Below are 56,963 nucleotides of genomic sequence, written 5' to 3'. Positions count from 1 at the left end.
CTCATCCAGGTCGGGGCGGGCTGGGCCTTCGCGCGTATGCGGCTGAGGCCGTGGACCGGTGTCCGATCCGACCAGCCGCTGCTGCGGTGGCTGGCCTGGGACGGCTGGGGATTCCACCAGGCGTTCTTCCGGCCCGCTCGCGTCTTCGCCGGTCGCGTCGAGCGGACCGTCGAAGGCCGTTTTTTGCCCATACGGGATCAGGGAGCCGGCCGGGCCCTGTGGTTCTACGCGGGAGCCGACCCCGCGCGGATCGCCGCCACCATCAGGACCTTCCCTGCAAGCCGCCGTGCCGATCTGTGGGCGGGCATCGGCCTGGCCGCCGGCTACACCGGTGCGCAGACGGTGGACGTCCTGGACCGGCTGATCGGGGAGTCGGCGGGCTACCACGAGCACCTCGCCCAGGGGGCGGCCTTCGCCGCCAAAGCGCACCATCTGGCTGAATCCGTCACTGCGCAGGTGGCGACCGCCGTACGGACTCTCACCGGAGCCGAACCCGAGATCGCGGCCGGGTGGACCGATGACGCACTGCACGCCGTGCCCGACCGGCAGGTGACAGCGCAGGACTACCAGCAGTGGCGGGCCCGGATCCGCCATGCCTGGAGCCTGCACACACGAGGGGTGACCAGGTGAGAAGCCGTATCAAGACCAGACTGACCCAGTTCTGCGCGGCCCTTCTGGTCATCGGCGGCTGGCAGGTCGCCCGGCTCCCCGAGGCGTCCCCCGCCACCGTCGCTTCACTGGCGAAGGACTTCTCCTTCGAGAAGCTGCCGCTGAACGAGGCCGCCACGACCCGCGACATCCGTACCGTGGCACCCGCCTACGAGAAGATCAACCACTGGATCTCCTCGCTGGGGGCCGCTGTCGCCCTGGCCGACTTCGACGCCAACGGCCGCGCGGACGACGTCTGCCTCGTCGACCCGCGGGACGAGTCGGTCACCCTGCGACCGGCTCCCACCACCGGCGACCGGTTCGCCCCCGTCGCACTCGAACCGTCCGGTCTCCCGTACGACTCGACGATGGCCCCGATGGGCTGTGTGCCCTCCGACTACAACGAGGACGGGCGGACGGACGCACTGGTCTACTACTGGGGCCGCTCGCCGGTGCTCTTCCTCAGGAACGCCCAGCCCGTCGCGTCCTCCTCCTTCACCCGGCAGGAGCTCATCCAGCCCTTCGAGGTCTGGAACACCAACGCGATCTCCCTCGCCGACTTCGACGGTGACGGCCACACCGACATCGCCTTGGGCAACTACTTCCCCGACGGAGCCCGGGTGCTGGACCCGGAGGCCGACCAGCCCGAACTTCAGATGCAGGACTCGATGTCGGCCGGCTACAACGCCGGGCGCAACCGCGTGCTGCTCTTCCGGGAGGCGCAGGGCGGCACGGTCCCCCAGGCGCGCTTCACCGAAGCCACCGGGGCGCTCTCACCCGAGATGGCGAACGGGTGGACACTCGCCATGGGGGCCCAGGACCTGGACGGTGACGGGCTGCCGGAACTGTACGTGGCCAACGACTTCGGCCCCGACCGGCTGCTGCGCAACGTCTCCACACCGGGGAAGCCGCGGTTCCAGGTGATGGAAGGAGTGCGGCACTTCACCACCCCCAAGTCGAAGGTGCTGGGCAGGGACTCGTTCAAGGGCATGGGCGTCGCCTTCCCGGACCTCAACCTGGACGACGTCCCCGACATGGTGGTCAGCAACATCACCGAGGACTACGCGCTGCACGAGAGCAACTTCGCCTGGGTCAGCACACGCAGGAAGGTGCTGGGCGAGGACGGAACCGCCTTCTACGACGACCGCAGCGAACCTCTGGGCATCTCCCGATCCGGCTGGGGCTGGGACCTGAAGACCGGGGACTTCGCCGGGGACGGCCGGGTGCAGATCCTGCAGGCCACCGGGTTCATCAAGGGCACCAGCAACCGCTGGGCGGAACTGCAGGAACTGGCGATGACCAATGACGAACTCCTCAAGAACCCCGACATGTGGCCGCGCTTCGGCCCTGGAGACGACCTGTCCGGTGACGATCCCGACAGGTTCTTCGTCCAGGCGCCGGATGGCAGGTTCCACGACATCGCCGCCCGGCTGGGGGTCGACAACGCCGGACCCACCCGGGGAATCGCGCTGGCGGACATCGATCACGACGGACGGCTCGACTACGCCGTGGCCAACCAGTGGCGGCAGTCCTTCCTCCACCACAACAACCGCAGCACCCGCCACCCCTTCCTGGGGATCCGGCTCATGCGTCCGGCAGCGGCGTGCGGCGAGACGACCGGGACGTCGGTGACTCCGGCGATCGGCGCCACCGCGCACGTGGGCTCGGGTGCGGCCGGGACCAGAACGGCGCAGGTGTACCCGGCCGCAGGCCACGCGGGCGTGTCGTCACCCGAACTCCTCTTCGCTCTCGACGGCAGAGCCACGGCCGCGAACGTGACCGTCACCTGGCGCGACGCCTGCGGCACCCGCCACAACGCCGGCCTCTCGCTGACCCCGGGCTGGCACACCGTCCTGCTCACGTCCGACGGCTCAGCACAGGAGATCACCCGATGACACCTGCATCCGACCCCCGCACGAGCGCACTGCGCCGGTTCGCCGTGTCGATCACCGTCTTCAACGTGCTGGGGCACACCGTCCTGGGCTTCGAACAGGCGTATGCCACGCCGCTCGCCGCCCTCGCGGTGGCCTACGCCCTGGAACTCGGCCTCGAGAGACTCGACGCCACGGTGAACGGGCGGCCGGTCAAATACGCCGGAGGCTGGATCCGGCTGCTCGACTTCCTGCTTCCCGCGCACATCAGCGCCCTGGCCTGCGCCATGCTGCTGTACGCCAATGACCGCCTCGCGCCGGTGATCCTCGCCGTCATCGTGGCCATAGCCTCGAAATACCTGATCCGGGTACGGCTCAACGGCTCCTTCCGGCACGTGCTCAACCCCTCCAACACCGGCATCGTCGTGGTGCTCCTGGTCTTCCCCTGGGTCGGGATCGCGCCGCCCTACCACTTCACCGAATGGGTGAGCGGACCACTGGACTGGGTCATCCCGGCCGTCATCCTCGTATCGGGCACCGTGCTCAACGCCATGCTCACCAAGAAGATGCCGCTGATCCTCGGCTGGGTGGGGGCATTCGCCGCGCAGGCCGTGATCCGTACGGCGATCGACGGGACGGCCACGGTGACGGCGTTGACCGTCATGACGGGAACCGCGTTCGTGCTCTTCACCAACTACATGATCACCGATCCGGGCACGACCCCCGTCAAGCCGGGACGCCAGGTGCTGTTCGGAGTCGCGGCCGCCGCCGTGTACGGGCTTCTCGTGCACTTCCACATCACGTTCGGCCTCTTCTTCGCCCTGGTGATCGTGTGCGCCGTCCGAGGCGCGGCGCTCGCGGCCGTCTCCCTGCACCGGCGCCGCGGCGAGGCGGTGTCCGCCCCGGCACGTGAGACCTCAGCCCCGAGTCACATCCCGAGCCTCGCGCCCGAAGCCGTGAACAGGACGTGAACTGATGTACGAACCCATCGCGATCGTCGGTGCCGCCTGCCGGTATCCCGATGCCAGCAGTCCCGACGAGCTGTGGGAGACGGTGCTGTCCGGGCGGAGAGCGTTCCGGCCTCTGCCGCCTGGACGGCTCAACCTCGCCGACTACGCCGCCGACGACGCCGACGGGACCTACGCCAGGTTCGCCGCCGTGTTGGAGGGCTGGACCTTCGACCGGGCCCGGTTCCGGGTCCCGGGAGCCACCCATCGGGTCACCGACGCCGCACACTGGCTCGCCCTGGAGGTCGCCGCCGACGCGCTCGCCTCCGCCGGGTATCCCGAGGGCCGCGGACTCGACCGCGATCGTGTGGGTGTCGTCATCGGCAACAGCATGAACGGGGAGTTCAGCCGCGCGGCCGGCCTGCGGTTGCGCTGGCCGTACGTGCGCCGGGTGGTCCAGCAGGCGCTGACCGCCGAAGGCTGGACTCCTGAAGCCCAGGCGCGTTTCATCGCAGGCCTTGAGCAGGCGTACAAAAGCCCTTTCCCGGAGCCGAATGACGAGATGCTGGCCGGAGGGCTGGCCAACACCATCGCCGGTCGGATTTGCAACCACTTCGACCTCCACGGCGGCGGCTACACCGTCGACGGAGCCTGCTCCTCGTCCCTGCTCTCCGTCATCACCGCGGCAGGCGCCCTGCGCGCGGGGGACATCGATGTGGCGATCGCCGGCGGTGTCGATCTGAGCCTCGACCCGTTCGAGCTCGTGGGATTCGCCCGCACCGGTGCGCTCGCCGCATCGGCGATGCGGGTCTACGACGCCGCCCCCACCGGTTTCTGGCCGGGCGAAGGCTGCGGCATGGTGGTCCTGATGCGGGCCGATGACGCGATCGCGGCCGGTCGACCGCCGTTGGCGCTGATACGCGGCTGGGGCGTGTCCTCGGACGGCAGAGGAGGGATCACCCGGCCGGAGCGGGCAGGGCAGCTGCTCGCCGTCCGCCGCGCCTACGAACGGACGGGGTTCGGACCGGAGACCGTAGCCCTGTTCGAAGGGCATGGAACCGGGACGGCCGTGGGCGACGCCGTGGAGATCACCACTCTGATCGAGGCGCAGCGCGGCATGAGAGTCCTCGGCCCCGCCGCGCTGGGGTCGGTCAAAGCCAACATCGGCCACACCAAGGCCGCGGCAGGTGTGGCCGGGCTCCTGAAGGCCACCATGGCCCTGCACCGGCAGGTGATCCCGCCGACGACGGGATGCGAGGAGCCGCACGAACTGCTGAGCGCTCCCGCGGTGCCGTTGCGCACGGTCCGCGATGCCGAGATATGGCCCCAGGACGCTCCGCTGCGGGCCGCGGTGAGCGCCATGGGCTTCGGCGGTATCAACACGCACCTGGTCCTGGAGTCGCCCGCACCGCGTCGGCGTCCCGTTCTCACCTCCAGGGAACAGCGCACCGCCCGGCGCAGGCTCGGCCATGAGGTGTTCGTCTTCGGGGCGGCCTCACGCGAGGAGCTCGTCGCACAACTCGACCGGATGATCTCCGTCGCCGGTTCGATGTCGTTCGCCGAGCACGTGGATCTGGCCGCCGGCCTGGCGCGGACGGCGGCCGGCGCCCGCCATCCCCACCGTGCCGCCGTCGTGGCGGCGGATCCGGAGCAGCTGGCCCGCAGGGCGCGGCAGGCCGTACGCATCGTCACGGAGCACGGGAACGACGGCCTCGTCACGTCACCGGGGATCTCTGTCGCGAGCGGCCTCTCCGGAAGGGTGGGCCTGCTGTTCACGGGACAGGGCGCCCCGCTGCCGTCAGGGCCCGGCGCGCTTGGCGCCGTCGCTCCTGACACCGCGGGTCTCTTCGGCGATGTCTCCTCCTCGGACGGCACCGCCGACACGGCCGTGGCCCAGCCCGCGATCACCAAAGCGTCCCTGGCGGGTTTGCGCTGGCTGAACCGGCTGGGCGTCGAGGCGCGGGGCGCGGTCGGGCACAGCCTGGGCGAGATCACCGCCCTGCACTGGGCCGGAACTCTCTCCGAAGACGACACCGTGGCCCTGGTCACGGCCCGGGGCCGCATCATGAGCGACCACGGAGCGCCCTTCACCGGGATGGTCTCGATCATCTCCGGGCCGGAACCGCTCGAGGACCTCCTCTCCGGCACCGAAGCCGTCGTCGCCGCAGACCACGGAGCCGCGCACGTGGTGGCGGGTCCGGTGCGGGATCTGGAGAAGATCATGGAGCGGTGCCGCGGACGGAACGTCGTCGCCAAGCGGTTGAGCGTCAGCCACGGGTTCCACTCGCCCGCTTTCGCCGCGGCCGAGCCCCGGTTGGCGTCCTACCTCGACAAGGTCGCCCTGGGAGCCCCGGTCCGTCCGGTGTACTCCACGGTCAGCGGGGAGCGCCTCGACGCCGGCGCCGACCTGCGCCGGCTGCTCACCGTACAGCTGACCTCGCCGGTCTTGTTCCGCCAGGCCGTATCGGAACTGGCGGGCAGCTGCGACCTGTTCATCGAGGTGGGCCCGGGACGGGCGCTCGCCTCGCTCGCGGGTGACATCACGGGGCTCCCGGCCTTCTCCCTGGACATCGGGGCGCAGACAGGCGCGGAGCTGTGCCAGGCGGCCGGAGTGCTGTACGCCTCGGGCGCCGTGGACGACCTGCGGCCGATGTTCGCCGAGCGTTTCCACCGGGACTTCGATCCGTGGCGTGATCCCGAGTTCCTGGAGAACCCGTGCGAGCGCGCTCCGGAGCCCTTACTCCTGCCCGATGCGCCGCTTCCCGATGCTCCTCGACCCGTGATCGATGACCACGACCTGGACGGGGACGTGCCCTCCGTGGTGCGGGCGCTGGTGGCCGCGGCCGTGGAACTGCCCGCCGACGCCATCGGCGACGACGACCGCCTGCTGAGCGATCTGCATCTGAACTCCCTGCGGGTGGTCCAGCTCGCCGCGCAGGCGGCCGCGGCCTGCCGGCGTGCCGTCCCGGTGGAACCGCTGGTGCTGGCCGACGCGTCGGTGGCGGAACTGATCCAGTTGATCGAGACCCTCCCCCCGGCCGGTGACGACACACACGAGCCACCCGTGCCTGCAGGAGTGGCCGACTGGCACCGGATCCTGGTGCCTCGCCGCGAACCGGTCGATCTGGGAGCGGAGGGCATCGACCACACCTGGCGCGTCTGGGGAAGAGGCCCCCTGCGGGCCGAGGTGGAGCCGCTCCTCCACACCGACGACTGGCAGCCCTCGGCCGAGCTGTTCTTCCTGCCGGAGGACCCCGGCGACGAGGACATCGCAGGACTGCTCGACGTGACGCGGGCGGCGGTTGAGAAGGCGACCCCGCTCACCGTGGTCGACCACGGGGACACGGCCTCCGGATACCTGGCCACGGTCCGCCAGGAGCACCCTGACCTGGAGATCCGATGGGTGGGCGGCGCCTCCGCCGCCTCCGCCGCCGCGGTCGTGCGCATCCTGGCGTCGTCTGCGGCCGGCCATCCGGAACTCGTGATCGACGAGAACGGTCGGATCTGCACCCTCGCACACGTTCCCCTGCCGTCCCCGGACAGGCAGGAGCCGTTGCTCGACGCCGATGGCGTCGTCCTCGTCACGGGAGGCGGCAAGGGCATCGGGTTCCAGACAGCCCGTGCCCTGGCACGGCTGAGCGGGGTACGGCTCGCACTTCTGGGACGCAGCAGACCGGAAGACGACGGTGAACTGAGCGCGAACCTCTCCCAGCTTGACGGCATGGGCATCCCCTACGTCTACGTGAGCGCCGATCTCGGTGACCCGGCCGCCGTGAACCGCGCGGTCCGCAGGATCACCGGAGAACTCGGGCAGATCACTGCGGTCGTCCACAGCGGGGGAATCAACCACCCGAAGCGGTTCACGGAACTGAGCCCCGCCGACTACGCCGAACACGCCGCGCCGAAGTACCACGGCCTGCGCGCGCTCGTCGACGCCCTCGACCGTGCGTCCCTGCGCCTGCTGGTCACGTACGGGTCGGTCATCGGGAGGTTCGGCCTGCCCGGGGAGGCCCACTACGCCCTCGCCAACGGCCGCATGCGGGAACTGGTCCGCGTGCTCGCCCGCGACCTGCCGGGATGCCGGGTCTGCAACATCGACTGGACCGCATGGTCCGGCGCCGGCATGGGGGAACGGCTCGACGTCCTCGACGGCCTCATGCGGGCCGGCGTGGTACCGCTGCCGGTGGAGACCGGCATCGGGCTGCTGCGGAACCTGCTCGCGGCGCGCCCGGCGGAGCCGTCCGTCGTCGTCACCGGCCGCCTCCCCCAGCTGGACCGCCCTCAGGCCGCGGCGGGTCGCTCCTACCTCCGCCGGGTACGCACCATGGTCCCCGGGATCGAACTGGTGGCGGAGACGGCGCTCGACGCCGGACGCGACCCCTATCTCCTCGACCACCGCATCGACGGCCTCATGGTGCTCCCGGCCGTCTGCGCCGTCGAGGCCATGGCGCAAGCCGCCGCCGCGCTGACCGGGCGCACCGTGAGCGGTCTGCGGGACTGCCGGTTCGACCGGCCGGTGATCGTCCCGGAGGGGGCGGCCCGGATCATCAGAATCTGCGCTCTCACCGGCGACGACGGTGAGGTGGAGGTCGTCGTCCGCAGCGACGAGACCGGATTCGCCGTCGACCACTTCTCCGCCCGGATGTCGTTCTCCCCGCCGGAACCGCTGGATGTCCCCGCTGTGCGATCGACCCTGCCGCCGCATCGAGGACGTGATCTCTACGGCCCCGTGTTCTTCCACGGCCCGCTCTTCCAGCGGCTGCGCACCTACGACCACCTGCGGGCGACGGCGTGCACGGCCGTTCTGGAGGGGGAGGGCCGATGGCGGTTCGGCCCGGGCGTCCACGGCGGGCTCGTGCTCGGTGACCCCTCGGTGAACGACGCCGCGGTCCACGTCCTCCAGGCGTGCGTGCCGAACCGGCGCCTGCTGCCCGTGGGGTGCGACGCCTTCACCGTCCGCTCCGGATCCCACGACGGCGGCGACCTGATCCTCAGCGCGGTCGAGCGCGGGCACGCGGGAGCGGAGTACACCTACGACGTGATCGTCCGTGATCGCGACGGAGAACCCGTGATCACCTGGACGGGCCTCCGCCTCCGCGACGTCGGCCCGATCGAACCGGATGAGGGGTACCCGGACGTCCTCATCGGTCCCTATCTCGAACGGAGCCTGGGAGGGCTGCTGCCCGACACCCCTGTCGCCGTCGAGGTCCGCGCCAAGGAGGAGGGGAGGACCGCGGGCAGGGCGGGTCAGCGCTCCGTCCTGCCGGACCTGACGGTCGGCCGCAGCCACCTGGACGGGCTGGTGTTGCAGGTCAGCGGTTCCGTACCGCTGACCTGCGACTGGGAGTGGGTGGCGGACGGCTCCGAGCGCCCGCCGGTGGAGAGGTTCTGGGCCGGGCATGCCGCCCAGATCGTCAAGCTGACCGGTGAGCCGGAGTCCCATGTGCTCACCCGGCTCTGGACCGCACGCGAGTGCATGGCCAAGTCCGGCCGCGCGGCCGCTCAATCACCTCTGATCGTGCAGGGGGTCTACGAGCAGGGCTGGCTCCTGCTGCGCAGCGGAGACGACCGCCTCGCTTCCGTGGTGATCCCCCTGGGAGGCGAACGGCGCCTCGCCGCGGTAACCGTCATGCTGAAGGGAGGCTCATGAGGCCCTACTTCGCCTACGAGCACCTGGTGACCTTCGCGGACACCAACCTCGTCGGCAACGTCTACTTCGCCAACTACCTCGCCTGGCAGGGGGCGTGCCGGGAGCGGTTCCTGGCGGCGCACGCCCCCGGTGTGCTGCGGGACCTCGCCGGGGACCTCGCCCTGGTCACGGTGTCCTGCTCGTGCGAGTTCTTCGCGGAACTGACCGCGTTCGACACGGTGTCGATACGGATGTCCCTGCGCGACATCGACGTCAACCGCATCGTCATGGACTTCGACTACTTCCGGCTCAACTCCGGTCCCGGCCAACTCGTGGCCCGCGGGACCCAGACGGTCGCCTGCATGAAACGGACGGGAGACGAGCTGGTCTCCGTGGACGTCCCGCCGGAGCTGTACCACGCCCTGGCGGCCTATGCCGGCGCGATGGAGCACCGCTGACGCGCATGAGCGCATGAGAAGGAGACGCACATGGCGGGTACGCGCCTGCCGGATACCCCTTACGACGACCAGGGCCTTCCCTTGGCGCTCGGTGTCATCGGCTGCGGCGCGATGGGCGCCGCCCTCGCGGAGCTGTTCTCCGCACGGGGGTTCCCGGTGCACCTGGCAGGGGGGAGACGACGGACCGCGGAGGCCTTGGCGGCACGGCTCCCCTCCGCCGTGGCGGCGGATCCGGAGACGGTCGCGGCCATGGCGCGACTGCTCATCCTCGCGACGCCGGTCCACGCCAGTCGTACGGAGGTCGCCCCGCGCATCGGCCACCTTCTCGGCGGCAAGGTGCTCGTGGACGTCTCGAACCCGCTCCCGTCCGACCTGCACGGCACCGGATACCACTCGGCGGCCGAGCTGATCGCGGACGCCTTCCCGAAGAGTCCGATCGTCAAAGGACTGAACTGCGTATCGGCACGCCAGGTCCGTGCCTTCGCCCGCGGAGGTCCGCCGCCCACCGTCCCCGTCACCGGAGACGACCGCGAGGCGAAGCAGTGCGTGACCCGGCTCCTCCGCACGGCCGGGTTCGACGTGGCCGACGCCGGGCCGCTACGCAACAGCAGGTGGATCGAGGGCCTGACCGAACTGCTGCGCCGGATCGGACAGGAAGAGGGGCTGGGCGACGCGGTGGGATTCCGGCTGCTGAGGCTCGGCGGTGAGCCCCCGGAGGACGCATGGCAAGACAGCCGGACATCCGGTCCGGCATTCGTACCGCGGAAGGAGAACCGAACGTGACCGACATCGGAACCGTGACAGCCCGATCCTCCACGGGGCCGGGAGCGGTGCCCGTACGACGGGGGGTCGTCATCGGGCTGAGCGCCCTGGGAGGCTTCGCGCTGACCGTCCTGTGGTCGGCCCCCTTCGTCGACAAGGTCATCGGCGACGGAGTGACCAGCGCGATCCTCGGTCACGAAGCGGCCGAAGCGCCGATGACCAGCGCGCTCGCCGGCATCGCCTTCGCCTTCGCGAGCGGTCTCGGGGGGACGTTCACCGCGTGCAACATCGCCGCGCTGGGAGCCGTCGCGCCGCTGCTCGGTCAGCAGCGCTCCCTGCGCAGCCGGTTCGCGCAGACGCTGCCACCCCTCGGCTGGCTCGCCGCCGGGATGGCCGCCGTGTCCGCCGTCTACGGGGTCGTCGCCGCGCTGTTCGGCACCCACCTGCCGCAGTACTCGACCGCCACGGCGAGCAGCGGTCTATCCCCCCGCCTCGTTCAGTCGATGGTGGTCTTCGGGGTGATCGGCCTCATCCTGTGCTACCTCGGCCTCGCGGCGCTGAAGATCGTCAAGGATCCGCTGGAAGGCGTGGAACGGCGCTTCCCCCACATCCGCTCCCTCGTGATGGGCCTGCTGATCGGCGCGTTCCTCATCGGCCGCCCGTTCGGGCTCTACCGGCAGCTCTTCCGCGACGTCGCCGACAGCGGCAATCCCCTGTACGGGGCCTTCGCCTTCGTCACCCAGTCCCTGGGGAACATCGTCGTCCTGGCCGTCGTCTTCCTGCTCCTGTCGGTCGCCGCAGGAGGCCGCGTCCAGCGCTGGATCACGGCCAAGCCGGGCCGCGCCGCCGTGATCACAGCCTCGGCCTTCCTCGTGGCCGGCGTGTTCACCTTCCTCTACTGGGACGTCCGGCTCCTCGCCCGGACGGGCGTCATCTGGTACCCGACGATCACCTGGTACTGATCGAATCACTACTCCTCCGGAGACCGCACATGGCGACGCACAGCATCCCCCGGATCTCCCCGGGGCTCAACGGACGGCACCACCGCACCGCACTCGGCCTCTACCTGCTGATCGTGCTGGGCCACTGGGCCGAGCACCTCGCACAGGCCTTCCAGATCTACGCCCTCGGGTGGCCGGTCCACGAGGCGAGGGGAGTGCTGGGCATCCCCTTCCCCTGGCTGGTCCACTCGGAGTGGCTGCACTACGGGTACGCGCTGCTCATGCTCATCGGCCTGATCATCCTGCGTCCCGCCTTCGCCGGACGGGCGCGGACCTGGTGGAACGTCTCGCTGGCACTCCAGGTGTGGCACCATTTCGAGCACCTGCTCCTGCTCGGCCAGGCGCTGACCGGAGCGAACCTCCTGGGCCGCCCGACGCCCACCAGCCTGATCCAGCTGCTCATCCCGCGGGTGGAGCTCCACCTGTTCTACAACGGGATCGTCTTCGTGCCCATGGTGATCGCGATGATCCTGCATCTGCGCCCGTCCCCGCAGGAGCGCTCCGCGATGACGTGCACGTGCGCACCTGCTCCCGCGTGACCGTACCGGGGCCTCCCGGACGGAGGCGGGACCGCCGCGCGCCCCGGCGGTGACGGGGAGGTCCCCGTCGTGCCGCTCCTTCCCGGAAGGAGCGGCACGACGGTCTTCGCCGGGGGCGGTCATCTCCGGTAGGGCAGCTGGGTCTGGGGGTTGAACTCGTCATGACGGACGAGCTTGGCGGTGACGGTACGGAGGTCCCGTATGTCGATCACGTCCAGGCCCTTCTGCGTGTCGGTGACGTAGACGTGACCGTTGTAGTAGTAAGCCGACCACGCTCCTCCGAGCACCAACTGCGTCGGGGAGAGCGGACCCCGGTCGAAGTGGGCGATCTCATGCGGTCGGCGTGCGTCGGTGAAATCCCAGACCGACACCCCTCCCTGGTACCAGGCCTGCACCATGATGTCGCGGCCCACGGCCGGCACCAGTGATCCGTAGTGGGCGACGCAGTTCTCCGTGGCGGTCTGGTGCCGCGGAATCTTGTAGTAACTCTGCAGGACCAGGGTGCGCCGGTCGCCTCTGCCCTTGATCGCGTACACGGCGTTGGCACCTCTGGTGGGTCCCACCGCCTCATTGCAGGTGGCGGCCAGGCCGCCCCCCAGCTCGTCGGTGAACACCACCTTGTCGCCGCGGCTGTTGAACACGGCCGAGTGCCAGAAGGCGAAGTTCACCGAGTCGCGCTCGGAGGCGATGACATGCGGCCGCTCCCGATCGGAGATGTCGATGAGGACGCCGTCGCCCATGCAGGACCCCGCGGCCAGGTCCTTCCCGAGGTGGACGGTCAGGTCGTGGCAGCCGGTGGTCGGATACCAGGTGGCTCCGCCTCCAGGGTTCCCACCCCCGGGGAACAGGACGGGCTCGGCGACGACGGCGGCGCCGGCCGGATCGTCCAGCGGGACCTTGATGATGGTGATCTTGTCGTGCGGCGGCCGGCAGCCGGGGAGCGAGGTGCCGGGGAGATGGTAGGAGGACACGTAGACGTACACGGCGCCGCGGTTGCGTCCCTTCCCCGGGACGAGCGTGTGCGTGTGGGATCCGCAGGGCGTCTCCACCGAGGCCACGTACCGCGGATGCGAGATGTCGCTGATGTCGAAGATCTTCATGCCCTCCCAGGAGTCTCCGTTCGGTGCCGCCCCGGGGGAGCTCTGGCAGGAGTCGTCGCTGCGGGGGTCGTCCGTGGACAGGAAGAGCAGGTTCCCGGTCACCGACACGTCGTTCTGGGCCCCGGGGCAGATCACCTGGGTGACGAGCCGGGGAGAGCGCGGGTCGGCGATGTCGTAGACGGTGAATCCGCCGAAGTTGCCGGCGATCGCATGGGTTCCGGTGAAGGCCAGGTCCGTGCTGGGGGAGAAGGGGGTGTCCAGCGGCGGCTGTCTGGCGATGTTCGCCAGGTGCCTGATGTTCCTGCTGCGGATGATGTCGTCATCCGCTCCGCCGCCCGCCGAAACGGCCGTGACACCGCCGAGGGCCAGCAGGACGGCCAGCGGCAGCACGGACGCGACACGGGCCCACCGCCGGCGCGCGGCGCGAGGAGGTGGTCCGGCGCTCTCTCGCCTCCCGGGATTGCTTGTCTCCATGAACCAAGTGGATTACTTTATAAATATATAGTCAATAGCTTCCGGATCCGGGTGGTCCGGCGCGGCCGAGGTTGTGCGGCCCCTCTCTGCGGTACCCCGAATGACAGTTGACGCTTTCGAAAGGGAAGACTAACGTTCTGAGTCACGCAGTGATCCGCAGGTCACCGAGCCGGCGCGGTCCACGAGCCGGTTACCGGTGCGCGACCGGATCCGGAGACCTGTGACATGAGGCGCTGCTCGTACTGCCAATCTGTCTGGTTGGAGTAGCCATGACCGTCAGTGATAATTCCTTGCCGGCCTACTCACGGGACCGACAGCGCTGGACTCTGGTCCTCGCCTCGTTCGCGTCCTTCATGGTCGGCCTCGACGTGCTGGTCGTGACGACCGCGCTGCCCACCCTGCACGAAGAGCTCGGCGCGGGGGTCTCCGGTCTGGGCTGGACCGTCAGCGCCTACGAGCTCGGCTTCGCCGCGTTCATCCTGACGGGCGCGGCCCTGGGAGACCGGTTCGGCCGGCGCGCGCTGTTCGTGACCGGTGTAGGGATCTTCACCATCAGCTCGGCGCTCTGCGCGCTGAGCGGTTCCATCGAGACGCTGATCGCCGCACGCGGGCTCCAGGGCATCGGAGGCGCCATCGCCATCGCGCTGGCCCTCGCGGTGATCACCGATGCCACCCCGCCGCAGGAGCGAGGGGCCGCGTTCGGCGTCTGGGGCGCGATCTCGGGTGTCGCGGTGGCCGCGGGCCCGCTCGTCGGCGGTCTGATCATCCAAGGGTTCGCCTGGCAGTGGATCTTCTGGCTGAACGTACCGGTCGGTGTGATCCTCATCGCCATGAGCATGATGAAGATCGCCGAGACCAAGGGGGAGACGAGGTCCATCGACCTGCTGGGGCTCGTGCTCTCCACTCTCGGCGTCTTCGGGATCGCCCAGGCCCTCATTCGCGGAGGTGAGGTGGGCTGGACATCGCCTCTCATCCTCGGCGGGTTCGCGGGAGGCGTCATCGCACTGGTGCTGTTCGTGCTCTGGGAGACCAGGACGTCCAGCCCCATGATGCCGTTGAGCATGTTCCGCAACCTCAGCTTCACCGGCGGATGCCTGGCCGGTTTCGTGCTCGCCGCGGCGCTGTACGGCAACGGCTTCGTCTTCGCGCAGTACCTGCAGCTGGCGGAGGGCAACGACCCTCTGGGAGTGGGAATCCGAATGCTCCCCTGGGTCGGGCTCGCGATCGTCATCTCGCCGATCGCCGGGAAGATGGCCGACAAGATGGGGGAGCGCCCTCTCGTCATGGCCGGACTCCTCCTGCACGGCATCGGCTTCCTCGCGATCGCGCTGATGGCCTCGGCGGGCACGGGCTACGGTCCGATGATCTTCCCGCTGCTCCTGGCCGGTATCGGAGTATCCATCGCCTTCCCGACGGTGGCCTCCGCGGTCATGCGGTCGGTCAGCCCCATGCAGGTCGGCATGGCGGCCGGCGTCAGCAACACCATCCGCCAGGTCGGCGCGGTGTTCGGGGTGGCGGCGGCCGCGGCGGTGTTCACCGCGACCGGGGGGTACGGCGCGAGCGAGCAGTTCGTCGCCGGATTCACGCCGGCGACCATCGTGCTCTCGGTCGTCACCTTCGCCGGAGTCGTCATCGCCATGATCATCCGTCGTCCCGACTACGAGGCGGCCCCCGCCCCGGCGCCTTCGGACGCGCAGCCCGATCCCGCCACCTCCTGAAACACCTCAGACCTCCCGGCCGGGTGCGCAGGGGATGCGGACCACGCCTCCGAGCGCAGACCGCCCGACCGGCACCGGATCACCACCGGGAGGGCCGTCCGCCCCGGAGCGGACGGCTCGCAGCGGAAACCACCACAGGAAAGGGAAAGCCATGGGAAAGCCCGTCGCCTGGTTCGACATCACGGCTAAGGACTCGGCCAAGTCCCGCGCCTTCTACTCGGAGATCTTCGGCTGGAAGATCGACGTCGACCCCCAGATGAACTACGGAATGATCGACACCGCCTCTTCCGAGGGCATTCCGGGCGGTATCGGCGAGGCCGGTGAGCACAGCCCCGCGGGCATCGTGCTGTACGTCGTCGTCGACGACGCCGAGGCCAGCCTCAAGCAGGTCGAGTCCCTCGGAGGCAAGCGGGAGACGGAGCCGTACGACATCCCCGGAATCGGCGTCATGGCGGTCTTCCGGGACCCCGACGGCAACCGCGTCGGGCTCTGGCAGCGCTGAGAAGCAGACACGATGTCCGCCGGTGAGATGCGATCCGGATCCGCGAACGCGGACGAGGACGAGGAACTGGACATGGTCCTTCGGGCGATCGCCGAGCCGCGGCGCCGGGCGATCCTCAGCCTCATCGCATCCACCGAACTGCCGGTCGGGAAGATCGCGGAACACTTCGAGGTCACCCGGCCGGCGGTCTCCCAGCATCTGAAGGTTCTCAGGGAAGCCGGTCTGGTCGTCGAGCGCCGCGACGGAACCCGGCGCTTCTACCGAGCCAGCCAGGCGGCCTTGGCCAGACTCCGCGTGTTCGTCGAGCACTTCTGGCGATCGGGCTTCGACCTCGCCCGTGAGGCAGCCGAGGGCGCGGAACGAAAAAAACCCCATGACGGCGGCAGCCCCTGCGACCCCCCGCCCCGTCGGGCGCCGAGACGCCTCACGCGTCGCGTGGGGTCTGCCGCCGTCTCCCGGCATTGCGCCACACACGTTCGCTGCGATCCGGGAGCCCGGCCTCATCGTGCTCCCGGGGTTCGACGGAGGAGCGGAGACGGTGGACCACCTCAGCGCTCGTGCCCGGCAGGTGCTCGTCCTGGCTCAGGAGGAGGCCAGGATGTTCAACCACAACGCCATAGGCACCGAGCACATCCTCCTCGGCCTGGTCCAGACCGACGGACTGGCCGGCACCTTGCTGAAGGACCTCCGCATCGAACTCGACACCGTCCACCAGCAGGTGGAGAAGGTCGTGGGACGCGGTCAGCAGTCTTCGGCAGGACGAATCCCGCTGAGCCCTCAGGCGAGCGAGATGTTCGACAGGTCGCTGGCGGAAGCCCGGAAACTCGGCTGCGATCATGTGGACACCGAGCACATCCTGCTCGGAATGATCGCTCTGGAAGAGGACGCGGCCGTCCGGATCCTGGTGGGCATGGGCGCGGATCCGGCCCGGCTCCGTGAACGCGTCCTCCAACTGCTCGACCCGGTTCCCCAGCCGATCCGAGCCATCGCCGGTCCGGTCAGGACGGCCGACCTGCTGCTGGAACGTTTCGGCCGCAACCTGACCGACGCCGCCCGGGCGGGGCGGCTGGACCCCGTGATCGGCCGTGGCACCGAACTGGACCGGCTGGTGGAGGTGCTCCTGCGCCGGACGAAGAACAACCCCGTCCTCCTCGGCGAGCCCGGGGTGGGCAAGACCGCTCTCGTGGAGGCGCTGGCGCAGCGGATCGCGAGCGGCGAAGTGCCGGGCGAACTCCGGGACAAGCGCCTGTACGCGCTGGACCTCGGCCTGCTGGTCGCGGGCACCCGGTACCGGGGAGACTTCGAAGAACGCCTGCGAACCGTTCTCCGGGAGGCGGCGGCCGACGGCGGTGTCGTACTGTTCGTCGACGAGCTTCACACCCTTGTCGGCGCCGGCGCGGTGGAGGGCGCTCTCGACGCCGCCTCGATCATGAAGCCGATGCTGGCCCGCGGCGAACTGCGCACGATCGGCGCCACCACCCTGGAGGAGTACCGCAGGAACATCGGGAAGGACCGCGCCCTGGAACGCCGGTTCCAGCCGATCCACCTCGCGCCGCCGACTCCGGAGGCCACGATCGGGATCCTCAAAGGGCTACGCGACCGCTATCAGGCGCATCACGGAGTGGAGTTCACCGACGAGGCCCTGGCGGCCGCGGTCCGGTTGACCGACCGCCACATGACCACCCGCTTCCTTCCGGACAAGGCGATCGACGTCCTCGACGAGGCGGGCGCGCTGGTCCGGGTCCGTTCATCGGGCGGACCGCCCCGGGACGGGGTTCCGCCGCCGGTGACGGGAGAGCACGTGGCGGAGGTTGTGGCGGCCGCCACCGGGATCCCCCTCATCCGGCTGGCCGAGGAGGAGACGGAACGCCTCCGGGGGATGGAGGACGAACTGCGCAGACGGGTGGTCGGCCAGGACGCCGCGATCGCGGCACTGGCGCGGTCGATCCGCCGATCCGGTTCCGGGATCGCGGATCCCGATCGGCCGGTGGGATCGTTCCTGTTCGCCGGCCCTCCGGGCGTGGGGAAGACGGAGCTGGCGAAGGCCCTGGCAGGCCTCCTCTTCGGCGACGACGACGCGCTGATCCGGATCGACATGGGTGAGTACGCGGAAAGGCACTCGGCGGTGCGCCTGTACGGCTCGCCTCCCGGGTACCCGGGCCACGACGACGGCGGACAGCTCACCGAGCGGGTGCGGAGGAGGCCCTTCTCCGTGGTCCTGTTCGACGACGTCGAGAAGGCGCATCCCGAGGTGCTCGACGTGCTCCTCCAGGTCCTCGAAGAGGGGCGGCTCACCGATGGCCGGGGCCGTGTGGCCGACTTCCGCGGCACCGTCGTCATCATGACCACCGGTCTCGGTGCGCGGGACGTCTCTTCCGGCGCACCCGCGGGGTTCACGCAGGACGTGGCGGACGAGGACCGCCTCGGGTGGATGAGAGCCGTCGTCGGCGAGGAGCTGAGAAGCCATCTGCGACCGGAGTTCCTCAACCGGGTGGACGAGGTCGTGGTGTTCCGCCCCCTGGACCCGGACGACGTGGCCGCGATCATCGACCTGGAGATCGCCCGGCTCGGTGAACGGCTCCGCAGGGGCCACGCCGTCGCCCTGGTGGTGGCCGCCGGCGCCAGGCGCCTGCTGGCGCAGTGGTGCCGGGACCCCATGGCCGGGGCCCGCCCACTGCGCCGGACCGTGCGGCGGGAACTCGATGACGTCCTCTCCGAACTCATCCTGTCGGGCCGGCTCCGACCGGGGCGGAAGGTGACCGTCGACGCGGGAGACGGCACACGGTCCGTTCTCACCTTCACCGTCACCCCGTGAGCGACTCCGCCGCGACGATCGTGCGGGTTACGGGCGAGCCGGACCGGGCGGGCGGGAACGCGGACCGGGTCCGCCGGCTCGTCACTCCGTCCCGGGATCCCCGCCGGACGGGCCCGGTCCGGCCAGCTGACCCAGCTCCACCAGCCCGGCCGCGTTCACCATGCGGGTGACCCAGTTGAACTGGCACGCGGTCCAGACCGCCTCCAGGATCTGGTCGTCGCTCCATCCGCACCCCTTGAGACGGTCGAAGTCCTCCTGACCGATGCGGTACGCCTCACGGGTGATGCGGCGGGCCAGGCGGAGCACCTCGCGCACGGCGGCGGGGACCGGCATGTCGTCGATGTCGGCGACCCGCAGGGCGGACGCCAGGCGCCGGTCGGCGCCGATCATGTCCAGGAACAGGACATGGGCGTCGACACAGTAGCCGCAGCCCACCTCCTGGGCCACGAAGGCGGCGATGAGCTCCTTGACCCCGCGATCAAGGAAACCCTCGTCGAAAACCGATCGATAACCGTCCCAGAAGACTTTCAGGTAGTCCGGACGCGTACTCACCAGCTTGAAGACGTCAGGCACGAGGCCCAGGCCGAAATGAGCCCGTATCTCCTCGTACAGCGCCGCGGTGGTGTCCACTGCGGCCGACTCGTCCACCACGGGCACCCGCACACCATGCGGTCGGTCCATGTCCGCTCCCGGATGCTTCGGAGGGTTGTATTCAAATACTATGTAGAATTAAAGTAGAGAAGACGGTGAGGAGGCCAACATGAGTCATGCCCGGCGAAACTACGGTCAGTACTGCGGGCTCGCCTCGGCCCTGGACGTCGTGGGCGAGCGCTGGACGCTGCTCATCATCCGTGAACTGCTCATGGGTCCCCGCCGGTACGGCGAACTCCTCGCCGAGCTGCCCGGCATCGGCACCAACCTGCTCGCCGAGCGGCTCAGAAGCCTCGTGGAGATGGGAGTGCTCACCAAGCCCGCGTCGAGGGACCAGGGATACGAGCTGACCGAGCTGGGCCGCCGGCTCCGCGAACCCGTTCTGCTGCTGGCCCGCTGGGGGATGTCGTTCCTGGGCGCCCCCGGGGAGGATCTGGAGGTCCGCCCGCACTGGGGGTTCCTGGCGGTCCAGGCCATGATCGATCCCGCCCGGGCGTCCGACCTCGATGAGGTATACGAATTTCACGTCGACGACGTCGTCTTCCACATCAGTGTCGAGCGGCGGGTGCCGCACGCCGTCGAGGGTCCCGCGGCGGGTCCCTGTGCGATGGTGGCCCGGACCGACGCGAAGACCTTCGTGGAGATCGGTGCGCAGCGCCTGACTCCTTTCGAGGCCCTGGCCTCGGGCAGGCTGGAGCTGTCCGGCGCCCCCGACGCCGTCATGCGCGCGAGCGCGCTGCTCGGGCTGATCCCGGCGACCGAGGCGGCGCCCCTGGGCGCCGCCGGTGCGCGTTGAGAGGCGTGTCGCTTCGCAATGCCATAGGGACATTTCACCTTCGATCGCTGTGCGGCGTCATGTCATGTGGGCATGAGCCGCGCTCGACCTGGTCTTTCCCGCGCCCTCGGAGGCCGTCTCCCCGTTCATTGAACCCGCGCTGCGGGTGTAATGCAACGCTTGACTATATATCTCTAAAGTTGTCTACTTTGGGGAGCCGGTACAAACCGTGCCCCGTAGTGGACGCCGTGAGAGGGTGCCACCGAGCGTTGCGACATCGCTGCTTCACGGCCGGCTACGGCGGCTCCGAGGGTCGTGCACCCACCTCCGTAGGAGAGACCATGCCGCACATCGCCATGCCCCCCGAGCTCGCTCCCGGGACCCCGGGCCTGTTCCAGTACCGACCCGAGACGGGCCGCCCGCTGGGCGAGCTCGCCGAGGTGCTCCTGCGCAACCCCCACTCGCTCAGCCGGGGCGAGCGGGAGCTCATCGCCGCCTACGTCTCTGTCCTGAACGACTGCACCTTCTGCAGCTCCACCCACTCCGAGGTCAGCGCCGCCCAGATGGAGGGTGGCCGCACCCTGGTGGACAAGGTCATCAACGACCTCGACAGCGCTCCGGTCCCGCCCAAGCTCAAGGCGCTGCTCGCCATCGCGGGCGCCACGCAGCGCGGAGGCCACGAGGTCACCGAGGCGATGGTGGACACCGCCCGCCAGGCGGGCGCCACCGACACGGAGATCCACGACACGGTGCTCATCGCCGCGGCCTTCTGCATGTTCAACCGGTACTGCGACGGCCTGGCGGCCATCGTGCCCAGCGATCCGGCCGCCTACGCGGGGATGGCTCAGATGATCATCAATGACGGCTACCGGATGTGCGCCACCGGCCATTAGGCCGATCAGCGGCGGTCGCCCGGCCGTACACGCCCGGCCGGGCGACCGCACCGGTCGTCTGAGCCCGCGATGAGCACCTGGAAGGGAGTGCGATGACCGAAACGACTCGGCACACCGTCCGCCTCACCTCTCTGTCACCCGGCGCCGGTTGTGCCTGCAAGCTCCCGCAGTCCTCCCTCGAGCAGTTGATGAACGGCTTCGACCCGGTGCTCTCGCAGGCCGGCGCCGACCTCCTCGTCGGGCTGCCCGAAGGCGACGACGCCGCGGTCCTGAGGCTGAACGACTCCCAGGCGCTGATCCTGACCACCGACTTCTTCACCCCCATCGTGGACGACCCCTACGACTGGGGCCGTATCGCGGCGGCGAACGCGCTGTCCGACGTCTACGCCATGGGAGGACGGCCGCTCGTCGCGCTCAACCTGGCCGCCTGGCCGGGTGACGGCCTGCCGATCGGCATGCTGTCCCAGGTGATGCACGGTGCCGCCGCCGTCGCCGCCTCGGCCGGATGCGCGGTCGTCGGCGGGCACACGATCGCCGACCCGGTGCCCAAGTACGGCATGGCCGTGCTCGGCGTGGCCGATCCCGCGCGCCTTCTCACCATCGACCGGGCGAAGGCCGGCGACCTGCTGGTCTTGACCAAACCGATCGGGACGGGGGTCATGGTCACGGCGTTGAAGCACGACGCGGCGGATCCCGGCGCCGTGGCCGAGGCGGTGGCGTCGATGACATCGCTCAACGCCGCGGCCGGCGAGGCGGCACTGGAGACCGGGGCCCGGGCCGCCACCGACGTGACCGGGTTCGGCCTTCTGGGTCATCTGCGCAGGCTGCTGAAGGCCAGTGGAGCCGCAGCCGAAGTGGACGCCGACCGTGTGCCGCTTCTTCCGGACGTCAGAGAACTCGCCGCCAAGGGATTCGTGTCGGGCGGCACCCGGGCGAACATGGACTTCCTGGCGGACTGGGTGCGGATCGACCCGTCGGTCGACGACGAGCTCTCCGTCCTCCTGCATGATGCGCAGACCTCCGGCGGCCTGTTGATCGCCGCGCCCGCACCCGCGGACGACCTCCTGGAACACCTGCGCCGGCGAAAGGTGCCCGCGGTGGCGATCGGACGGGTCGTCGACGGCCCGGCCGGCCGCATCACCGTACGGGCAGGCACCTGATCCTCCGGGGCCGTGAGCCCGGAACCGCCATAGAAGATCATTCAAGTTTCGGCTCGGCCGGAGGTGAAGGCGATGAACGGCGACCCGCGTCGCGCCCTGCCCAGGATGGACGTCGTGCTCGCACATCCCTGGATCACCGAGCAGGTGCACGCCTGCGGGAGGCCGCTGGTGGCGGAGGTCGCCCGGCAGGCGCTGGAACTCGCCAGGGAAGGGCTCGCTGAGGGGCAACCCCTACCCTCGCTGGACGACATCGCGCAGACGGTGGCGACCTCGGTCGCCGCGCTCACCTCGGGCCGGATCCGCGCGGTCATCAACGCCACCGGGGTGGTGCTGCACACCAATCTCGGCCGGGCACCGCTGTCGGAGGCGGCCCGCGAGGCCGTCTCCGCCGCGGCGGGCTACTCGACCGTGGAATTCGACCTGCAGACCGGAGGACGGGGCAGACGCGGAACCACCGCCAACCTGCTCCTCCGCGAGCTCACCGGCGCGCCCGCCTCCCTCGCGGTCAACAACGCCGCCGCCGCACTGCTGCTCGCGCTGAGCGCCCTGGCGCGCGGCCGCGAGGTCGTGGTGTCACGGGGCGAACTGGTCGAGATCGGAGGAGAGTTCCGGATCCCGGCCATCATGGAAGCCGCCGGGGTGAAACTCGTCGAGGTGGGATCGACCAACCGGACCCACCTGTCCGACTACACGGACGCGATCGGTGACCGGACGGCTCTGCTGATGGTGGTCCACCCGTCCAACTACCGGATCGAGGGGTTCACCACCCAGCCGTCGCTTCCCGAACTCGTCGGTGTGGCCAGGAAGGCGGGCGTACCCCTGCTGCACGACATCGGTTCCGGTCTCCTGCGCGGGCGGCTGGGGGACGAGCCGACGCTCGAGGACAGCCTCAAGGCCGAGGTGGACCTGGCGGTCTTCTCCGGTGACAAGCTCTTCGGGGGTCCCCAGGCGGGTCTCATCGTGGGCCGTTCCGATCTCGTGCAACGCCTGGCGCGCCACCCCGTGGCACGTGCCGTACGCATCGACAAACTGACCCTCGCGGCGCTGGAGGCGACCCTGCTGTCGCATCTGTCAGGCCGGTTGGAGGAGCTTCCCATATGGCGGATGCTCAACCTGCCTCTGAGCGACCTCCGGACACGGGCGGAGAGGATGGCGGACGGTCTGGGCCGGGCCGCCTCCCTGCGCGAAGGGGAGGGCGTCGTAGGAGGCGGCAGCCTGCCGGCAGAGCGCCTTCCCAGCGTGCTCGTCGAGATCGATCCCCGTCCCGTGAGCGAGACGGTGGTCGTGGCCAGGCTCCGCGCCGCCGATCCGCCCGTGATCACGCGAGCGGAGAAGGGGCGTGTCCTCGTCGATCTCCGCACGGTGCCGCCGGAGGAGGACCAGCGGCTTCTGCGGATCCTGCGGGAGGCGTTGACGGCTGACGCCTGACACGGACCGGCGGCGGAGAGCGGATTCGGCTCGCGGGCATCTCCTCCGGTGCCCGGGGGCTCCGGGCGACGCGGAGCCGTCGTCCTCAGAAGACGGCTCCGCGCACGCGGTCCTAGCCGGTGGTCCGCGCCCGCATTCTGCGCGTGGTGGAGTCCACCCGTACGGTGTGGCCCCGGCTGTCCAGATATTCCAGCAGCGGAATGGCCACGCGCCGGGAGGTGCCGAGGGCGCTCCTGGCCTCGCTCGCGGTGAAGGGCTGCGGCAGCCGGTTGAGGATCTCGACGGCGAGGTTCTCGGCACTGAGGGGCAGGACGACGCCTTCGGCCAGCCTGATCAGGGCACCCGCCCGCGCCGCGGCGATCACCGCTCTGGAGTGCAGTCCCAGTTCGGCCAGACGAGCGGCCTCCGGGGCCCGGAAGGGGGCGGCCCCCAGCTCCTCCTCCAGCCGGCGCACGGCCGTGGCGACCGGGGCCGGAAGCCGCGGTGCGGCAGCCGGTCGGTGGATCCGGTTCGCCTCCACCCGCAGCGGGGGACGCACGAGGACCTCCACCAACCGCTTGTCGGGCAGGCGCAGCAGTTGCCTGGCGGACTCGACGGGAAGCCCGGGGGAGAGGGGACTGCGCTCGGCGTGCTCGTCCACCGCCCGAGACAGATCGGTGCCCAGCGACTCCCAGTGCTCCGGGTCCGCCAGCCAGTCCCCGCCCACCCGTCGGCCGGCGGGCTCGCACCCCATCACGATCAGGTCGTCCCGCTTGAGGAAGCGGTGCCTGCGCAGCAGGTCATGACCGGTGGGCGGATCAGGCCAGCCGGACAGCTCGCGCGCGGCGGCCGCGGCGGCACCGCGGCGGCTGAGTGACGGTGGCCGCACGTCGAGCACGGTCAGCCCTGCGACGCGCCGGGAGCCGGGCTCCCGGAGAATGGCGCGGTCTCCGACGCGGAGCGGCAGGGGGGCGGACAGGGTCAGCCGTGCCGTGCCGGTGCCGAGTCTGCGCACCCGCACGGCGACCGCGGCGGAACCGATGTGGAAGATGGCTTCCCGAGCCGGCCCGCCGGCGGGGGCGCCGCGCAGCCGCACGTCGATCGTGTCCGTGCCGATCCACCGGTCCGGTGTCACCAGGGCCATGCCCCTGGTGACACCGCCCAGGTCGACGCCCTTGAGGTTCATCGCCACACGGGCGACACCCGAGACGGCATCGACCCGTTTCTTCAACGACTCCAGCCCGCGGACCCGCACCCGGTGGCCGGAGGGGACCAGGAGCAGCTCGTCGCCCACCGCCACGGTGCCGCCGGGCAGCGTTCCGGTGACGACCGTGCCCATGCCCTTGATGGTGAAGGCGCGGTCGATCCACAACCGGACGGGTCCGTCAGCCGGGGAGGGGGGAAGGGAGTCGACCAGCCTCTCCAGCGCTTTCACGAGGTTCCCCAGGCCCTCACCCGTCTTGCCGCTGACGGCGACGGCTTCGACCTGGCCCAGGCAGGTCTGAGAGATCTCGGACCGGGCCTCCTCGATGGCGAGCTCCGGGTCCTCGCGATCGCATCTCGTGACGACCAGCAGGCCGTGCCCCAGCCCCAGGGCGTCGATCACGGCGAGGTGCTCGGCGGATTGCGGCATCCAGCCCTCGTCCGCGGCGACCACCATCATGACGGCCGGTACCGGGCCGATGCCGGCGAGCATGTTGCTCACGAAGCGTTCGTGCCCGGGGACGTCGACGAAGGCCAGCTCCCTGCCTGAAGGCAGCGCCGTCCAGGCGAACCCCAGGTCGATCGTCATGCCGCGCCGGCGCTCCTCCGCCCACCGGTCCGGCTCCATGCCGGTCAGTGCCCGTACGAGCGTCGACTTGCCGTGGTCCACGTGTCCGGCGGTCGCGACTACGTGCATGCGCACTTTCCCATCGCTTGAGGAACGACGCGACGATGTGTAGCGGAGGCGAACGGGAATCGAACCCGCCAGCGACGTCAACGCCGCCCCATCGGTTTTGTAGACCGGGAGGGCCACCAGGCACCCAACGCCTCCGAGAGATAACTAACGATATCTGTAGCCAGATGTCAACGATCTCACAATCAAGATCTTTTCCTCCTCGGCTGGATGCTGCTCTGACGTCCTTATTCAAAAGGGAATTTGTTTAGGTGCGGTGACAGCCCGGGGCGGACGCGATTCCGTGGTGGCAAGGTGTTGACTATATGAGTTTAAAGTAGTCCACTATGAGTGGCGTTGACGCTCAGGGTCTTCGGACCAGTCCTTCGCCGGATCCGGCGGCTCGAGCGGACAAGGACCAGACGGCTCCGCTCCGAGAGGCGTCCTGATCAGTCAAGAGCCCAGGTTGGGAGAGAGACATGACCATCGCTGACAGCCGGCTGTCGACAACGTCGCCGGACGTTCGCCCGCTGCTCACCGAGTACCGGGAGCAGTTCGTCCCCGCGGCGGTGGACTACCTGGAAAGGAGGATCTCCGCGAACGAGCTGCGGCGCCGCTGGAAGCCGCACTACCTCGGCACGTTCCACGCCTACGACCTCACCGTGGAGCGTGCGTGGCGCGAGCTGAGCGGCTCCACGGGCACGCTGGAGTCCGGGGCGCCTCCGGCCGACCCCCGCTTCGAGGCGCCGCTGCAGCACTTTCCGGTGAGCGTCGCCTACAACAACCTCGACCGCCTGATCGAGGTGCTCGCGATCGAACTGGGCGACCGGACGGTCGACCAGACGAAGATCCGCGAGCGGACGGTGGACTTCGCGCACGTCATCGATTCGCTCGACGCCCTCATGGCGTCACTCGCCGGCTAGCGGGTGCCGTCGGGGCAACCACGCTCCATCGCTCTCACTCGAAAGGTTGAACTGTGAGCGAACCACAGGGAATCCTCAGACAGCTCCTCGACAGGGGCATCGCGTCGGGTATCGACGACGCGACGCTCGCGCCGGCGGAGGTTGTCAAGGGTCACGAGTCCGCGTGGGGAGGACCGGGCAACCTGTACCCGATCCGCCCCTACACGCTGACACCGTCGGCCCTCGAGTCCTTCACCGTCCGCGAGCGCATCCACGTGCGCATCGACGGGCTCGGGGAGGACATCGTCGACCTCCACGGCATGGCGATCTACCGTCGCCACGACCCCCACGCGGCCGAGGGAACCCCCCTCGACTGGGCCAGCGCCACGATCACCGCGCAGTTCCTGTCCCTTCAGGTGACCGGACACAGCGAGATCTTCGGCCAGGTCAAGGTGTCGAACTCGCCCGGCAAGGCGGAAGGAGCGCGGGTCAAGCCGAGTCCCGCGCCCGACGACGGCTCGGTGATGCCGATCAAGGACTGTATCACCATGATCTATCCTCGGTTCGAGGTAGAGCAGCTCGGCACGACCGTTGACACCGGCGACCAGGTGGTCCGTCTGGAGTCGCGGGTCGCGATGGTCCCGCCGATCGGGGACGTGTCGCGTACATCGAAGTCCTACACGCTGTACGACGGCGAAGGCCGTCGCGTCGGCGAGTTGATCGCCGCCGACATCGAGATCGGGGCGTTGCTCCACCACGTCCCGATCGCCAGCGCGGTGGTGCCGGCCGAGCTCGCAAGAGTGCTCGCCTAGGCGCCCAGGCGATGAGTGACGTGCGTGTTGCCGGGCCGGCTCGGGCGAACTTCCGCGCGGGCCGGCTCGCGTCCTATGCCTTCAGCGTCGAAGCGACCATCGGGCAGAACCCGATGCGGTACGTGTTCGCGCGCCGCTTCCCGGCCCCTTCCGGCCGCGGGAGCGCGGTGACCGCGCTCTTCGTCCTGAAACCGGATGTCCTCTTCGGTACCTACGTGTGGATCGAAGAGGACCCCGATCTCCCCGACTGCCGCATCCACACCTACCTTCCCACCATGAAGAAGCCGATCCAGGTGGTGGACCGGCTCGTCTTCGACTGCCTGCCGCTCACCGACATCGGTTACGTCGATCTCATGGCCTGGCCGCATCCGGCTCTCCGCCCCGCCGCACCCGAGCCGGGCATGCTCCGTCCTCCCGATGCGCCGGCCCGCGCCGTGGCGAGGTGCTTCTCGGGGCCTGCGGGGCTGCGCGTGAGCGAACTCGTCGTCCCGCGTCAGGGGCTGGTGGTCGCCCGGACGATCCACCACGGCGACCAGGAGGTCAGACGCTGGGAGGTGGCGGAGCAGGGGGGTCCCGAAGAGGACTGGCTGCCCCGGCGGATCCGGGTCGCACGGCTGCAGAGCGGCCACCGTACGGAGTTCGTCCGCACGAGCCCCGCGGTACCGGTGCCTCACGAGGCGTTCGGCGATGAGCCGGCGCTTCTCCGCCAGGCGGTGGAGCAGCGGCTGCACACGCGACAGGAGTGACCATGAGAAGTCGGCCGTCGCCGCTGCTGCTGTGCCGGCGCACGCTGCGCCTGATCGCCCACGGCTCTCACACGCTTGTCCGTCTCCTGCTGATCGCCGCCGTCTCACCCGCCGGTCGCCGGGGTGAGCGGCTCGCCGCCGAAGCCGCCCGGCTGCCCGAACGGCTCGGCGGTGCGTTCCTGAAGGCGGGCCAGCTGTTGGCGACACGGGTCGACCTGGTGGGCGAGAGGATGGCCGGAGCGCTCGGCCGGCTGCACGACGGCGTCGAACCGATGACCGCGGCGCAGGCCCTGCAGGCGGCACGGCCGGCGTTCGGGGAGCTACCGCCGGGATTCCGCCAGGCCCTGACCCGGCCGCCGGTGGCCAGCGGGTCGATCGCCTGCGTCTACAGAACCGATCTGGACGGAGAGCAGGTCGCCGTCAAGGTGCGGCGCCCGGACGTCGCCAGGGTCTTCGAGACCGACGTCATGATGCTCAGGCTCATGGCACGTGCCGCCGAACGCGTCCCCGTGTTCCGCCGGGTGCCCATGACCGAGATCGCCGCCCAGATGGGTGACTGCCTCATCGGCCAGTTGGACTTCGCCCAGGAGGCGGAGAGCCTCCGCCACCTCCGCTCCGTCCTGGCCGAGGTGCCCGGGATCACGGTCCCCGAGGTGCGGACCGCCGCATGCGCCGACGGGATCGTCACCATGGAGTTCGTCGAGGGCCTCGACCGCTCGGTGATCGGCCGCCTGCCTGCCGAGGCGCGGGAGGCGGGGGTGGCGACCCTGGTCAGGGCGGTTTACCACATGCTCTTCGTCGAGGGCTTCATCCATGTCGACCTGCACCAGGGCAACGTGTACTTCCGCGAGGACGGCGGAGTGGTGATCCTCGACGCCGGCTTCGTCTTCCGGTTGAGCGATATGGCGCGCACCAGCTTTACGAAATTCTTCGCCGGAATGATTCAGGGGGACGGTGAATCGTGCGCTGGAATCCTGCTGTCCACGGTGCGAAATGCTGAAGAGAATGCCGACGTGACGCGGTTCCGGCGCGATGTGGCGGAGCTCGTCGTGCGGAACGCGGGTGCGCGCGCACGCGACTTCGACCTGGCGGCCTTCTCGGTCCGGCTCTTCGATCTCCAGCGACGGCACCGGCTCTTCGCCGAACCGGAGTTCGTCTTCCCGCTCCTGTGCCTGCTGTCCCTGGAGGGCACGGTGCGCAGGTTCCATCCTGAGATGGACTTCCAGATGGAGGCCGCCCCCTACGTGATGCAGGGACTGCTGGTGAACTCCGCCGAGTCTCCGGGGTGAGAGCGGCATCCGCCACACACCGCGTGGAAGGCGTCACCGTACGTGTCTGCGAACCGGGCTCTTGACACGATGGGGATGCGAAGAGAATATGACTATAATTTTATAAAGTAATCGGCTGTTTTGTGGATATCGGCCCGTTTCCGTTGAAATCTGATCCCGATGACCCGGGAGTTTCGCATGCCTTCCCGTCCCGCTCCGGAGAGAACGCGGAATACCGTTTTCCCGGTGATCGCACTCTGCCTGACCGCCTTCGTGGTCATGGTGGACACGACGATCGTCCAGGTCATGGTTCCCGACCTGATGCGGGTTCTGGGCGCGGACCTGGGGCAGGTGCTGTGGGTCGTCAACGGGTTCATCCTGGTGTACGCCGCGCTGCTCATCACCGCGGGACGCGCGGGCGGACTCCTGGGGCCCCGGGTCCTGCTGATCGCCGGCCTGCTCCTGTTCGCGGCGGCCTCGCTCGCATGCGGCCTGTCCTCCTCGCCGGCGCAGCTCATCGCCGCCCGCATCGCGCAGGGCGTCGGTGGAGCGGTGATCGTCCCCCAGAGCCTGACCCTGGTCGCCTTGATGTTCCCCGGGAACCGCCGCGGCGCGGCTCTGGGGGTGGTCAGCGCGACCATGGCACTGGCGGCGGTCGTGGGCCCTGTGGGGGGCGGGATGATCGTCACCGCGTGGGGGTGGCGCTGGGCGTTCCTCGTCAACGTGCCGCTCTGCGTTCTCGCCCTGGCCCTGGCCCTCAGGTATGTCCCCGCTGTACGGCCCACCGGTCGCCAGCGACTGGACTGGGGCGGCGTCGTGCTGGCGACGGCAGGGCTGGGGGTGGTCACCTACGGCCTCGTCGAGGGGCGTCGATACGGATGGGGGTCGATCACCGGCCCCGTCACCATCCCCCTGGTCTTCGCCGCGGGTCTGGTGCTGCTGGCCGCTTTCGTCTGGTGGGAGCACAGGTGCACGGCTCCCGTCATGCCGCCCGGCCTGTTCGGCTATCGATCCTTCACCACCGCAGGCGGGCTCGCCTGCGTCCAGTTCGTCGTGATGCTCGGGCTCATGCTGATCGTCACCCTGCACGTCCAGCGGATACAGGGAGGCAGCGCGATCGACGCGGGCCTGGTTCTGCTGCCCATGGCGGTCATGGCGGGGCTGCTGTCGCCCCTGGCCGGATGGTTCACCGACCGGGTGGGGGGTGCTCGGATCATCATGGGCGGGTTCACCGTGATGTCGGCCGGTGTCGTCTGGTTCGCCCTGCTGGCCTCGCCCTCGGTCGCGGTGCCGGCGCTCATGCCGCCCTCGGCTCTGGTGGGAGCCGGAGTAGGACTGGTGATGGCGCCCGCGAGCACCGAGGCCATCCGTGATCTCCCCCAATCCCTCGTGCCGGCTGCCTCGGGCCTGCTCAACACCGGACGGCAGATCGCAGGCCTGCTCGGAGTCGCGATCGTGGGCGCGATCCTCCAGAACGGATCCTCCGTCCACGAGGCGGCGTCAGGAGCGGACGCGCGCCCCGAGGCGGCCGATGCCGCCTTCGTCGACGCCTTCACGACGGCGGAGCGGGTCGCGCTGGTCGCTCTGGCCGCCATGGCGCTGGCGGCAGCGCTGATCTCGCCACTGCTCCGGCCGCGCTCCCCACTGCCTCACGTCCCGCGGACAACGTCCCCGACCCCATGAACCGGTAGCCGTAGCACCCCGCTTCCCCGTCTCATCGAGTTCCGAGGAGATCGACATGCGCCGCTGCCTTGACGAGCGCCAGCAAAAATTCCTTGCGCTGGCGGACAAGGTCCTTCCCGCGTTCACCGAACGTGCGGCCCTGCACGACCGCGAGAACACCTTTCCCTTCGACAACTACGGCGACCTGCGTGCCGCCGGGCTCCTGCGGCTGACGGTGCCCGAGGAGCTGGGCGGGCTCGGCGCGGGCCAGGAGGAGATGCTGCTGGTGCTCGAACGGCTCGCCAGTGCCGACGGCGCCACCGCCCTGGCCTACGCCATGCATGTCGCACCACTCGGTTCATGGGCGTTGACCTGGCGCCGTACCGGTGCTCCTCCGCTCGCCCAGGTGTTACAGCTGGCCGGGCAGGACCGGCTGGTGCTCGCGGCGATCGCCAGCGAGATCGGCACGTCCAACCTCTTCGTCGACGCCAAGACCACCGCGACCCGGGTCGAGGGCGGTTACCGCATCACCGGCCGCAAGAGCTTCGGGACCAACAGCGCCGTCGCCTCGCTCTGGGCGACGACGGCCAGGTACGACGATCCCGACAACGGACCCCGCCTGCTGATCCTGCTGGCGGATCCCTCCGCTCCGGGTGTCTCGATCGAGCAGACCTGGGACACGCTCGGTATGCGGGCCACCCAGAGCAACGACGTCGTCTTCGACGGGATGTTCGTGCCGGAGCAGAGCGTCGTCCAGTCGATACCGGTCGGCCACTTCGACGCGCAGGTCCTGGAGACCATCATCTGCTGGACCGCGCCCAGTTTCGGCGCCGTGTACACGGGAATCGCCGCAGGCGCGCTGGAGTGGGCCCTGGGGCAGATCAGACGCAGAGGCCTCGAGAACGATCCGCGTGTCCAGGACGCCGTCGCAGACGTGGAGATCATGCTCGAGGTGAACCGGAGCGTTCTGGAGCGCCATGCCGCCGAGGTCTCCAGCCACCGCCTCATCGACCAGCTGACCGTCCAGGAAGGGCTCGGGCGCTGCGCCTTCGTGAAGAACGTCTGCACGAACAACGCCGTCGCGATCATGACCCGTCTGGTCGATGCCGTGGGCGGGGCCGCCTACATGAGGGGCCGGCCCTTCGAGCGCATGTGGCGCGACGTCCAGGCGGGGTTGGTGATGCCCATCAACAACCGCACCGGGAAGGAGCTGATCGGCGCGAGCTCGCTCGGGATCGCGGTCGCTCCCGTGGCGGCTCCGCAGACGCCGGTGACGCCTCCCGGCGACGTCGAGGGGAGCACCCGATGACGACCAGGGCATGGCGGACGGTGGTGGCCGTCGTCTCGGCCCTGGCGCTGTCCACCGCTTGCTCGGCAGGGGGCATGAGCCACGCTCACGGCTCCGCCGGAACGCTCCGCGTGGGGATCATCCCCAACATCTCGCCGGAGACGCAACGCGCGCAGTACGAGCCCTTCCGCGAGTACCTCGCCGACCGGTTGAAGACCGACGTCGAGCTCTTCGTCGCGACCAACTACGCCGGCGTCGTCTCGGCCCTGGCGGGCAGGAAACTCGACATCGCCTACCTGGGCGGGCTGACCTACGTCCAGGCGGAGGCCCAGGTGAAGGTCACCCCGCTCGTCACCGAGGTCGACCAGGAGACCGGAACCCCTGAATACCTGTCGGCGATCGTCGTCAGGGACGACGCCCCGTTCCGGTCCGCCAAGGACGTCGTGGCGGCCGGAGGCAAGTTCGCGTTCGGGGACGTCAGCTCCACCTCCGGCAGCCTCTACCCCCGCATCATGCTCGTCGAGGCCGGAGCCCGGTGCCAGACCGGAGACCTCACCGTGTGCCCGCCCCTCGGCTCGGTCGCCTTCACCGGGGGGCACGACGCGACGGCGCAAGCGGTCATCTCCGGCAGCGTCGACGCCGGAGGCATCGAACTGCGGATCCTGCACCGCCTTGAGAGGCAGGGAAGCGTTCCCGAAGGAGCGCTCAGAGTCGTGGAGACCCGCGAAGTGATGGGGTACCCATGGGTCGCCGGCCCTGATGTGAGCAGCCAGACCCGAGACGCCGTGGTGGAGGCGTTCACGGCGATGTCCGATCCCGAGCTCCTGGATCTCATGCGCGCCAAGGCGTACGTGAAGGTGTCGGCCGCCGACTACGCCGAGGTCCGGGAGCAGGCGACCGAGCTCGGCCTCCTGACGGCTCCATGAGGGGACGGGAGAGCCGACCGGCGATGGGCCTGGAGCTGTCCGGCGTCCGCGTCGGGTTCGCCGGCCGCTCCGTGCTCGACGGCGTGAGCCTCAGCGTGGCGCCCGGAGAGCAGGTGGCCCTGCTCGGTCCTTCGGGGGCCGGCAAGACGACGCTGCTGCGTGTGGTCGTAGGAGCCGTCACCCCGGCCGGGGGCACGGTGCGGGCCGACGGGACCGATCCTTCCGGTTCCCGCGCGGACCTGACCCGGCTGAGGCGCTCCATCGGTTGCGTACGCCAGCGCGATGACCTGGTGAACGGACTGACGGCCCGCACCAACATCCTGGCCGCGGCCGCCCACGAGTGGAGGATCGGGGAGTGGGTGGCGGTGCTCATGGGCGGCGTCCCGCGGCGGTTCGCCGAACGGCTGGCCGAACTCGCCCGTCGTCATGACATCGAGGCACTGCTTCCGGCGAGGGTCGAGCGGCTCTCCGGCGGAGAGCGGCAACGGGTGGCACTCGCCCGAGCCCTGCTCACCCGCCCCCGGCTGATCCTCGCGGACGAATGCACCTCCGGCCTGGACCCGGTCCGGGCGGCGGTCGCTCTGGACCATCTCAAACACTCCGGTGCGACTCTGCTGGCGACGACGCACGATCTCAGCGTCGCCAGGAGCTTCGACCGGGTGGTCGCCCTGAGGGACGGAAAGATCGTCTTCGATGGCAAGCCGCCGGACGCCGAAGAGATCGAGCGCATCTACGGACGGTCGGCACCGGAGGAGATGCTTGCATGACAACGGATGAACAGGCCCTCGTCCGGTACGCCCGCCCACCCTGGAGACCCCTGCGGTGGATCCTGGCGGTGATGGTCGTCTCCGCTGTGCTCTGGTCCTTCGCGGGAACCGGTGTCGGGCCGGCCTCCCTGATCGCGGGCAGGGCCGGAGCCGCGCAGATGATAGCCGGGCTCTTCCCTCCCGACCTCGACGCGGAACTGCTCGGCAGAGTCGCCACCGCGATGGTCGAGACCCTGCAGATCTCCGTCGCGGCGCTCGTGCTCGGAAGCGTGATCGGCCTGCCCTTGGCCGTCGCGATGGCCGGCAACGTCCAAGCCCCTCGCTGGCTCGCCGCCGCGGCAAGAGGCATCGCCACCATGCTGCGCAGCGTCCATGAGCTGCTGTGGGCTCTGCTGTTCGTCGCCGCCGTCGGACTGGGGCCCGCAGCGGGCGTCTACGCGATAGCCCTGCACTCCGCCGGTGTGATGGCCAAGCTCTGCTCGGAGCAGTTGGAGGCGGTGGACCCCGCTCCGGTGGAGGCCATGCGGCTCACCGGTGGCTCCCGTCTCACGACCGCCCTGCTCGCCGTCATCCCGCAGGGGCGTGCCCACCTCGCCTCCCAGGTGCTCTACCAGTGGGAGTGCAACATCCGTAGCTCGGTGGTCATCGGTTTCGTCGGAGCAGGAGGGATCGGCCAGGCGCTCGGGGTCGCCCTCCACCTGTTCCGCTACCAGGAACTGGCGACGCTGGTGGCATCGGTGGTGATCCTCGTCATCGGGGTCGACCGGATGTCCAAAGTCCTCCGGAGCCGTCTGGGGGCGGCGTCCGGGCGCGCGGCCGGCAGCACGCCGCGCCCGCTTCGATCACTCCTCGGAAGGAGCGTCAGATGAAATTCCTGTTCGTCCTGCACGAGCCGCCGTACGGCAGCGAGCGGACCTACAACGGCATCCGCTGGGCACGGCAGATGCTGGAGGAGGACGGTAACGAGGTCAAGGTCTTCCTGTTCGGTGACGCCGTGGTCTCCGCGACGGCCGGGCACAAGACCCCCAACGGGTACTACAACGTCGCGAACATGATCCGCGGGCTGGTGAGCAAGGAGGCCGAGGTCGGATGCTGCGGCGCCTGCCTGGACGCGCGGGGCATCAGCGAGGAGAACGTGGCGGTGGGAACGCACCGCTCCTCGATGAAGGAGCTGGCGCAGTGGACCGCATGGGCGGATAAGACCATCAGTGTGTGACGGACATGAGACGCCGCCGGCCGGGCGCCCTCATCGAGGGCGCCCGGCCGGTGCCTTTCAGGCCAGGCGTGCCATCGCGCGGACGGCGCGCTCGACCTCCTGCGGGTTCGTGACGATGCTGGGACCGAACCTGACGAACGATTCCCGGTAGGGGGTCTCGGCAGCGGAGATGCGGTGCTCCGCCGCGAGCTTCTGGACCACCGCCTCAGGCTCGAGGCCGTCCACGGCACAGCAGATGATCCCCGCCGACAGCCCGGCCGACCGAGGGGTGACGAGGCGCACGTGGGAAAGGCGCGCGAGGCCGTCCTTGAGCTGGTCCGTCTGGGCGCGGATCCGCGCCGCGACGCGGGCCAGGCCGATGGACTGATGGAACTTCACCGCCTCTGCCAACGCCCAGCGGTGTTCGAAGGAATGGTAGCCGCCGGGAGTCGCCAGGTCCCCTGGTGCGCCGTTCGGCGGCCTGCCTGTCAGCCAACCGGTGAAGGCGGGCATGGAGAAGCTCGGCACCACTGGCTGGAACCGTGCCCAGGCGCCGGGCCGGCCCCAGACGAAGCCCGTCCCGCGCGGCCCGAACAGCCACTTGTGGGTGCCGGTCATGAAGAAGTCGCATCCGAGGTCCCGCATCGTCGCGTCCTCGGCTGCGAATCCGTGCACGCCGTCGACGCAGAGGAGGACGCGGTCCTCCTCGTCGCGCCCGGCGTTGGCCTCGGCGACGGCCGCGGAGACCTGTTCCACCGGGAGCTTCAGCCCGGTGCTCGAATAGACCCAGCTCACCGCCACGACCCGGGTCTTGGCGGTGATGGCGGACCGTATCCTGCCCACGAGCTCGTCGGCGGAGACGGTCGCCGGATCGTCGTAGAGCTTCACGGTGCGGACGACCACACCGTCGGCCTGTGCGCGCAGACGCAAGGACTCGTGCGTGGAGTAGAACTCGTGCTCGGTCGTCACCACCTCGTCACCGGCACGCAGGCGCAGGCCGCGGTAGACCAGGCCGATCCCCATCGTCGTGCTGTCGGTGAGCGCTATCTCCTCCGGCTTCGCGCCGATGTAGCCGGCCAGGGCCTTCCTGACCGTGTCGCTGTACTGGAAGTCGGCCATCCCGAGCCCGTACTGCTGGGGTTCGGTGTCCAGCCCGTCGCGGAACCGCTTGATCGCGGCGGTGACGGGCGCCGGGTGGGAAGCCAACATGAACGCCGAGAAGTGGGCGTAACGCCGGGTGAGGGGGAACTGGGCGCGCACCGACTCCCAGCTGCGCGGGTTCAGCCGCGGAGCCTGAGCCTGTTCCCCGGATCCCGGCGTACCGGCCGTCGCCGACGAGCAGCCCGCGGCGAGCAGGCCTGCGCCGGTGAGCATGCCTCCCCGCAGGAGCGCTCGCCGATCCACTCGGGTCCCGGGTGCGCCGCGCTCGTCACACGAAGCGGCTTGCACACTCTGATCTGTCACAACGCCTCCTGTGCATGCGTCCCCACGGCGACGGGCACCCAGGGACTATATTTTTTTGAAGCGTAGCATTTGACTATATGTATATGAAGTAAGTGATTTGTTCCCTTTTAGGGGATTGATTGATCCGGTCGGCGGTGCCGGATTCGGTCCGGTGGCAGACCTTGTCGAAATGCGGTGTTTGTCGTTCGTCTCTCAGGTAGGAGGTGCTCACATGCGATACGCCCTTGTGTTCCGTGACGCAGCGCAGGCCGAAAGGACGTGGGAGGGGATGGACGACGACGAGCGCGAGCGCGAGTTCGAGAAGGTCGACCGCTGGTTCGCCGCCCACGCCGGAAGGATCACCGCGTTTCGCCGGCTGAGGTCCGTGGAAACCGCCACGACGGTGCGCTGGGGAACCGGGGAAGGACTCCGGTTCGTCGACGGCCCGTTCTGCGGGGAGCACGAGGCGGTCAGCGGCTACATCGAAGTCGAAGCCGCCGGTCTCGACGATGTGCTCGGCATGTTGCGCACCTGGCCCGGTGCCGCGACGGTCGAGGTCCGCCCCGTCGGGTGAGACGCGGGCAGGAGGCGCCGGTCAGGGCCGCCGCGGTGCCCGCCTTGCGTTCGTCTCCCGCATCCGCACGGCCACGACCAGCCCGGAGGCGACGGTGACCGCGCTGACCGCCCAGATGGCGGCCCGCATGCCGTAGAGATCGGCGACGACGCCGGACAGGATCGCACCGACCGCGAACCCTCCGCCGCGCCACAGCCGGTACACGCCGAGTGCCCGGGCCCGCCAGGACGGATGCGCGACGTCGCCGACGGCCGCCGGAAACTGGTGAGGTCGAACCCCAGCCCGAGACGGGCCGGACCTCTCACCACCCGGTCTCCAGGGAAGACCCCGTGCACCGGGCCCAGTCGTGCGGGCCCCCGGACAGGACGCTGACCTCCCGGTGCCCGGCACGGCGCAGAAGACTGGCCGCTGTGGCCGCCCGCTCCCCGTGGCCGCACATCACGACCCGGGGCCTCTCGTCCAGAGGGGTGCCGGTGAGCCGGCCGAGTTCGACGTGGTCGGCTCCGGGAAGGTGCCCGGAGCGGAACTCCGCCGCCTGCCGTACGTCGAGGACCCGCGTCCGGCCGACCTGGTCGGGGCCGATCACCTCCATGGTGGACAGGGTGCCCAGGTCGTCCCCGGTGATCTCTCCGAACAGGTTCTCATGACCGATCTTTAGGGCCTGCCAGAGGATCTCGTCCGGGTCCTGATCGGGGTTGCGCACGATGGCCACGGGCTCGGAGGCCGGAACGATCCAGCCGAGCCAGCTGGCGAACTGAGGACGCAGCGGTATGGAGATCGATCCAGGGACATGGCCGTTCGCGAAGTCGGCGACCGGGCGGACGTCGACGATGACGGCACAGGCGGCCGCGGCCTCCTCCAGGGTGACCGCCCGCAGGCGCGGGCCGGTCCGCAGTACTCCGGGGCCGACTCGGTTGACCTCGGGGAGCCGTGAGAAGTAGGCGGGGAAGCTGCCCAGGCCTTCGGTGAGCAGACGTGCGAAGGCGTCGGGGTCGGGAGCCGACAGGAGGGGGTTGCCCTCCTTCTCCCGCCCGATCGTCGAGGTCCGCTCGGCTCCCGGAGGTGCGGAGCAGAAGGATCCGGCACCGTGCGTCGGCCAGACCTCCGTCTCGTCGGGCAGCAGGCTCAGCCTGCGAAGAGAGTGGTACTGCGCATGCGCCAGCTCGGCAGTGTGCTCCCGACCGGCCAGGTCGGTCCGTGCCGCCGACCCCACGATGAGGGATCCACCGGTGAAGACGCCGATCGGCGTGGAACCGTCGAGCAGGAGGAAAGCGGTGTGCTCACGGGTGTGTCCCGGGGTGGCGAGGGCGCGCAGGGTCAGCCCTCCGAGATCCATCTCCTCTCCGTCGGACAGGCCAGCATGATCGAAAGCCCGCTCTCCCGAGGCCGAGGCGATGATGACCGCGCCGAGGTCGTGCGCCAGCTGGCGCGACCCGGACAGGAAATCGGCGTGGAGATGCGTCTCGGCGGTGAACGCGATCACCAGCCGGTGACGTTCGGCCGCACGGCGGACGGCGCGCAGGTCGCGGGAGACGTCGACCGCCAGTGCCCGGCCGTCCCCGAGGTCCACCAGGTAGGACGTGTTGCCGAGCCCTTCATCGACCAGGGGGATCAGCTGTGATTCCGAGAAGCCCACGACACCCTCCCTTGATCAACGCTGTTACAATATTCCATAAGTCTTTGGAGGATGTCGCAGGATGGACCGCGAGCGCAAGTCGAAGTTGTACGGGGAATTCGCGCGCATAGGGAAGGCGCTCGCCAACCCGCTCCGATTGGAGCTGCTCGACGTGCTGGCCCAGGGGGAGCGGAGCGTCGAGGATCTGGCTTCGGCCTGCGGGCTGAAGCTGAGCAACACCTCCGCGCAACTCAAGGTTCTGCAGTCGGCGGGACTGCTCGCCGCCCGCAGGTCCGGGACGCGGGTGTTCTACCGCCTGACCGGCGAGGCGATCGGAGCCCTCACCGAGCAGGTGAAAGCCGTCGCGGCGGCCTCGCTCGCCGACGCCGGGCAAGCGGCCCGTGACTACCTGGGAGGGACGGACGACCTCGAACCCGTCAGCAGGGCCGAGCTGGCCAGGATGCTGGAGGCGGGAGAAGTCGTGGTGCTGGACGTGCGGCCCGAGAAGGAGTACGCGGCCGGGCACATCCCGGGAGCGCTCTCGATCCCCCACGACCAGGTGGCCGCACGGCTCGCGGAGATCCCCGCCGGCAGCCGGATCGTGGCCTACTGCCGCGGGCGGTTCTGCGTGATGGCGCCGCAGGCCGTCCGCCTCCTGCGCGCTCGGGGATTCCACGCCAGGCTTCTGGAGGACGGGCTTCCCGAGTGGCGACGCGCGGGACTGCCCGTCGCCTCCTGATCGAGAGCAGGCATGACATGAGCCATCCGGGTCTCGACGAAGACGTGATCTACCTCGACTACAACGCCACCACGCCGGTCGACCCGCGGGTCGCCGAGGCCGCCTGGCCGTACATCAGCCGGTTCTTCGGCAACCCCTCGACCTCCTACCGCTACGCCGAGCAGCCGCGCCGGGCCCTCGCCGAGGCGAGGAGACAGGTGGCCGGGCTCATCGGAAGCCGCCCCGAGGAGGTCGTCTTCACCAGCGGGGGTTCGGAGTCCGACGCGACGGCGATCCGCGGACTGGTCCCGGCCGGCGGTCACGTCGTCACCCAGCGGACCGAGCACCCCGCCGTCCTGCGGACCTGCAGGAGCCTCGAGCGGCTGCACGACGTCCACGTCACCTACCTGCCCGTGGACGGGCACGGCCTGGTCGACCCGGCGGCACTCGAAGAGGCCGTCACGTCGCGGACACGCCTGGTCTCGATCATGACGGCCAACGGGGAGACGGGTGTCCTGCAGCCCGTCGCCGAGCTGGCCGAGATCGCGCACCGCCGTGGAGCGCTGTTCCACACGGATGCGGCGCAGGCGGTCGGCAAGGTCCCGCTGGCGGTCGACGAGCTCGGTGTGGACCTGCTCACCGTGGCCGGCCACAAGCTGTACGCCCCCAAAGGCGTGGGCGCCCTCTACGTGCGCAAGGGGGTGGCCATCGAACCGATGCTCCACGGCGGGGGTCAGGAGGGCGGACTGCGGGCGGGAACCGAGAACACCGCCTACGCCGTCGCGCTGGGGGCGGCGGCAGTCCTCGCCGCCGATGCGACGGCACATGAGGCGACTCGGCTCCGTGCCCTGCGTGACCTGCTGCATCTCCGGCTGCATCAGCGGTTGCCCGGCAGGATCCTCCTCAACGGGCATCCCGACCGGCGGCTGCCCGGCACCCTCAACATCAGCGTCTCCGGAGTCGGCGGGACCGAACTCCTCGCCGCGACGCCGCGGATCGCCGCCGCCACCGGATCCGCCTGCCATACCGGCGACCCGGAACCCTCCGCCGTTCTGCTGGCGATGGGACTGGACAGAGGCCGGGCGCTGAGCGCGGTGCGCCTCTCCCTCGGGCGCTGGACGACCGAGCAGGAGGTCGAGACGGCGGCCCGTCTTCTGGCGGATTCGGCGGATCGGTTGAGCGGCCCCGCCGCCGGCTTCCCCTGAGGAGGACGTGTCGCCGGGCGGACGGCTCTTCCGGTAGTTGACGCTAACGGAAGGATCGACATACGCTCGAATCACCTCCTTTTCCTACAAAATAGAAATTCACCATAAGCATCACCTGTTCGCCTCTTCGAGCCGCACGTCGGGCGATTTCAGCCTGTCGCCTGCAAGAAATCCGACTTTCCGGTGGAGACCCTTCCATGGCTCGTCTCGGCATGCTCATCGACCTGAACACCTGCATCGGATGCCACGCCTGTTCCGTCGCCTGCAAGGTGGAATTCGACGTCCCGCTGGGCGTCTTCAGGGACACCGTGAAGTACGTCGAACACGGCTCCTACCCGCAGGTGACCCGGCACTTCATCCCTGTGCTGTGCAATCACTGCGAAGACGCTCCCTGTCTCAACGCCTGCCCGACGGGTGCGGTGGTACGCCTCGAAGACGGCGAGGTCACCATCGAGGAGGGTGACTGCAACCTCAACAGGGCGTGCATGTCGGCCTGCCCGTACGGTGCCATCTACGTCGACGAGGACAGAGGCGCAGCGCAGAAATGCACCTTCTGCGCGCATCGAACGGCGGAAGGGCTGCAGCCGGCGTGCGTCGACGCGTGCCCTACGAACTGCCGCATCTTCGGAGATCTGGACGACGCCGACAGTGAGATCGCGAAGAAGGCGGCGGCGAACGCCGTCACCGTCTGGAAGGAAGGGGAGGGCACCCGGCCCCGCGTCCTGTACATCGATCCGCGGAACGCACTCGATCTGATCGCCGACGCCGGAGTGCAGGCGGACCAGGCGACTGATCTCCCGGGTGACAGGGCATGACAGCGCTGCGGCAGGCGCAGCCCCCTCTTCCCGAGCCGGCCTGGGGCCCTCTGCTGGCGGCCTACATCGTCCTTGTCGGCCTTCCCAGCGGTGTGACGCTGACGACGTGGTGGCTGGGCAGGCAGCGGCTCGCCGGGGCGGTGGCCGCCGACCGCTACGGTGCGTGGGGGGCGCTGGGACTTCTCGTCCTCATCAGCGCGATCCTGGTCCTCGACCTCGGCCGCCCCGAGCGCTTCTACCTGGTGATCACCCGTTTCGACAACCTCGGCTCTCCGATCGCTGTCGGGGCGAAGCTCATCGCGGTCAAGATGTTCCTCCTCGCCGTCCTCGTCTACGGATTCGAGCGCCGGCGCCGCTCGGCGGATACGGCGGTGACGGAATCCGCGGCGGCGGGCAGGAGGGCCGGCTCGGTTCTGGTCTGGAGTCTCGTCTTCGTCAGCTTCGCGCTGGCGCTCTACCCCGCATCCCTGCTGTCGGGGTCGTGGGCCTCCCCGCTTGCCGGCAGCAGCGGCTCGGCGCTGCTCTTCCTCCTCACGGCACTGCTCATGGGCGCCGCCGCCCTCCTTCTCGTCGTCTCCGCGCGAGGGGGCGACGGCACCCGGGAACTCCTTCACACCGGTCGCCGCGCCCTCCTTCTCCTCGTCGGCCTCTTCGCGGTCGCCCTGCTGTTCGAGGTGCTCTCCCTGGCGGGAAGACCACCGGACCGGCTCCTGGCGGGGGAGATGCTCGCAGGGAGCATGTCCACGCTGTTCTGGGGGGTCGTGGTGGGGGGCGGCATCGTCGTTCCCTCGGTAGGACTGCTGTTCTTCCGCGCACGCCGTGAAGTCGTCTTCCTGAGCGCCGCCGCGGCGCTGGCCGGCGCCGCGGCGACCCGATACCTGCTCTTCGCCGTCGGCCAGTGAGGAATCGACCGTGCCAACCGAGCATCACAGTGATCCGGACCTCTCGTGGACGCTGACCCGCCGTGACCTCCTCCGGATCGGAATGGTCGCCGGCGCGGCGGTGGCCGGGCTGGGAACCATCGAGATCATCGATCGCGCCGCCGACGACCCGGCCGGTCAGAGGAAGACCGCCGGAACGGTGCACAAGATCCCCTCCATGTGCCAGATGTGCACCACCGCGTGCGGCATCATCGCCAACGTGCGCGACGGTCGCCTTCTCACCATCGAGGGCAACCCGGCCGACCCCAACAGCCGCGGTTCGATCTGCGCCAAAGGCGTGGCGGGCCCCTCCATCCTGTACGACCCCAGCCGCCTGCTCCATCCGCTCAAACGCGCGGGCAGGCGCGGGGAGGGACGGTGGCGGCGCATCTCCTGGGAGGAGGCCTACACCGAGATCGCGGACAGACTCCGGGACATCAGACGGAGCGGTCGTCCCGAGGAGTTCGCCTTCCAGCAGGGACGCAACCGGTCGTCCGACATCGTCAGCAGGTTTCTCAACGCCTTCGGCACCCCCTCGGCGTTCAACCACCGCGCTCTCTGCTCGCTCAACCGCCGGGCCGCCATCCTCGCCACCATCGGCGACTCCGACTGGGACCTGGGAGACTTCGAGAACAGCCGCTACATTCTGAACTTCGGATCCAACTGGGCCGAGGCCCACCAGGGCCACATCCCCGTCGCCATCCGCATGATGCGGGCCCGGGAGCGGAACAACGCGAAGATCGTCACGTTCGACGCGAGACTTTCCAACACCGCGGCGGTATCCGACGAATGGTTCTGCGTGAAGCCGGGGACCGACGGTCTGATCGCTCTCGCCATGGCGAACGTCATCTGCACCGAACGGCTGTGGGACAAGGAGTGGTTCGACACGTGGTCGAACCACTCCGCCGACGACTACGCCAGGCACGTCCGGCAGTACACACCGGAACGGGCCGAAGCCGAGAGCGGCGTGCCCGCGGAGGCCATCCGGCGTGTCGCCAGGGAGTTCGCCGAGGCGGCGCCGCGGTGCACCACGATCTGCAACAGGGGATCCGCCGCCCACCGCAACGGCTTCTACAACGATCGGGCCATCACAGTGCTCAACGCACTGGTGGGGAACATGGGAAGAGTCGGCGGCTGGTGCTGGCATCCCATGAGCGCGTGGGACAAGAAGCGGATCCCCGAACCCGGACCCGTCCCGGAGAAGCCTTCCGCACGGAGCCCGATCGCGGAGGCCGAGGACTGGCCGCTGGCCAATGCCTGGGACAACAAGATGCGCGTCGGTGAGATCGTCTACCTCTGGATAAAGGAGCGCCGGCAGCGGATCTCGGCTCTCATGACCTACAACTGCGATCAGGCATGGTCCTGGCCGGAAGCCAACCTGGTCCGGGAAGTGCTTGCGGACGAGGAACTCGTCCCCTTCCACGTGTGCATCGACGTCATGCCTTCCGAGACGTCGAACCTCGCAGACATCGTGCTGCCCTGGACGACCTACCTCGAACGGTGGGACATCGACTCGCGGCCTCCGCAGGGGCTCGTCGACTACGTCGGGTTGCGGCAGCCCGTGGTCAGCCCTCTGGGGGAGTCGAAGGACCTGCGGGAGATATTCCCGGAGCTGGCCCGCCGCATCGGCGACGGCATGGAGCGCTACTTTCCCTGGCGGACGCAGGAGGAGTACTTCGATGAGTACTTCCGGGCGGTTCCCGGTGGACTCGCGCACATGAAGGCGGCGGGGGTGTGGCAGGACCCGGCCAAGAAGCCCAACTACGCTCCCTACGAGCGGATCCTCACCAAGGAAGAACTCCGCGACAGCGAGATCGATGAGAAGACCGGGATCGTCTACAGCGGAACGGATCCGGAGAGCGGGAAGCGGCGGGCGATCGGAATCATGATCGACGGCGTGGCCCGGCAGGGATTCTCCACTCCGTCCCGCAAGGTCGAGGTGTACAGCCAGTTCGTCGCGGACAAGGGCGGTGAAGCCGGCAAGACCATCTCCCCACTCCCGATCTACGAGCAGATCCCCGCCCACCGGGGAGGGCTCGGGGAGGACCAGCTCATCATGATCAGCTTCAAGTGGAACGTGCACAACGCCCACCGCACCATGCAGTCCAAATGGCTCCAGGAGATCGTCCACACCAATCCCGCCTGGATCAACAGCGCCACCGCGGCCTGCCTGGGACTGCGCCATGGCGACTGGATCGAGGTGACGAGTTTCCGCCCGCGCGACGAGCAGGTACCGGGGGGGGACGGTTCCCGGTTCGGGACCCTGCGCACCCGCGTCCATGTCACCGAAGGCGTCCACCCCTCGGTGATCGCCATATCCCACAACGCCGGCCGTACGACGGGCGGTCCGGTGGCCAGCAACGGCCGTGACCGTGCCGCTCTCCCCGGTCATGAGGCGGTGCCGGACAAGGACGCCGAGCGGATCTGGTGGGCGGGATCCCTCAGCGTGCCTCAGAACGACATCCTGCCCATCTATCCCGACCCGGTCTCGGGCCAGCAGGCCTACCACGACACGATCGTCAGCATCCGGAGAATCGAGGACCGTGCGTGAGGGACGTTGACCTGCATGCTCTGGCTGAGAGCCGCGGAGTGTTCCTGCTGATGTCCAGACTGCTCGGCAAGGAGATCGACCACGCGCTCTACCGTGTGCTGGCGGCCGCCGACGCCCGGGCGGCTCCCTCCGGTCCGCTCCTGATCGATGCGGAGACACGTTCGATGGGGGAGGAGGAGGCCCTCCGGTCGCTGGCGGCCGAATACTGCCGGCTGTTCGTGGGGCCTCGCCCGGTCTGCCCGCCCTATGAGTCGGTTTACCGGGGGGAGGCGGTGATCGGTGGACGCGCAGAACATCGGATCAAGATGTTCATGATGCGCTACCGGCTCGGATCCACGATCCCGGTCGACTACCCCTTGCTCGCGTACGACCATCTTGCCGTTGGGCTTGCCTTGCTGCATCACCTCTTGGAGGCGTGCGCGGAGCCGTCATCCAGTGGGCCGGCGCAGGAGCAGGCCGAGGAAGCGGTCCACCGGCTGATGGATGATCACCTACTCTGGGCTCCTTCGTTTCTTCAGGACCTTCACTCCGCCACGCGTTTCGCCCCGTACGCAGGTTTCGCGGACCTCACCGCCCGGTTGCTGCTGAGGAGGTGAGCACTTCCTCCCCGTCCCGCAGATCACCGACGCCTCCCTCGGCTACGAGGAGGACGACCTGTGATCCCCGTCCAGCAGGGGGGCCAGCACCCGGAACAGATCGTCCGGCTCCCGGTAGACGACACCGGTCATGCCCAGCTCGACCGCGGTGTCCACGTTCGCGGCCCGGTCGTCGACGAACAGGCAACGACGGGCGGCGGCTCCCGCGGCCTGCGCGGCGGCCTCGTAGATCCGCCGGTCCGGCTTGGCCACCCCCACCTGCGCGCTGGTGACCACCGCGTCGAAGGAGCAGCCCAGCCCGGCCGCCTCCAGGACGGCGTTGAGCTGGAGCGTCGAGTTGGACACCAGCACGACCGGCACCCGGGCCCGGACCTGCCGCAGCAGGCCGACGACCTCCGCGTCGATCCGGCACCCGGCCTCGACGAATCCCCGGCTCAGCTCCGCGGCGTCCCGCGGGCCGGCCGGCCCGGCGAGCCCGGCGGCGATCGCCTCCGTCCACTGGCCGACCGTGATCCGTCCGAGGGCCGCGGGCACGGCCAGCTCCGGAGCGAAGGCGATCTTCTCCGTGGTGCCCGGGACCAGCCCGCAGGCGCGTTCACGCCGTTCGTGCTCGGTCAGGTCGACGTAGCCGATCACGTCGTAGAAGTCGCACAGCACCGCGTCGAAGGGCATCGGTTCTCCTGTTCATCCGCGCAGCCGCTCCCGCCAGGGGTGCGCGCCGTACTCGGTTTCCAGCGCCCCGTCCAGCCAGGCCCGCTGCCGCGCGGTCAGCAGCGGCAGCACCTGGTCGAAGTCCAGCTCGGTCTTGGGGCGCGGGTCCTTGGCCTTGAACAGCAGCTGGACCTCCGGGGCGAGGCGGAGGAAGCCGCCGGCGTCGGCGGTGACCGAGGCCAGCGGGCGGCGGATGCGCGCGTCGCGCCGGTAGACCCAGGTGTCGCCGTCGGCCTCGTCGAGCATCAGCTGGAAGCGCCACGGCCCGCCGGGGTGCTCGCGCACCCAGACGTCGTGCGCCCGGTCGGGCAGCGTCTCGTCCACCGGCCAGGGGCGCAGCGTGCCCGGCGGGTCGGCGACGTGGCAGTCCCAGCCGCTCAGCAGGCGGCGCACCGCGCGCTGGTCGCGGCGGAGCACGGAGACGTCCACGTCGCCGTGCTCGCGGTAGGCGCGGCCGACGGCCAGCTCGCCGGCCGCCGTCTCGGCCGCGGGTTCCTGCTCCCGGTGCCGGACCAGGCCCGCAGGCCCTGCCGACGGGTCTGGTCCGGCCGTCGCCGGCAACGCGAGGGATCCGATCAGGCGGGTGCACTCCGGTGGACCTGCGCCGCGATGATGACGTTGCCGTACAGGTCGCGGAAGTGCAGGGAGGAGCCGTCGGAGTCGTGCCGGTCGGCCCAGGTCTCCACGCCGGCGGCGGCCAGGCGCTCCCGCACCGCCGCCAGGTCGGCGGTGTAGAGGACCAGCAGCGGCTGCCCGCCCGTCTGCGCTCCGACCAGGGAGAGATCCTCTCCGCTCGCGGGCATGAGCCACAGGCCGCCGTCCTGTCGGCCGGGCAGGCCGATGTGCAGGAAGCGGTAACCGTCGGCGAGCTGGTCGTGCAGCACGGTGAAACCGAGGACGTCGCGGTAGAACGCCAGCGCCTCGTCCTGGTCCTTGACCAGCACGACCGTCCGGCCCAATGCGGTGAACATGCGGTCTCCTTCACTCCGGCACGCGACCGACGCGTGTCCGGTCCGGGTTCTGCGACCATGACGCATGAACCGCGCCCGAATCGACAACTCCCGCCCGCCGACTACGACCGGCACACTCCTCCGGTAGCGCGTACGCTGGATGTGACCGCTCTCACCGTTTCCTTGGTCGATTGCGATGAGCAGGTCAGGGAGCCGGTTCGTTCGCGAGCCGGCCCCTGTCATCGGCGCCCCTTCGCACGCTCGGCTCGTCCGCCGGGTGGGCATGGAGCAGGGCGAAGCCCGGCATGCCCTCGTGCGGCCGGATGCCCGCGGCGAACACCTCAGGGCCATCGAATACGGGTTCACCGCTGGGGCGGCGGGCGTAGGCGACCCGGCCGTAGTCCACGCCCTCGCCGCGGTCGCAGCTCATCCAGGTGATCGCCTCCTGCCCGCCCTCGCGCAGGGAACGGTCGACACCGCCCGCACGGACCGCGCGCTCACGGAGCTCGTGCGGGCACCCCCCGGGGGGTTGCTCGTGCCGGGGCAATCCGGAACGCGACTTCACAGACCCCGCGGCGGACCACCACCTCCGTAGGAGCATCGAAGCGGTTCATCCTTGCATCCGAGCGCTGTGTGTTCACCTCTCGTTTCCCGCGCCTTCATCGACATCTGTCAATATCGACAAATGTCAAAGTAGATGAAAATCGATACGAAGAACCCAGGATGAGCACCACCTCCAAGCGTGGCGGCCCGACCACCGACCGGCACCTGTCCCTCTCGTCCGCGCCGCCGACGTCGTGGTCACCATGGGCGGCGGCGACGCCTGCCCGATCTCTCCGGGCAAGCGCTGCCTCGACTTGGAACTGGACGAGTCGGCGGGTGAGGACGTCGAGCAGGTCGGCCCGATCCGGGATGAGACCGAGCGGTGTGCGCGGGCCCTGCCGGCCGATCTGGACGCCCCGGTCTCCAGACCGCCACCGATCGCCGGGCCGCCTCCGGTCCGCTCATCGACACACGTCAATATGGATGGCGGGCGAACCCGCTGGATCGACGTGCTGATCAGGGAGAACGATGGAACCGCTGGAGCCGCTGGAGTGCTGCGCGCCGCTGGCCCGCGAGCCGATCGATCCCGGCCGGGCCGCCGGGGTGGCGCGGGTGTTCAAGGCCCTGGGTGATCCGGTACGGCTGCGCATCCTGTCGATCGTGGCCAGCCACGTCAACGGCGAGGCGTGCGTGTGCGACCTGACCGCGGCCTTCGAGCTTTCCCAGCCGACCATCAGCCACCACCTGAAGGTCCTCAAGGACGTCGGCCTGCTCACCAGTGAGCGGCGGGCCTCCTGGGTGTACTACCGCGTGGTCCCCGAGCGGCTGGCCGAGCTGTCCGGCCTGCTCGCCGCCCCCACCGCCCTGACCGAACGCTGAAGGAAGCACTCATGTCCTCTCCTGCCCGTACTCCGGCGCCCACCGAGGTCGCTGATCCGGGCGTCCTCAATGGCCTGTCCACCCTGGACCGGTTCCTGCCGGTGTGGATCGGCGCCGCCATGGCCGCCGGCCTGCTGCTGGGACGCCTGGTGCCCGGCCTGGACACCGCGCTGGAGGCGGTGCAGGTCGGCGGGATCTCCCTGCCGATCGCGCTCGGCCTGCTGCTGATGATGTACCCGGTGCTGGCCAAGGTCCGCTACGACCGGCTCGGCACCGTCACCGGCGACCGCCGCCTGCTCCTCAGCTCACTGGTGCTGAACTGGCTGATCGGCCCGGCGCTGATGTTCGCCCTGGCCTGGCTCCTCCTGCCCGACCTGCCCGCCTACCGGACGGGTCTGATCATCGTCGGGCTGGCCCGGTGCATCGCCATGGTGCTGATCTGGAACGACCTGGCCTGCGGTGACCGCGAGGCCGCCGCCGTGCTGGTGGCGATCAACTCGGTCTTCCAGGTCGTCGCCTTCGCCGGACTCGGCTGGTTCTACCTGGAGGTCCTGCCCGGCTGGCTGGGCCTGGGCCGGGGCGCCGCGCTGGAGGTGTCGGCGGCCGACATCGCGCAGAGCGTGCTGGTCTTCCTCGGCATCCCGCTGGCCGCCGGTTACCTGTCGCGCAGGCTCGGCGAGCGCGCACGCGGCCGCGACTGGTACGAGGGCAGCTTCCTGCCGAAGGCCGGCCCGATCGCCCTGTACGGTCTGCTGTTCACCATCGTCATCCTGTTCGCCCTGCAGGGCGACACGATCACCTCCCGGCCCGGCGACGTGGCCCGCATCGCACTGCCGCTGCTGGCCTACTTCGTCCTCATGTGGGGCGGTTCGTTCCTCGCTGGGCGGGCGATCGGCCTGCCGTACGACCGCACCGCCACGCTGGCCTTCACCGCGGCGGGCAACAACTTCGAGCTGGCCATCGCGGTGGCGGTCGGCGTGTTCGGAGTGACCTCCGGCCAGGCCCTGGCCGGGGTGGTCGGGCCGCTCATCGAGGTACCCGTCCTGGTCGCCCTGGTCTACGTCAGCCTGGCCGGCCGCCGCCTGTTCTCCACCGCCCCGAAGGGAACCGCTCATGTCTGACACGCCCGCCAGGCCCAGCGTGCTGTTCGTGTGCGTGCACAACGCCGGACGCTCCCAGATGGCCGCCGGCTGGCTCGCCCACCTGGCGGGCGACCGCATCGAGGTCCGCTCCGCGGGCTCGGCGCCCGCCGAGACGATCAACCCGGTCGCCGTCGAGGCGATGCGCGAGGCCGGCATCGACATCGCCGCGGAAAAGCCCAAGGTGCTGACCACCGCGGCCGTGCAGGACTCCGACGTGGTGATCACCATGGGCTGCGGGGACGCCTGCCCCATCTTCCCCGGCAAGCGCTACGAGGACTGGAAGCTCGACGACCCCGCCGGTCAGGGCATCGAGGCGGTCCGGCCGATCCGCGACGAGATCCGCGCCCGGATCGAGAAGCTCATCGCTGAGCTGCTGCCCGCCTGATCTCCCGCCAGGAATGTGGCAGTCGTCCCGTGGCCTCCGCGGCCGGGGTGGCTGCCGCTTTCTGCTCCATCGAGCGCGTTCGCGCCGCGCGCGGTCCCCATCCCGCGATGCCACCGGAATTCCGCCGGCGACGGTCCGCTAGCCGGCGAGTCGCTCGATGACCTGGGCAACCATCGCCTTGGCGCTGCGGTCGGCACCGATCAGGGTGGCGGAGGCGGGCCCGGTCCAGTCGCCGTAACCGAGCAGGTGCAGGCGCGGCTCGGCGAGCGCGCGGGTGCCGTCGACCGGGATCGTTCCGCCGGGACCGCGGAGTCCCAGCGGGGCCAGGCGGGTCAGGGCGGGCCGGAATCCGGTGCACCAGATGACGGCGTCGCAGTCCAGGGTGGTGCCGTCGGAGAAGGCCACCCCGGCGGCGGTGAGACGGGTGAACATCGGCTCGGCCTTGAGCGCGCCGCGGTCGCGGGCCTCGCGCACCGGCGGGACGGCGACGGTGGAGAGTTCGGCGAGGATCTGCGCGGCGGAGTTGCCGCCGCCCACGACGACCACGCGCATGCCCCGGAAGGGCTCAGGGCCGGCGTAGGTCGCGGTGTGCGACTGCCGGCCGCGGAAGTCGCCGCGGCCGGGGTAGTGCGGCACGTACGGCCGCCACAGGTGCCGGTCGCGCTGACCACGATCCGCGCCCGCCAGGTCCCGGCGTCGGTCTCGACGGCCAGGCGCTCACCGGCGTCGCGCACGGTCCGCACGGTCGCCGGCCGGATGACCGGCAGCGCGTAGCGCTGCTCGTAGTCGCTCAGGTAGGCGACCGCGTCGGCGGCGCCCAGGTGGCCGCCGCCGATGACCGCGACGTCGACCGGCCGCGGAGCGCCGGCCATCGGTGCGGTCATGCGGTGATGAGCCGGGCATCCGCCGGACCGGCGGGCGCGGGCCCGGCCGGCGGCGTGAACAGGGTGCCGAGCCGGTTCACCACCTCGGGGACGATCCAGTAGTAGACCCAGGTGCCGCGCCGCTCGCAGTCGATCAGCCCCGCCGTGCGGAGGACCTTCAGGTGGTGGGAGATCGTGGGCGCGGTCAGGTCGAAGGCGTCGGTCAGGTCGCACACGCACGCCTCACCCCCCGCGTGCGAGCCGATCATCGACAGCAGGCGGAGCCGGACCGGGTCGGCGACCGCCTTGAGCAGCACCGCCAGCTCGGCCGCCTCCGCCTCGGCGAGCGGCTCGCGGGCGATCGGCGCGCAGCAGGCGGTGGTGGGGGCGCTCATGAGCAGGCTCCTTACTTCGATCCTGGTCTAAATGGTACGCGGTGGTAGGCGGCCAGCGCGAACGCGGCGATCGCGCAGGCGGTGCCCACCGTCGCCATGACCCGGCCGCAGCCGGCGACCTGGGCGAGGGCGAGCGCGCCCAGCGGGGCCGATGCCTTGGCGGCGACGGAGAAGAGCGCGATGCGGCCGGACAAGGTGGCGTAGGCGGTGGTGCCGTGAAGGCGTAGTAGAGCACGCCGTAGCCGATGGTCTGGGTGACGGCCAGGGCGGCGACGATCCGCGCGCCCTGGCGCCGGGAGCGCGGCAGACCGCCGCCCCCGGTGGCGGAGGCGGCGGTCCCGGCGGCGGTGGACCTCATGCGGCCTCGCCGGAGCAGCCGATCAGACGCAGGGCCTCCTGCGTGCGGTGGGATGACCGTCGGACATGGCCGGATCCCGCCTCTCGTCGAGTGATCGTGGCACGGGGTCGGGCGTGGGTCAGCCGCAGCAGCCGCCGCCATCGGTGGTGGCGGACACCCCGGCCAGGGGCAGCGGGGTGGTCGGCAGGCCGCCGCTGATCCCGGTGGCCAGCCCGGCCCGCGTCTCCTGGGCATCGGCCAGGTCCGACGAGCACACGCCGGTCTCCGGCAGCTCCAGCCGCACCTGCCGGGCGGCCGCCCAGTCTCCGGCCAGGGCGGCGACGACGGAGCGGACCTGCTCGTAGCCGGTGGCCATCAGAAAGGTCGGGGCGCGGCCGTAGCTCTTGACGCCGACGGCGTAGTAGCCGGCCTCCGGATGGGCGAGCTCGTCGGCGCCGTGGGCGGGCACGGTGCCGCAGGAGTGGTGGTTGGGGTCGATCAGCGGGGCCAGGGCGCGGGTGGAACCCAGGACCGGATCCAGGTCCAGGCGCAGCTCGGAGGCGATGGAGTGGTCGGGGCGGTAGCCGGTGGCGGCCACGATCCGGTCCGCGACGACCTTCTGCTCGACGCCCGACGGGTCGCGGCTGACCACCGTCACCGCCTCGCCGTCCACGGTCACCTCGTGGGTGAAGAACCCGGTCAGCAGCGTGATGCGACCGGACTCCACCAGGGCGCGCAACCGGGTGCCGAGCGCGCCGCGGGCCGGCAGGGCGTCGGCCGCGCCGCCGCCGTAGGTGCGGGCCGCGTTTCCGGCGCGGATGGCCCAGGTGATGCGGGTGTCCGGTGCCTCGTCGGCGAGGGCGGCCAACGCGAGCAGGGTGGTGGCGGCCGAGTGGCCGGCGCCGACGACCAGGGTGTGCCTGCCGGCGTAGGCGGCGCGGTCCGTGCCCAGCACATCCGGCAGGGCGTGGTCGACGAACGCGGCCGCGGCGTGCTCGCCCTGCGCGGGCAGGCCGGAGGCACCGAGCACGTTCGGGGTGCGCCAGGTGCCGGAGGCGTCCACGACCGCACGGGCGGTGATCTCGCTGCCGTCGGCCAGGCGGATCAGGAACGGCGCGGCCTCGCGCCCGGTGGTACGGACCCGGTCGAACCCGGCGCGGCTGATCCCGGTCACCTGGGCGTTCAGGTGCAGGTGCGGGGCGATCGCCGGGTGCGCGGCCAGCGGGGCCAGGTAGTGCTCGACGAGCTCGGCACCGGTCGGCAGCCAATCCGGATCCGGAGCCGCCCAGCCGTGGGCGTCCAGCAGGCGGCGGGCGGCGGCGTCGAGGTCGTACTTCCACGGACTGAAGGTCCGCACGTGCCCCCACTGGGCGATCGAGGCGCCCACCCGGGATCCGGCCTCCAGGACGAGGAAGCCCAGGCCGCGCTCGGCCAGATGGGCGGCGGCGGCCAGGCCGACCGGCCCGGCGCCGATCACCACGACCGGCAGGTGGGCCGGCTGCGGTGAGAGCACGGCCTGCTCATTGCCGGCGGCCGGGACGGTCTGCCCGGCCGCGGTGCTCTGGGCGGCCGGTACGGCCTGCGCGCTCTGCTCGGCGGGGGCGGCCGGGCCGCAGCATCCACTGCTCATGGTGATTCCTCCTGGGTTCGGGTGGTCGCTCTCGGACGGTCGGTGGGATTCAGCGGGCGATCCAGGCGGCGGCGCGGGCGCGCTCCGGCACGGCGTCGGCCCGGCAGGCACGGTCGCAGGCGGTGCCGGTGGCCTCCTCGAAGGGGACGGGCGCGGACGTCGCGGGAGCCGGACGGCGGCGCAGCAGGAAGCGCATCCCACACCTCATGTTTCGAAGGTTGTCTAAGTAGTGCTCAGCCTGCCACTCTGATTAGAGAAACGTCAAATTAGGCGGTGGCAAAAACAGGTGGGTCTCCGGTGCTCCCGGCGCTCGCCCTCGCCCTGGTCGCCGTGCTGGGCCTGGACGGGCCCATCGCCTGGTGGTCCTGCGTGCCCGTCGACCCGCCCTCGCGGACCGGGTTGCGGCGGTCGGCCGCCGCACCGCCGACCTGCTGGTGGCCGGGGTAGTCCCGCGCACGCACCCCCATACCCGAATGATCATCCATGGGTGGTGCGTTGATCCTTTGAGGGGGCCACCGTTCAGATCGGGTTCCAGCCCGGGAAGGGGGGACCCGCCGGCACTAGAAGATCAATCCGTCCCGTATCCATTGAATATTCACCTACCGTAACGGCTCTCATGCTGGTAGAAATCATGACGCGAGTGGGGTTGTCTGGAGGGGGAACCGCGCTCGCCGCGCGGACACGGACGCCATCGGTCGGTCATGGCGGTTGCTCCAGGGCCCATGGCTCCGTGTCCGCGCACCGACCGGCTCCGCACGGCGCGAGAGGAGCCGGAGACCGCCGCAGTTGCCCGCGCCGTCGGCGCCCAGGGGTGCGGCTGGTGTGCGGACACGGGCGCAGAGATCAGCCGATGACCGGCAGGTTCATGACGAGCCGGTTGCGTCCGGACCGCTTGGCCGCGTACAGGGCCTCATCGGCTGTGTCGATGAGGCCGGCGATGCCCTGGCCGGGTCGGCGGACGGCGGCGCCGATCGAGACGGTGACCGCCACCGGCGTCCCGCCGGTGGGCACGGGCGCACGGCTGATGCTGCGGCGGATGCGCTCGCCCAGTTCGTGAAGATGTGCCGGGTCGCAGTCGTGCAGCAGGACGAGGAACTCCTCTCCGCCGTAGCGGACGGCGATGTCGTCGCTGCGCAGGTCGGCCCGCAGCCTGTCGGCGACTTCCTGCAGCACCGCGTCGCCGACGGAGTGGCCGTAGGTGTCGTTGATCCACTTGAAGTGGTCGATGTCGACCACCAGGAGGCCGTTTATCGCGCGGGAGGCGGTGGTGGCGCGGCGGCCGAGGACCTCCTCGAGGAAGCGCCGGGTGTACAGGCCGGTCAGCGCGTCGGTGAGGGCCAGGCGCCGCTGCGCCTGCAGCAGGAGGGTCATGCGGGTCAGCATCAGCGCGAACACGATCACACAGCCGGCCGCCAGGGTGGGGATGTGCACCGGCGTACCGCGCACGTGCTGCAGGTACAGGAAGCACGGCGGGGCAAGGCAGGTGGCCGCGACGATGATCAACCGGCCGGTTCCGGTCACCGGCGCGCAGGCGGCGTGCCGGTCCAGTCGCGTCATGGACGGGTGCAGGGCTGCCGCGGCCAGGACCAGGGGGGCCGACAGCCACAGCAGGTCGGCGAGGTGGCTGTGGCCGTGTCCGAGGATGCGCTGGAGGGCGTAGGTCGTGTCGGCCAGGAAGATCAATGTGCCGTAGGCGTACAGCAGCCAGTGGGCGGTGGTGCGGGCGGCGTTGCCCAGGATCAGCCGTACCGCCATGAGCAGCAGGACCAGGTCCATCGCCGGGTAGATCGCCACCCATACCGCCGCCGCGGACCGGTGCGGATCGGCCATGACGGGTGAGAGCACCATCGTCCACAGCGGCAGGCCGGCGCCCACGACGATGATCGCGGCGTCGATCCCGTCGGCCAGCGTCCACATCAGGCCGCGCTGGCGCAGGAACATCAGCACCGCGGCGGCCGTCAGCGGGTAGGCCAGCAGGAACAAGACGGTCGGCAGGCCGGGGCCGGCGTCAGGGGTCCACTCCTCGCGGCGCAGGTGGAAGGCGAAAGCACCCAGGGCGACGCTGAGCTGCCCGGCGGCCAGCAGCAGCCAGGGCAGGCCGTGGGCGGGGCGGTGGCGGCCGATCCCGACGATGACGGTGACGGAGGCTGCGACGCCTGGCACCACTGCGGCGATCATTGCCGTGGTGCCGCTCGCGTCCAGGTGCTGGAGCACGTGCAGGACGCCGGTGCCGACCAGTCCCGGCAGCAGGTAGGCCAGCCAGGTTCGGGCATGTGGAGGCGGAGCGGGGTCAGATCGCATCGAGGCAATCTCCTTCGCGCACCGGTCACCGGGCGGCGTCGAAAGCGCTGATGGATGCGCGCACTGCCGGTGGATGCGCAAGTTGAGGGGGAGGGGGACGTGACGGTCCGCATCACCGTCCGGGTACGGCATGCACGACCAGTCCGTTGATGCGGACCGTCACCAAGTGCCTACATGATGCCATTGATCTACCCTGAGTGGGCAAGCGTTTCCCGTCAGTGATGATGTGATCCAGCTCTCCAGGAGGCGGGGACGCATCCGTCGCCGCTCGATGGACGCCACGGATGCCGGCGATCCGCCGGGAGGCGATCGGCTGGCCGGCGGATCGGGCGCCGCCGGGTCGGACCCGGCGGCGGGGCCGGGTTGCACGTGGGTCACGGTATGCGGGCGCCCCCGCCCGGGGTCCGAAATTGCGGCATACTGGCTGGTCATCACCGTTGCCCGGGGCCCGGTCGGCTGCGGTCCGCCCGTGACGGCAGCATGACGGCGATGGACCGGATGTTGGTCGCGCTCGATGAGGGGCAGACGAGTGTGGCGCCGCTGGTCATCGTATCCGGGTGACCAGCGGCGCCTTCCCCGGCGCAAGGAGGGGATAGGGCGATGCCGCCCTACTGCGCTCCTGACCATGTCTACCATCCGCAGCGGCCGCGGATAGAACGGATCGGCGAAGGCGGCGCGGCGCGATTGGGGGATCTTGTGCCCGGGATGAAGGATTTCTTTCCCCGGTAGAAAACACCTCATCCGACGCGTGTCCGCATTCCTCCGTTCGCAATACGGCGCACATCACTTTCCAGGAATACGGCATACCGAAAAGTGTCCAGTCGGGCGGTGAACCTCTGGCCGCTCCTGTGTCTCCGCTGGCGGATGGCCCTTTCATGAATCTCCTGCGGCCATTCGATCATGGAGTGCGGCGGGGCCGGCCCGCCCTCTCCCCGCTTCGCGCGGCACATGAAAAGGATGACCGGGACGGTTGACGAATTTCCACTTCAGGGGAAAATTCCTCACCTCAAGCGGAAGAATACCTACTCTTCGCCATCGATCGGTTACCCAGAGCGCGGGGAGATCGTGTTAGCTATGTGCCGCCCGCGGACGACGGCCCGGCCCCACCCAGCCTCGGCACCGCACCGTCCGCGAAGAGATCCCCGCTCGTGCCTGCCAGGGACCGAGTGGGAGGTGATGCCCTCCCGGCGTCGTTGCGGTTCGTCGCATCGGGCGGGCATCACCTCTGCCCCGGGGTGCCTGAGGGCGGGGGCACCCCGGGGCGGGATATCCCGCCCCGACGTCAACGGCAGCTTCCAGGCAGCAGGAAGGAGCCCCCCATGGCGCCGCCGGCGACCGCTTTCCCGGCCTGGGTCGGCTGATGGGTGACCTGGCCGGGCAGGTGACGGGCGTTCAGCGTGCGATCCCGCCGTTGCCCGCCAGGCACGTACGCCGAAGCGTCTGCTCCGCGGTGCGGTGCCGGCGCGAGGCCGATCCCGCCTCCCCGAGGAGTCGATTCCGTCCACCATCCGGCCGTGGCTTCGGCGCGCGCCCGGTTCCCCCAGCCCGAGGACTTTCATGATCGAACCGAACGTCGTGGCGGAACTGCTGCTGGGCGG

The 56,963-nt window shown here is 70.0% G+C and carries 51 protein-coding genes, 1 tRNA gene and 2 pseudogenes (1 of these 54 running past the window's edge); 37 read left to right on the top strand and 17 right to left on the bottom strand.

Annotation, left to right across the window (positions count from 1 at the left end; all coding sequences use genetic code 11):
- The 8 genes in view from ABD823_RS04100 to ABD823_RS04065 are tightly spaced (at most 47 nt apart) and all read left to right on the top strand, a layout consistent with a single transcriptional unit that may run on beyond the window.
- Positions 1–630, top strand: the 3' portion of a protein-coding gene (locus ABD823_RS04100; protein WP_344856046.1) for a DUF1702 family protein. Its footprint begins 303 nt before the window's first position; the window shows 630 of its 933 coding nt (coding positions 304–933); the start codon falls outside the window, past its left edge; the stop codon is at positions 628–630.
- Positions 627–2,543, top strand: a complete 1,917-nt coding sequence (locus tag ABD823_RS04095) for an FG-GAP repeat domain-containing protein (protein ID WP_344856044.1) — start codon at positions 627–629, stop codon at positions 2,541–2,543. Before ABD823_RS04100 ends, ABD823_RS04095 begins: the two co-directional genes overlap by 4 nt.
- Positions 2,540–3,490 carry an enediyne biosynthesis protein UnbU gene (locus ABD823_RS04090; protein ID WP_344856042.1) on the top strand — a complete coding sequence of 317 codons (951 nt, stop codon included), beginning with the start codon at positions 2,540–2,542 and terminating at the stop codon, positions 3,488–3,490. Before ABD823_RS04095 ends, ABD823_RS04090 begins: the two co-directional genes overlap by 4 nt.
- Before the next feature lie 4 nt (positions 3,491–3,494).
- Entirely contained in the window at positions 3,495–9,116 is a 5,622-nt protein-coding gene (locus ABD823_RS04085) for a type I polyketide synthase (RefSeq protein ID WP_344856040.1), read from the top strand.
- Positions 9,113–9,553, top strand: coding sequence for an acyl-CoA thioesterase (locus ABD823_RS04080; protein ID WP_344856038.1), 441 nt, complete (start codon positions 9,113–9,115; stop codon positions 9,551–9,553). The genes ABD823_RS04085 and ABD823_RS04080 overlap by 4 nt, the downstream gene beginning before the upstream one ends.
- Positions 9,554–9,583: 30 nt before the next feature.
- The gene (locus tag ABD823_RS04075) at positions 9,584–10,336 is read left to right on the top strand and encodes an NADPH-dependent F420 reductase (protein ID WP_344856036.1); all 753 of its coding nucleotides are present in this window, start codon (positions 9,584–9,586) and stop codon (positions 10,334–10,336) included.
- A 47-nt stretch (positions 10,337–10,383) separates the two neighbouring features.
- Positions 10,384–11,277, top strand: a complete 894-nt coding sequence (locus ABD823_RS04070; RefSeq protein WP_344856034.1) for a hypothetical protein — start codon at positions 10,384–10,386, stop codon at positions 11,275–11,277.
- Positions 11,278–11,306: 29 nt separating this feature from the next.
- Entirely contained in the window at positions 11,307–11,855 is a 549-nt protein-coding gene (locus ABD823_RS04065) for a hypothetical protein (RefSeq protein ID WP_344856032.1), read from the top strand.
- A 119-nt stretch (positions 11,856–11,974) separates the two neighbouring features.
- On the opposite strand, the gene ABD823_RS04060 is transcribed toward ABD823_RS04065, so the two are convergent.
- Positions 11,975–13,345, bottom strand: a complete 1,371-nt coding sequence (locus ABD823_RS04060; RefSeq protein ID WP_344856030.1) for an LVIVD repeat-containing protein — start codon at positions 13,343–13,345, stop codon at positions 11,975–11,977.
- A gap of 374 nt (positions 13,346–13,719) precedes the next feature.
- Here ABD823_RS04060 and ABD823_RS04055 point away from each other — a divergent pair, with 374 nt between their 5' ends.
- The 4 genes and pseudogenes from ABD823_RS04055 to ABD823_RS04045 all read left to right on the top strand — a co-directional run bounded on the left by ABD823_RS04055 (position 13,720) and on the right by ABD823_RS04045 (position 18,464).
- Entirely contained in the window at positions 13,720–15,147 is a 1,428-nt protein-coding gene (locus ABD823_RS04055; RefSeq protein WP_344856028.1) for a DHA2 family efflux MFS transporter permease subunit, read from the top strand.
- A gap of 151 nt (positions 15,148–15,298) precedes the next feature.
- Complete coding sequence (locus ABD823_RS04050) at positions 15,299–15,649, top strand: VOC family protein (RefSeq protein ID WP_344856026.1); 351 nt, start codon at positions 15,299–15,301, stop codon at positions 15,647–15,649.
- A gap of 12 nt (positions 15,650–15,661) precedes the next feature.
- Positions 15,662–15,928 (top strand): annotated as a pseudogene (locus ABD823_RS34565) (ArsR/SmtB family transcription factor); the annotation flags it as partial.
- 259 nt (positions 15,929–16,187) lie between these two features.
- Positions 16,188–18,464 carry an ATP-dependent Clp protease ATP-binding subunit gene (locus ABD823_RS04045; protein WP_344856024.1) on the top strand — a complete coding sequence of 759 codons (2,277 nt, stop codon included), beginning with the start codon at positions 16,188–16,190 and terminating at the stop codon, positions 18,462–18,464.
- Positions 18,465–18,545: 81 nt separating this feature from the next.
- Here ABD823_RS04045 and ABD823_RS04040 read toward each other — a convergent pair whose 3' ends face one another.
- On the bottom strand, positions 18,546–19,145 hold the full coding sequence (locus ABD823_RS04040) for a carboxymuconolactone decarboxylase family protein (RefSeq protein WP_344856022.1): 600 nt from the start codon (positions 19,143–19,145) through the stop codon (positions 18,546–18,548).
- Between the two features lie 79 nt (positions 19,146–19,224).
- On the opposite strand from ABD823_RS04040, the gene ABD823_RS04035 reads away from it, so the two are divergent.
- The 4 genes from ABD823_RS04035 to selA all read left to right on the top strand — a co-directional run bounded on the left by ABD823_RS04035 (position 19,225) and on the right by selA (position 23,371).
- A complete protein-coding gene (locus tag ABD823_RS04035; protein ID WP_344856020.1) occupies positions 19,225–19,911 on the top strand; it encodes a winged helix-turn-helix transcriptional regulator in 687 nt (228 codons plus the stop codon).
- A 320-nt stretch (positions 19,912–20,231) separates the two neighbouring features.
- Complete coding sequence (locus ABD823_RS04030) at positions 20,232–20,783, top strand: carboxymuconolactone decarboxylase family protein (protein WP_344856018.1); 552 nt, start codon at positions 20,232–20,234, stop codon at positions 20,781–20,783.
- Positions 20,784–20,875: 92 nt separating this feature from the next.
- Positions 20,876–21,943, top strand: coding sequence for a selenide, water dikinase SelD (gene selD / locus ABD823_RS04025; protein ID WP_344856016.1), 1,068 nt, complete (start codon positions 20,876–20,878; stop codon positions 21,941–21,943).
- A 72-nt stretch (positions 21,944–22,015) separates the two neighbouring features.
- Positions 22,016–23,371 (top strand): L-seryl-tRNA(Sec) selenium transferase, encoded by a 1,356-nt coding sequence (gene selA / locus ABD823_RS04020; RefSeq protein WP_344856014.1) that lies wholly within the window; start codon positions 22,016–22,018, stop codon positions 23,369–23,371.
- A 112-nt stretch (positions 23,372–23,483) separates the two neighbouring features.
- Here the strand turns inward: selA and selB are convergent, their stop codons facing one another.
- Both selB and ABD823_RS04010 read right to left on the bottom strand, forming a co-directional pair.
- The gene (gene selB / locus ABD823_RS04015) at positions 23,484–25,250 is read right to left on the bottom strand and encodes a selenocysteine-specific translation elongation factor (protein WP_344856012.1); all 1,767 of its coding nucleotides are present in this window, start codon (positions 25,248–25,250) and stop codon (positions 23,484–23,486) included.
- Positions 25,251–25,293: 43 nt separating this feature from the next.
- A tRNA-OTHER gene (locus ABD823_RS04010) sits at positions 25,294–25,385 on the bottom strand.
- Positions 25,386–25,705: 320 nt separating this feature from the next.
- Here ABD823_RS04010 and ABD823_RS04005 point away from each other — a divergent pair.
- From ABD823_RS04005 to ABD823_RS03960, 10 genes are all read left to right on the top strand, one after another.
- Positions 25,706–26,149 carry a hypothetical protein gene (locus ABD823_RS04005; protein WP_344856010.1) on the top strand — a complete coding sequence of 148 codons (444 nt, stop codon included), beginning with the start codon at positions 25,706–25,708 and terminating at the stop codon, positions 26,147–26,149.
- 53 nt (positions 26,150–26,202) lie between these two features.
- Positions 26,203–26,940 carry a DUF6073 family protein gene (locus ABD823_RS04000; RefSeq protein ID WP_344856008.1) on the top strand — a complete coding sequence of 246 codons (738 nt, stop codon included), beginning with the start codon at positions 26,203–26,205 and terminating at the stop codon, positions 26,938–26,940.
- A gap of 11 nt (positions 26,941–26,951) precedes the next feature.
- Complete coding sequence (locus tag ABD823_RS03995; RefSeq protein WP_344856006.1) at positions 26,952–27,686, top strand: hypothetical protein; 735 nt, start codon at positions 26,952–26,954, stop codon at positions 27,684–27,686.
- A gap of 2 nt (positions 27,687–27,688) precedes the next feature.
- A complete protein-coding gene (locus ABD823_RS03990) occupies positions 27,689–28,975 on the top strand; it encodes an ABC1 kinase family protein (protein WP_344856004.1) in 1,287 nt (428 codons plus the stop codon).
- 225 nt (positions 28,976–29,200) lie between these two features.
- Positions 29,201–30,637, top strand: coding sequence for a DHA2 family efflux MFS transporter permease subunit (locus ABD823_RS03985; RefSeq protein WP_344856002.1), 1,437 nt, complete (start codon positions 29,201–29,203; stop codon positions 30,635–30,637).
- A 55-nt stretch (positions 30,638–30,692) separates the two neighbouring features.
- On the top strand, positions 30,693–31,925 hold the full coding sequence (locus ABD823_RS03980) for an acyl-CoA dehydrogenase family protein (protein ID WP_344856000.1): 1,233 nt from the start codon (positions 30,693–30,695) through the stop codon (positions 31,923–31,925).
- Positions 31,922–32,830, top strand: a complete 909-nt coding sequence (phnD, locus tag ABD823_RS03975; protein ID WP_344855998.1) for a phosphate/phosphite/phosphonate ABC transporter substrate-binding protein — start codon at positions 31,922–31,924, stop codon at positions 32,828–32,830. The genes ABD823_RS03980 and phnD overlap by 4 nt, the downstream gene beginning before the upstream one ends.
- The gene (locus ABD823_RS03970; protein WP_344855996.1) at positions 32,827–33,597 is read left to right on the top strand and encodes a phosphonate ABC transporter ATP-binding protein; all 771 of its coding nucleotides are present in this window, start codon (positions 32,827–32,829) and stop codon (positions 33,595–33,597) included. The genes phnD and ABD823_RS03970 overlap by 4 nt, the downstream gene beginning before the upstream one ends.
- Positions 33,594–34,466 (top strand): phosphonate ABC transporter, permease protein PhnE, encoded by an 873-nt coding sequence (phnE, locus tag ABD823_RS03965; RefSeq protein WP_344855994.1) that lies wholly within the window; start codon positions 33,594–33,596, stop codon positions 34,464–34,466. The genes ABD823_RS03970 and phnE overlap by 4 nt, the downstream gene beginning before the upstream one ends.
- Complete coding sequence (locus tag ABD823_RS03960; protein ID WP_344855992.1) at positions 34,463–34,813, top strand: DsrE/DsrF/TusD sulfur relay family protein; 351 nt, start codon at positions 34,463–34,465, stop codon at positions 34,811–34,813. The genes phnE and ABD823_RS03960 overlap by 4 nt, the downstream gene beginning before the upstream one ends.
- Positions 34,814–34,870: 57 nt before the next feature.
- On the opposite strand, the gene ABD823_RS03955 is transcribed toward ABD823_RS03960, so the two are convergent.
- Complete coding sequence (locus tag ABD823_RS03955) at positions 34,871–36,166, bottom strand: aminotransferase class V-fold PLP-dependent enzyme (RefSeq protein WP_344855990.1); 1,296 nt, start codon at positions 36,164–36,166, stop codon at positions 34,871–34,873.
- A gap of 358 nt (positions 36,167–36,524) precedes the next feature.
- Here ABD823_RS03955 and ABD823_RS03950 point away from each other — a divergent pair, with 358 nt between their 5' ends.
- Positions 36,525–36,809 (top strand): YciI family protein, encoded by a 285-nt coding sequence (locus ABD823_RS03950; protein WP_344855988.1) that lies wholly within the window; start codon positions 36,525–36,527, stop codon positions 36,807–36,809.
- A gap of 21 nt (positions 36,810–36,830) precedes the next feature.
- On the opposite strand, the gene ABD823_RS03945 is transcribed toward ABD823_RS03950, so the two are convergent.
- Together ABD823_RS03945 and ABD823_RS03940 are read right to left on the bottom strand one after the other, a co-directional pair.
- Entirely contained in the window at positions 36,831–37,013 is a 183-nt protein-coding gene (locus tag ABD823_RS03945; RefSeq protein ID WP_344855986.1) for a hypothetical protein, read from the bottom strand.
- A gap of 97 nt (positions 37,014–37,110) precedes the next feature.
- Entirely contained in the window at positions 37,111–38,445 is a 1,335-nt protein-coding gene (locus ABD823_RS03940; RefSeq protein WP_344855984.1) for an MBL fold metallo-hydrolase, read from the bottom strand.
- A 61-nt stretch (positions 38,446–38,506) separates the two neighbouring features.
- Between ABD823_RS03940 and ABD823_RS03935 the strand changes: the two genes are divergently transcribed.
- The 6 genes from ABD823_RS03935 (at position 38,507) to ABD823_RS03910 (ending at position 45,229) form a co-directional block, all read left to right on the top strand.
- Positions 38,507–39,163, top strand: a complete 657-nt coding sequence (locus ABD823_RS03935; RefSeq protein WP_344855982.1) for an ArsR/SmtB family transcription factor — start codon at positions 38,507–38,509, stop codon at positions 39,161–39,163.
- Positions 39,164–39,180: 17 nt separating this feature from the next.
- A complete protein-coding gene (locus tag ABD823_RS03930) occupies positions 39,181–40,347 on the top strand; it encodes a cysteine desulfurase family protein (protein ID WP_344855980.1) in 1,167 nt (388 codons plus the stop codon).
- A 212-nt stretch (positions 40,348–40,559) separates the two neighbouring features.
- Positions 40,560–41,162, top strand: coding sequence for a 4Fe-4S dicluster domain-containing protein (locus ABD823_RS03925; RefSeq protein ID WP_344855978.1), 603 nt, complete (start codon positions 40,560–40,562; stop codon positions 41,160–41,162).
- Positions 41,159–42,064, top strand: coding sequence for an NrfD/PsrC family molybdoenzyme membrane anchor subunit (nrfD, locus tag ABD823_RS03920; protein ID WP_344855976.1), 906 nt, complete (start codon positions 41,159–41,161; stop codon positions 42,062–42,064). Before ABD823_RS03925 ends, nrfD begins: the two co-directional genes overlap by 4 nt.
- Before the next feature lie 10 nt (positions 42,065–42,074).
- Positions 42,075–44,633, top strand: a complete 2,559-nt coding sequence (locus ABD823_RS03915; protein ID WP_344855974.1) for a molybdopterin-containing oxidoreductase family protein — start codon at positions 42,075–42,077, stop codon at positions 44,631–44,633.
- A complete protein-coding gene (locus tag ABD823_RS03910; RefSeq protein ID WP_344855972.1) occupies positions 44,630–45,229 on the top strand; it encodes a TorD/DmsD family molecular chaperone in 600 nt (199 codons plus the stop codon). Before ABD823_RS03915 ends, ABD823_RS03910 begins: the two co-directional genes overlap by 4 nt.
- 42 nt (positions 45,230–45,271) lie before the next feature.
- Here the strand turns inward: ABD823_RS03910 and ABD823_RS03905 are convergent, their stop codons facing one another.
- From ABD823_RS03905 to ABD823_RS03890, 4 genes are all read right to left on the bottom strand, one after another.
- Positions 45,272–45,901 carry an HAD family hydrolase gene (locus tag ABD823_RS03905; protein WP_344855970.1) on the bottom strand — a complete coding sequence of 210 codons (630 nt, stop codon included), beginning with the start codon at positions 45,899–45,901 and terminating at the stop codon, positions 45,272–45,274.
- Between the two features lie 12 nt (positions 45,902–45,913).
- The gene (locus ABD823_RS03900) at positions 45,914–46,501 is read right to left on the bottom strand and encodes an amino acid transporter (protein ID WP_344855968.1); all 588 of its coding nucleotides are present in this window, start codon (positions 46,499–46,501) and stop codon (positions 45,914–45,916) included.
- A 14-nt stretch (positions 46,502–46,515) separates the two neighbouring features.
- Positions 46,516–46,911: a VOC family protein gene (locus tag ABD823_RS03895; RefSeq protein WP_344855966.1), complete on the bottom strand. Its 396-nt coding sequence runs from the start codon at positions 46,909–46,911 to the stop codon at positions 46,516–46,518.
- 184 nt (positions 46,912–47,095) lie between these two features.
- The gene (locus ABD823_RS03890) at positions 47,096–47,320 is read right to left on the bottom strand and encodes a hypothetical protein (RefSeq protein WP_344855964.1); all 225 of its coding nucleotides are present in this window, start codon (positions 47,318–47,320) and stop codon (positions 47,096–47,098) included.
- A gap of 641 nt (positions 47,321–47,961) precedes the next feature.
- On the opposite strand from ABD823_RS03890, the gene ABD823_RS03885 reads away from it, so the two are divergent.
- From ABD823_RS03885 to ABD823_RS03875, 3 genes are read left to right on the top strand one after another with little or no spacing between them, the layout of a single operon-like run.
- Positions 47,962–48,312 (top strand): ArsR/SmtB family transcription factor, encoded by a 351-nt coding sequence (locus ABD823_RS03885; RefSeq protein WP_344855962.1) that lies wholly within the window; start codon positions 47,962–47,964, stop codon positions 48,310–48,312.
- Positions 48,313–48,323: 11 nt separating this feature from the next.
- A complete protein-coding gene (gene arsB, locus ABD823_RS03880; protein ID WP_344855960.1) occupies positions 48,324–49,433 on the top strand; it encodes an ACR3 family arsenite efflux transporter in 1,110 nt (369 codons plus the stop codon).
- The gene (locus ABD823_RS03875) at positions 49,426–49,839 is read left to right on the top strand and encodes an arsenate reductase ArsC (protein WP_344855958.1); all 414 of its coding nucleotides are present in this window, start codon (positions 49,426–49,428) and stop codon (positions 49,837–49,839) included. Before arsB ends, ABD823_RS03875 begins: the two co-directional genes overlap by 8 nt.
- A 138-nt stretch (positions 49,840–49,977) precedes the next feature.
- On the opposite strand, the pseudogene ABD823_RS03870 reads toward ABD823_RS03875, so the two are convergent.
- The 5 genes and pseudogenes from ABD823_RS03870 to ABD823_RS03850 form a co-directional block, all read right to left on the bottom strand.
- Positions 49,978–50,672: pseudogene (locus ABD823_RS03870) on the bottom strand (NAD(P)-binding domain-containing protein); the annotation flags it as partial.
- Positions 50,673–50,719: 47 nt separating this feature from the next.
- Positions 50,720–51,097, bottom strand: coding sequence for an ArsR/SmtB family transcription factor (locus ABD823_RS03865; RefSeq protein WP_344855956.1), 378 nt, complete (start codon positions 51,095–51,097; stop codon positions 50,720–50,722).
- 11 nt (positions 51,098–51,108) lie between these two features.
- The gene (locus ABD823_RS03860) at positions 51,109–51,291 is read right to left on the bottom strand and encodes a hypothetical protein (protein ID WP_344855954.1); all 183 of its coding nucleotides are present in this window, start codon (positions 51,289–51,291) and stop codon (positions 51,109–51,111) included.
- Positions 51,292–51,573: 282 nt separating this feature from the next.
- Complete coding sequence (locus ABD823_RS03855; protein WP_344855952.1) at positions 51,574–53,064, bottom strand: FAD-dependent oxidoreductase; 1,491 nt, start codon at positions 53,062–53,064, stop codon at positions 51,574–51,576.
- Positions 53,065–53,113: 49 nt separating this feature from the next.
- The gene (locus ABD823_RS03850; protein ID WP_344855950.1) at positions 53,114–53,272 is read right to left on the bottom strand and encodes a hypothetical protein; all 159 of its coding nucleotides are present in this window, start codon (positions 53,270–53,272) and stop codon (positions 53,114–53,116) included.
- 65 nt (positions 53,273–53,337) lie between these two features.
- Between ABD823_RS03850 and ABD823_RS03845 the strand changes: the two genes are divergently transcribed.
- Positions 53,338–53,511: a hypothetical protein gene (locus tag ABD823_RS03845; RefSeq protein ID WP_344855948.1), complete on the top strand. Its 174-nt coding sequence runs from the start codon at positions 53,338–53,340 to the stop codon at positions 53,509–53,511.
- A gap of 396 nt (positions 53,512–53,907) precedes the next feature.
- On the opposite strand, the gene ABD823_RS03840 is transcribed toward ABD823_RS03845, so the two are convergent.
- Positions 53,908–55,365 carry a sensor domain-containing diguanylate cyclase gene (locus ABD823_RS03840; RefSeq protein ID WP_344855946.1) on the bottom strand — a complete coding sequence of 486 codons (1,458 nt, stop codon included), beginning with the start codon at positions 55,363–55,365 and terminating at the stop codon, positions 53,908–53,910.
- Positions 55,366–56,963: the final 1,598 nt, after the last annotated feature.

The organism is Planomonospora alba, from assembly GCF_039534085.1.
In the GTDB taxonomy this organism is placed as follows: Bacteria; Actinomycetota; Actinomycetes; order Streptosporangiales; family Streptosporangiaceae; genus Planomonospora_B; species Planomonospora_B alba.
The sequence above is the reverse complement of the archived record's forward strand: the minus strand, read 5'-3'. Positions and strand labels throughout refer to the sequence as shown.

Excerpts from the sequence above, each read along its gene's own strand:
- ABD823_RS03935 (WP_344855982.1), top strand. The coding sequence starts at position 38,507 with ATGGACCGCGAGCGCAAGTCGAAGTTGTACGGGGAATTCGCGCGCATA.
- ABD823_RS03925 (WP_344855978.1), top strand. The coding sequence starts at position 40,560 with ATGCTCATCGACCTGAACACCTGCATCGGATGCCACGCCTGTTCCGTC.
- selA (WP_344856014.1), top strand. The coding sequence starts at position 22,016 with ATGAACGGCGACCCGCGTCGCGCCCTGCCCAGGATGGACGTCGTGCTC.
- ABD823_RS03875 (WP_344855958.1), top strand. The coding sequence starts at position 49,426 with ATGTCTGACACGCCCGCCAGGCCCAGCGTGCTGTTCGTGTGCGTGCAC.
- ABD823_RS04090 (WP_344856042.1), top strand. The coding sequence starts at position 2,540 with ATGACACCTGCATCCGACCCCCGCACGAGCGCACTGCGCCGGTTCGCC.
- ABD823_RS04035 (WP_344856020.1), top strand. The coding sequence starts at position 19,225 with ATGAGTCATGCCCGGCGAAACTACGGTCAGTACTGCGGGCTCGCCTCG.
- ABD823_RS03995 (WP_344856006.1), top strand. The coding sequence starts at position 26,952 with ATGAGTGACGTGCGTGTTGCCGGGCCGGCTCGGGCGAACTTCCGCGCG.
- ABD823_RS03895 (WP_344855966.1), bottom strand. The coding sequence starts at position 46,911 with ATGTTCACCGCATTGGGCCGGACGGTCGTGCTGGTCAAGGACCAGGAC.
- ABD823_RS03865 (WP_344855956.1), bottom strand. The coding sequence starts at position 51,097 with ATGAGCGCCCCCACCACCGCCTGCTGCGCGCCGATCGCCCGCGAGCCG.
- ABD823_RS03850 (WP_344855950.1), bottom strand. The coding sequence starts at position 53,272 with ATGAGGTGTGGGATGCGCTTCCTGCTGCGCCGCCGTCCGGCTCCCGCG.
- ABD823_RS03885 (WP_344855962.1), top strand. The coding sequence starts at position 47,962 with ATGGAACCGCTGGAGCCGCTGGAGTGCTGCGCGCCGCTGGCCCGCGAG.
- selB (WP_344856012.1), bottom strand. The coding sequence starts at position 25,250 with ATGCACGTAGTCGCGACCGCCGGACACGTGGACCACGGCAAGTCGACG.
- ABD823_RS03990 (WP_344856004.1), top strand. The coding sequence starts at position 27,689 with ATGAGAAGTCGGCCGTCGCCGCTGCTGCTGTGCCGGCGCACGCTGCGC.
- ABD823_RS04030 (WP_344856018.1), top strand. The coding sequence starts at position 20,232 with ATGCCGCACATCGCCATGCCCCCCGAGCTCGCTCCCGGGACCCCGGGC.
- ABD823_RS04005 (WP_344856010.1), top strand. The coding sequence starts at position 25,706 with ATGACCATCGCTGACAGCCGGCTGTCGACAACGTCGCCGGACGTTCGC.
- ABD823_RS03840 (WP_344855946.1), bottom strand. The coding sequence starts at position 55,365 with ATGCGATCTGACCCCGCTCCGCCTCCACATGCCCGAACCTGGCTGGCC.
- ABD823_RS03905 (WP_344855970.1), bottom strand. The coding sequence starts at position 45,901 with ATGCCCTTCGACGCGGTGCTGTGCGACTTCTACGACGTGATCGGCTAC.
- ABD823_RS04065 (WP_344856032.1), top strand. The coding sequence starts at position 11,307 with ATGGCGACGCACAGCATCCCCCGGATCTCCCCGGGGCTCAACGGACGG.
- ABD823_RS03970 (WP_344855996.1), top strand. The coding sequence starts at position 32,827 with ATGAGGGGACGGGAGAGCCGACCGGCGATGGGCCTGGAGCTGTCCGGC.
- nrfD (WP_344855976.1), top strand. The coding sequence starts at position 41,159 with ATGACAGCGCTGCGGCAGGCGCAGCCCCCTCTTCCCGAGCCGGCCTGG.
- ABD823_RS04080 (WP_344856038.1), top strand. The coding sequence starts at position 9,113 with ATGAGGCCCTACTTCGCCTACGAGCACCTGGTGACCTTCGCGGACACC.
- ABD823_RS03980 (WP_344856000.1), top strand. The coding sequence starts at position 30,693 with ATGCGCCGCTGCCTTGACGAGCGCCAGCAAAAATTCCTTGCGCTGGCG.
- ABD823_RS03855 (WP_344855952.1), bottom strand. The coding sequence starts at position 53,064 with ATGAGCAGTGGATGCTGCGGCCCGGCCGCCCCCGCCGAGCAGAGCGCG.
- ABD823_RS03890 (WP_344855964.1), bottom strand. The coding sequence starts at position 47,320 with ATGAGCTGCGACCGCGGCGAGGGCGTGGACTACGGCCGGGTCGCCTAC.
- ABD823_RS03960 (WP_344855992.1), top strand. The coding sequence starts at position 34,463 with ATGAAATTCCTGTTCGTCCTGCACGAGCCGCCGTACGGCAGCGAGCGG.
- ABD823_RS03955 (WP_344855990.1), bottom strand. The coding sequence starts at position 36,166 with ATGCTCACCGGCGCAGGCCTGCTCGCCGCGGGCTGCTCGTCGGCGACG.
- phnD (WP_344855998.1), top strand. The coding sequence starts at position 31,922 with ATGACGACCAGGGCATGGCGGACGGTGGTGGCCGTCGTCTCGGCCCTG.
- ABD823_RS03950 (WP_344855988.1), top strand. The coding sequence starts at position 36,525 with ATGGACGACGACGAGCGCGAGCGCGAGTTCGAGAAGGTCGACCGCTGG.
- arsB (WP_344855960.1), top strand. The coding sequence starts at position 48,324 with ATGTCCTCTCCTGCCCGTACTCCGGCGCCCACCGAGGTCGCTGATCCG.
- selD (WP_344856016.1), top strand. The coding sequence starts at position 20,876 with ATGACCGAAACGACTCGGCACACCGTCCGCCTCACCTCTCTGTCACCC.
- ABD823_RS04040 (WP_344856022.1), bottom strand. The coding sequence starts at position 19,145 with ATGGACCGACCGCATGGTGTGCGGGTGCCCGTGGTGGACGAGTCGGCC.
- ABD823_RS04085 (WP_344856040.1), top strand. The coding sequence starts at position 3,495 with ATGTACGAACCCATCGCGATCGTCGGTGCCGCCTGCCGGTATCCCGAT.
- phnE (WP_344855994.1), top strand. The coding sequence starts at position 33,594 with ATGACAACGGATGAACAGGCCCTCGTCCGGTACGCCCGCCCACCCTGG.
- ABD823_RS04050 (WP_344856026.1), top strand. The coding sequence starts at position 15,299 with ATGGGAAAGCCCGTCGCCTGGTTCGACATCACGGCTAAGGACTCGGCC.
- ABD823_RS04075 (WP_344856036.1), top strand. The coding sequence starts at position 9,584 with ATGGCGGGTACGCGCCTGCCGGATACCCCTTACGACGACCAGGGCCTT.
- ABD823_RS03930 (WP_344855980.1), top strand. The coding sequence starts at position 39,181 with ATGAGCCATCCGGGTCTCGACGAAGACGTGATCTACCTCGACTACAAC.